Annotated in this window: 42 protein-coding genes (1 of these 42 cut by a window edge); 26 read left to right on the plus strand and 16 right to left on the minus strand. The window is 62.2% G+C overall.

Annotation, left to right across the window (positions count from 1 at the left end; translation table 11 throughout):
• Positions 1 to 1490, plus strand: the 3' portion of a protein-coding gene (locus FHS54_RS04645) for a TonB-dependent receptor (RefSeq protein WP_167302584.1). The gene continues 1282 nt to the left of window position 1, outside the view; the window shows 1490 of its 2772 coding nt (coding positions 1283–2772); its start codon lies beyond the left edge, outside the window; it ends in the stop codon at positions 1488 to 1490.
• On the opposite strand, the gene FHS54_RS04650 is transcribed toward FHS54_RS04645, so the two are convergent.
• A complete protein-coding gene (locus tag FHS54_RS04650; protein ID WP_167302585.1) occupies positions 1468 to 2202 on the minus strand; it encodes a YggS family pyridoxal phosphate-dependent enzyme in 735 nt (244 codons plus the stop codon). The two genes, FHS54_RS04645 and FHS54_RS04650, sit on opposite strands and share 23 nt — an antisense overlap.
• Before the next feature lie 23 nt (positions 2203 to 2225).
• Between FHS54_RS04650 and FHS54_RS04655 the strand changes: the two genes are divergently transcribed.
• Positions 2226 to 2795: a thiamine phosphate synthase gene (locus FHS54_RS04655; protein ID WP_167302586.1), complete on the plus strand. Its 570-nt coding sequence runs from the start codon at positions 2226 to 2228 to the stop codon at positions 2793 to 2795.
• Positions 2796 to 3354: 559 nt separating this feature from the next.
• Positions 3355 to 3939 carry a hypothetical protein gene (locus tag FHS54_RS04660; protein WP_167302587.1) on the plus strand — a complete coding sequence of 195 codons (585 nt, stop codon included), beginning with the start codon at positions 3355 to 3357 and terminating at the stop codon, positions 3937 to 3939.
• A gap of 542 nt (positions 3940 to 4481) precedes the next feature.
• On the opposite strand, the gene FHS54_RS04665 is transcribed toward FHS54_RS04660, so the two are convergent.
• Complete coding sequence (locus FHS54_RS04665) at positions 4482 to 5210, minus strand: hypothetical protein (RefSeq protein ID WP_167302588.1); 729 nt, start codon at positions 5208 to 5210, stop codon at positions 4482 to 4484.
• Between the two features lie 221 nt (positions 5211 to 5431).
• Here FHS54_RS04665 and FHS54_RS04670 point away from each other — a divergent pair, with 221 nt between their 5' ends.
• The 6 genes from FHS54_RS04670 (at position 5432) to FHS54_RS04695 (ending at position 12758) form a co-directional block, all read left to right on the plus strand.
• The gene (locus tag FHS54_RS04670) at positions 5432 to 5881 is read left to right on the plus strand and encodes a DUF3576 domain-containing protein (protein ID WP_167302589.1); all 450 of its coding nucleotides are present in this window, start codon (positions 5432 to 5434) and stop codon (positions 5879 to 5881) included.
• Between the two features lie 85 nt (positions 5882 to 5966).
• Positions 5967 to 8483 (plus strand): leucine--tRNA ligase, encoded by a 2517-nt coding sequence (gene leuS / locus FHS54_RS04675; RefSeq protein WP_167302590.1) that lies wholly within the window; start codon positions 5967 to 5969, stop codon positions 8481 to 8483.
• 98 nt (positions 8484 to 8581) lie between these two features.
• Positions 8582 to 9082 carry an LPS assembly lipoprotein LptE gene (gene lptE, locus FHS54_RS04680; RefSeq protein WP_167302591.1) on the plus strand — a complete coding sequence of 167 codons (501 nt, stop codon included), beginning with the start codon at positions 8582 to 8584 and terminating at the stop codon, positions 9080 to 9082.
• On the plus strand, positions 9079 to 10104 hold the full coding sequence (holA, locus tag FHS54_RS04685) for a DNA polymerase III subunit delta (protein ID WP_167302592.1): 1026 nt from the start codon (positions 9079 to 9081) through the stop codon (positions 10102 to 10104). The genes lptE and holA overlap by 4 nt, the downstream gene beginning before the upstream one ends.
• Before the next feature lie 59 nt (positions 10105 to 10163).
• On the plus strand, positions 10164 to 10568 hold the full coding sequence (gene msrB / locus FHS54_RS04690) for a peptide-methionine (R)-S-oxide reductase MsrB (protein ID WP_167302593.1): 405 nt from the start codon (positions 10164 to 10166) through the stop codon (positions 10566 to 10568).
• Between the two features lie 108 nt (positions 10569 to 10676).
• Positions 10677 to 12758, plus strand: coding sequence for a transglycosylase domain-containing protein (locus FHS54_RS04695; protein WP_167302594.1), 2082 nt, complete (start codon positions 10677 to 10679; stop codon positions 12756 to 12758).
• Here the strand turns inward: FHS54_RS04695 and FHS54_RS04700 are convergent.
• Complete coding sequence (locus FHS54_RS04700; RefSeq protein WP_167302595.1) at positions 12755 to 13714, minus strand: retroviral-like aspartic protease family protein; 960 nt, start codon at positions 13712 to 13714, stop codon at positions 12755 to 12757. The two genes, FHS54_RS04695 and FHS54_RS04700, sit on opposite strands and share 4 nt — an antisense overlap.
• 272 nt (positions 13715 to 13986) lie before the next feature.
• Between FHS54_RS04700 and rho the strand changes: the two genes are divergently transcribed.
• On the plus strand, positions 13987 to 15243 hold the full coding sequence (rho, locus tag FHS54_RS04705) for a transcription termination factor Rho (protein WP_167302596.1): 1257 nt from the start codon (positions 13987 to 13989) through the stop codon (positions 15241 to 15243).
• A 109-nt stretch (positions 15244 to 15352) separates the two neighbouring features.
• Positions 15353 to 16075, plus strand: coding sequence for a YjbE family putative metal transport protein (locus tag FHS54_RS04710; protein WP_167302597.1), 723 nt, complete (start codon positions 15353 to 15355; stop codon positions 16073 to 16075).
• Between the two features lie 75 nt (positions 16076 to 16150).
• Here the strand turns inward: FHS54_RS04710 and FHS54_RS04715 are convergent, their stop codons facing one another.
• Positions 16151 to 16849, minus strand: coding sequence for a dienelactone hydrolase family protein (locus FHS54_RS04715; protein WP_167302598.1), 699 nt, complete (start codon positions 16847 to 16849; stop codon positions 16151 to 16153).
• Between the two features lie 149 nt (positions 16850 to 16998).
• Between FHS54_RS04715 and FHS54_RS04720 the strand changes: the two genes are divergently transcribed.
• The 7 genes from FHS54_RS04720 (at position 16999) to pepN (ending at position 25470) form a co-directional block, all read left to right on the plus strand.
• Positions 16999 to 17253 (plus strand): DUF6489 family protein, encoded by a 255-nt coding sequence (locus tag FHS54_RS04720; protein WP_167302599.1) that lies wholly within the window; start codon positions 16999 to 17001, stop codon positions 17251 to 17253.
• A gap of 4 nt (positions 17254 to 17257) precedes the next feature.
• On the plus strand, positions 17258 to 18538 hold the full coding sequence (gene mnmE / locus FHS54_RS04725) for a tRNA uridine-5-carboxymethylaminomethyl(34) synthesis GTPase MnmE (RefSeq protein ID WP_167302600.1): 1281 nt from the start codon (positions 17258 to 17260) through the stop codon (positions 18536 to 18538).
• Between the two features lie 62 nt (positions 18539 to 18600).
• The gene (gene mnmG, locus FHS54_RS04730) at positions 18601 to 20451 is read left to right on the plus strand and encodes a tRNA uridine-5-carboxymethylaminomethyl(34) synthesis enzyme MnmG (protein WP_167302601.1); all 1851 of its coding nucleotides are present in this window, start codon (positions 18601 to 18603) and stop codon (positions 20449 to 20451) included.
• Positions 20448 to 21089: a 16S rRNA (guanine(527)-N(7))-methyltransferase RsmG gene (gene rsmG / locus FHS54_RS04735; protein ID WP_167302602.1), complete on the plus strand. Its 642-nt coding sequence runs from the start codon at positions 20448 to 20450 to the stop codon at positions 21087 to 21089. Before mnmG ends, rsmG begins: the two co-directional genes overlap by 4 nt.
• Positions 21086 to 21868, plus strand: coding sequence for a ParA family protein (locus FHS54_RS04740; protein ID WP_167302603.1), 783 nt, complete (start codon positions 21086 to 21088; stop codon positions 21866 to 21868). Before rsmG ends, FHS54_RS04740 begins: the two co-directional genes overlap by 4 nt.
• Positions 21865 to 22791, plus strand: a complete 927-nt coding sequence (locus FHS54_RS04745) for a ParB/RepB/Spo0J family partition protein (RefSeq protein WP_167302604.1) — start codon at positions 21865 to 21867, stop codon at positions 22789 to 22791. Before FHS54_RS04740 ends, FHS54_RS04745 begins: the two co-directional genes overlap by 4 nt.
• A gap of 78 nt (positions 22792 to 22869) precedes the next feature.
• Positions 22870 to 25470, plus strand: coding sequence for an aminopeptidase N (gene pepN, locus FHS54_RS04750; protein WP_167302605.1), 2601 nt, complete (start codon positions 22870 to 22872; stop codon positions 25468 to 25470).
• Positions 25471 to 25723: 253 nt separating this feature from the next.
• Here the strand turns inward: pepN and FHS54_RS04755 are convergent, their stop codons facing one another.
• The 4 genes from FHS54_RS04755 to FHS54_RS04770 are packed head-to-tail and all read right to left on the minus strand — an operon-like array spanning position 25724 to position 29297.
• A complete protein-coding gene (locus tag FHS54_RS04755) occupies positions 25724 to 26338 on the minus strand; it encodes an ABC-type transport auxiliary lipoprotein family protein (RefSeq protein ID WP_425057293.1) in 615 nt (204 codons plus the stop codon).
• A gap of 11 nt (positions 26339 to 26349) precedes the next feature.
• Positions 26350 to 27312 (minus strand): MlaD family protein, encoded by a 963-nt coding sequence (locus FHS54_RS04760; protein ID WP_167302606.1) that lies wholly within the window; start codon positions 27310 to 27312, stop codon positions 26350 to 26352.
• A gap of 3 nt (positions 27313 to 27315) precedes the next feature.
• Positions 27316 to 28188: an ABC transporter ATP-binding protein gene (locus FHS54_RS04765; RefSeq protein WP_167302607.1), complete on the minus strand. Its 873-nt coding sequence runs from the start codon at positions 28186 to 28188 to the stop codon at positions 27316 to 27318.
• The gene (locus tag FHS54_RS04770; RefSeq protein WP_167302709.1) at positions 28188 to 29297 is read right to left on the minus strand and encodes an ABC transporter permease; all 1110 of its coding nucleotides are present in this window, start codon (positions 29295 to 29297) and stop codon (positions 28188 to 28190) included. The genes FHS54_RS04765 and FHS54_RS04770 overlap by 1 nt, the downstream gene beginning before the upstream one ends.
• 99 nt (positions 29298 to 29396) lie before the next feature.
• Here FHS54_RS04770 and FHS54_RS04775 point away from each other — a divergent pair, with 99 nt between their 5' ends.
• The gene (locus FHS54_RS04775) at positions 29397 to 30071 is read left to right on the plus strand and encodes an HAD family hydrolase (protein ID WP_167302608.1); all 675 of its coding nucleotides are present in this window, start codon (positions 29397 to 29399) and stop codon (positions 30069 to 30071) included.
• A gap of 19 nt (positions 30072 to 30090) precedes the next feature.
• Here the strand turns inward: FHS54_RS04775 and FHS54_RS04780 are convergent, their stop codons facing one another.
• The gene (locus FHS54_RS04780) at positions 30091 to 31416 is read right to left on the minus strand and encodes a cystathionine gamma-synthase family protein (RefSeq protein ID WP_167302609.1); all 1326 of its coding nucleotides are present in this window, start codon (positions 31414 to 31416) and stop codon (positions 30091 to 30093) included.
• A gap of 178 nt (positions 31417 to 31594) precedes the next feature.
• On the opposite strand from FHS54_RS04780, the gene FHS54_RS04785 reads away from it, so the two are divergent.
• Complete coding sequence (locus FHS54_RS04785) at positions 31595 to 34006, plus strand: ligase-associated DNA damage response DEXH box helicase (RefSeq protein WP_167302610.1); 2412 nt, start codon at positions 31595 to 31597, stop codon at positions 34004 to 34006.
• Here the strand turns inward: FHS54_RS04785 and FHS54_RS04790 are convergent.
• Positions 34003 to 34518, minus strand: coding sequence for a COG3650 family protein (locus FHS54_RS04790; RefSeq protein ID WP_243855609.1), 516 nt, complete (start codon positions 34516 to 34518; stop codon positions 34003 to 34005). The two genes, FHS54_RS04785 and FHS54_RS04790, sit on opposite strands and share 4 nt — an antisense overlap.
• Before the next feature lie 38 nt (positions 34519 to 34556).
• Positions 34557 to 37064: a DNA topoisomerase (ATP-hydrolyzing) subunit B gene (gene gyrB / locus FHS54_RS04795; protein WP_167302611.1), complete on the minus strand. Its 2508-nt coding sequence runs from the start codon at positions 37062 to 37064 to the stop codon at positions 34557 to 34559.
• A gap of 86 nt (positions 37065 to 37150) precedes the next feature.
• On the opposite strand from gyrB, the gene FHS54_RS04800 reads away from it, so the two are divergent.
• The gene (locus FHS54_RS04800) at positions 37151 to 37642 is read left to right on the plus strand and encodes a hypothetical protein (RefSeq protein WP_167302612.1); all 492 of its coding nucleotides are present in this window, start codon (positions 37151 to 37153) and stop codon (positions 37640 to 37642) included.
• A gap of 81 nt (positions 37643 to 37723) precedes the next feature.
• Here FHS54_RS04800 and ppa read toward each other — a convergent pair whose 3' ends face one another.
• Positions 37724 to 38266 carry an inorganic diphosphatase gene (gene ppa, locus FHS54_RS04805; RefSeq protein ID WP_167302613.1) on the minus strand — a complete coding sequence of 181 codons (543 nt, stop codon included), beginning with the start codon at positions 38264 to 38266 and terminating at the stop codon, positions 37724 to 37726.
• A gap of 40 nt (positions 38267 to 38306) precedes the next feature.
• Entirely contained in the window at positions 38307 to 40223 is a 1917-nt protein-coding gene (locus FHS54_RS04810) for a M61 family metallopeptidase (RefSeq protein WP_167302614.1), read from the minus strand.
• Positions 40224 to 40375: 152 nt separating this feature from the next.
• Here FHS54_RS04810 and hisS point away from each other — a divergent pair, with 152 nt between their 5' ends.
• The 4 genes from hisS (at position 40376) to FHS54_RS04830 (ending at position 44763) form a co-directional block, all read left to right on the plus strand.
• Positions 40376 to 41758, plus strand: a complete 1383-nt coding sequence (gene hisS, locus FHS54_RS04815) for a histidine--tRNA ligase (protein ID WP_243855610.1) — start codon at positions 40376 to 40378, stop codon at positions 41756 to 41758.
• Positions 41758 to 42849, plus strand: a complete 1092-nt coding sequence (gene prfA / locus FHS54_RS04820) for a peptide chain release factor 1 (protein WP_167302615.1) — start codon at positions 41758 to 41760, stop codon at positions 42847 to 42849. The genes hisS and prfA overlap by 1 nt, the downstream gene beginning before the upstream one ends.
• Positions 42846 to 43676, plus strand: a complete 831-nt coding sequence (gene prmC / locus FHS54_RS04825) for a peptide chain release factor N(5)-glutamine methyltransferase (protein WP_167302616.1) — start codon at positions 42846 to 42848, stop codon at positions 43674 to 43676. The genes prfA and prmC overlap by 4 nt, the downstream gene beginning before the upstream one ends.
• A gap of 310 nt (positions 43677 to 43986) precedes the next feature.
• The gene (locus FHS54_RS04830) at positions 43987 to 44763 is read left to right on the plus strand and encodes a DUF4167 domain-containing protein (protein WP_167302617.1); all 777 of its coding nucleotides are present in this window, start codon (positions 43987 to 43989) and stop codon (positions 44761 to 44763) included.
• Positions 44764 to 44871: 108 nt separating this feature from the next.
• Here the strand turns inward: FHS54_RS04830 and FHS54_RS04835 are convergent, their stop codons facing one another.
• Both FHS54_RS04835 and FHS54_RS04840 read right to left on the minus strand, forming a co-directional pair.
• On the minus strand, positions 44872 to 45252 hold the full coding sequence (locus FHS54_RS04835) for an acyl-CoA thioesterase (protein WP_243855611.1): 381 nt from the start codon (positions 45250 to 45252) through the stop codon (positions 44872 to 44874).
• Positions 45242 to 45541, minus strand: coding sequence for a hypothetical protein (locus FHS54_RS04840; RefSeq protein WP_167302619.1), 300 nt, complete (start codon positions 45539 to 45541; stop codon positions 45242 to 45244). The genes FHS54_RS04835 and FHS54_RS04840 overlap by 11 nt, the downstream gene beginning before the upstream one ends.
• 76 nt (positions 45542 to 45617) lie before the next feature.
• On the opposite strand from FHS54_RS04840, the gene FHS54_RS04845 reads away from it, so the two are divergent.
• The gene (locus tag FHS54_RS04845) at positions 45618 to 46046 is read left to right on the plus strand and encodes a CBS domain-containing protein (protein ID WP_167302620.1); all 429 of its coding nucleotides are present in this window, start codon (positions 45618 to 45620) and stop codon (positions 46044 to 46046) included.
• 5 nt (positions 46047 to 46051) lie between these two features.
• Here FHS54_RS04845 and FHS54_RS04850 read toward each other — a convergent pair whose 3' ends face one another.
• On the minus strand, positions 46052 to 47539 hold the full coding sequence (locus FHS54_RS04850; protein ID WP_167302711.1) for a lipopolysaccharide biosynthesis protein: 1488 nt from the start codon (positions 47537 to 47539) through the stop codon (positions 46052 to 46054).
• Between the last annotated feature and the right edge of the window lie 501 nt (positions 47540 to 48040).

Genomic DNA, 48040 nt, shown 5'->3' on the forward strand with positions numbered 1-48040 from the left:
CGGGCGCGGGGGCCAACAGCAATCTGACGGCGCCCCAACTGGCCGCTTGCGGCAGCGGGCTAGCCACGCAGGCGCTGATCACCGGCACGCAGGCGCAGCTTAATGCAGCGCTGACCCCGGCGGTCGGCGCGGTGCAGGCGGGAGCAATCTCGACCGGGTTGGGCAATGGACTGCGGGCGCTGGCCGCCATCCCGTCAGGGACCGGCGATGTCGGGTCGGTCTATCGTCAGAAGAGTGAGAATTGGGCGCTCTTCACGCACAATATCATCCACATCACCAAGCAGCTCGATCTGACGCTGGGCCTGCGCTACACGCATGAAAGCAAGCGGTTTTCGGCGGATCTCAACAATAATAATGCGACCTGCGCGGCGTTGCAGGCGTCGAGCCTGCCGACATTGGGGACCACTCCGGCGCTTGGATCGGCCGCCGCGCTGGCGGGCGGCATCCTGACGTTGGGTTGCCTGGGCAATGGTTCGACCAGTCTGAACGCCCTCAACCTTAACGACCGGATCAGCGATGGTGAATTTTCGGGGACGGCGGTGCTGTCCTGGAAGCCGCTGGATGAAATGCTGGTCTATGGCAGCTATTCCAAGGGCTATAAGGCGGGCGGCTATAATCTGGACCGTTTCCAGCTGGGCACGACCGGCGTCAATCCGGTTCCGGCATTCTTTTCGCCCCGCAGCAACGCCGATGTGACGAGCCTGCGCTTTGCCGCTGAAAAGGTGGATGCCTTTGAAATCGGACTGAAATATACGCAGCCGAAATGGAGCGTGAACGTCGCGGCGTTCCGGCAGGAATTCAAGAATTTCCAGCTGAACACGTTCAACGGCACCAGCTTTGTCGTCCAGAATATCAATGGTTGTGACAGCGGTCTTTCAGCAGGCCGCACCTGCGACAGCGAAGATGTGGGGCCGGGGCTGATCAGTCAGGGCGTCGAACTGGAACTGGCAGCATCGCCGGTGCGCAACGTCCGTCTGACTGGTGGATTCACCTATGCGCGGGCGAAGTTCGCCAACAGGTTGGTGGGCAGCGGCGATGGGTCGGTGCCGCTTGATCCGGCGTTGTTCCTGCTGCCGGGCCAGATCAATTCGCAAGCGCCCGAAGTTGTGACAACGGTCAGCGCTTCCTGGACGCCCGCGCTGGGGTCCAGCGGGCTGTCGGCGCTGTTCTACATCGATGGCCGCATGACCAGCGATTTCAATACCGGGTCTGACCTGTTCCCTGAAAAGGAACAGGATGGCTATGCGGTGTTCAACGCGCGCGTGGGCATTCGTGGGCCGCAGCAGCGTTGGGCGGTGGAATTCTGGGGACAGAATATCTTCAACCAGGATTATAGCCAGGTAGCATTCAGCAGCCCGCTGCAGTCGAGCAGCCCTGGAACGTCCACCACCGGCCAGTTTGCGCAGGGCGCACCGATGGCGAACCAGCTGATTTCCGCCTATCTGGCGGAACCGCGGACCTACGGCATCACCCTTCGCGGGAGTTTCTGATCATGCCTCTCCCGCTCGCCGGAACAGGGCGAGCGGGGGAAGCCCTTTCCCCGAATAGCGCGGTGCCGACGCGTATGTGAGTCGCGCCCAACATGATCGCTGTTTCGAAGTCCCCCGACATGCCCATGGACAGTTGATCGATCCCTTCATCGCGCGCGATCTTGGCGAGGAGCGCAAAATAGGGTGCCGGCTCCACATTGGCGGGGGGGACGCACATCAGGCCTGCTACCGGAATGTCGGCGTCGCGGGCGGCGCGGATCAGGGCAGGGGTTTCCGAAATGGGGCAACCGCCCTTTTGTTCTTCCGCGCCGATATTGACCTGAATGAAGCAGGGCAGGCGCTTGTCCGCTACATCCATGGCCTTGGCGAGCGCGGTGAGCAGCGAGGGGCGATCAAGCGAATGGATGACGTCAAACAGCGCAACGGCGTCCGCCGCCTTGTTGGATTGCAGTTGGCCGACGAGGTGCAGGGTGATGCCGGGCGTTTCGGCGCGCAATTGCGGCCATTTATCCTGCGCTTCCTGAACCCGATTTTCGCCGAACACGCGCTGGCCGGCGGCGATCAGCGGCTGGATGGCTGCGGCATCCTGTGTTTTGGAAACAGCGATGAGGGTGATGTCATCGGCGGTGCGGCCAGTAAGGCGGGCGGCACGGCCCATGGTATCGCGCACGGCGTTCAGGCGGTTCGCGGCTTCGATGCTGTCGGTCGTCATGGAGGCTGCTATAGGCGAGTGCGATGAAAGCCCGCCACCGTAAAAATATGCCGTCGATCTGGCTGATGACGGACGAGCGTGTTCCGTCCGATATGCTGTTGGCGAGTGCCGCGCGGCTTCCGCGAGGGCAGGGTGGCATCGTTTTCCGCCATTATCGCACCGCGCCGGATGAGCGGCGGGCGCTGTTCGACCGGGTGGCGGAGGTCGCGGGGCGGCGGCGGCTGATGTTGCTGCTGGCGGGTTCGGCGCGGGAGGCGGCGGCATGGGGCGCCGATGGCTGGCATGGTCGGGGTGAAGGCGGAAGCGCGCGGCCCTTGTTGCACAGCATGGCCGTTCACGATGCGCGTGAGTTGCGGACTGCGGAGCGCGCGGGGGCGGACCTTATCTTCCTGTCGCCGCTATTTGCCACGCGGTCGCATCCGGGGGGAAGGGTGCTGGGGCGGATGGGTTTTGCGGCGCTGGCGCATAAGGCGGGGATGCCGGTTGTTGCATTGGGCGGCGTTCGTGGGGGGCATCGCCGGATGCTGAAGGGGTTGGGCGCTTCGGGATGGGCGGCGATTGATGGGCTGACGGTGGGGCGGGGGACGGGGTGACGGTGGCTTGTCTGGGTGGATTTGAGACTGTCGGCTTTCCGGCGGGGAGAACGCTATGGCTGCCGGTCCTCTTTTGGGGCAGGCGATCGGTGGTGGGCGGAAATAGCTGCCTGTCGCTCGTCGACCATTGGCTGCCATTTACGACCGCACCGCATAATGTCACAAGCGGACATCCAAGAAGGAAATGGACCGCCTATGAGATATGGAAGAATGGCACAGGTTAGGCGCTGGGCAATCGCCGTGACAATAGCATTCAGCGCCAGCTTATGGCTGACGAGCCTGTCTGGCTGGCATTGGCAGACTAGCGGCCTTAAATGGTTCCTTGTGGCAGCAGCAGCGTTGGGCACAATCAGTTTCTGGACGGCAGTCATTCTCACATTTCGAATGCGGAAGGGCGCGTCTCGCAAATAGCATCCTTGAGCTACTCTGCCCATCTGCAAGCGACCATTTTATGCCGTTCGTGTCGTCTAGCCATCGCCTCAAACCCGCCGTTGCAAGGTAGGTTATTTTGGAAAGAGAGGCCCGTTGATTGTTAGTGCTGTGATGGTAACAAGATCAGATGTTCAGCAATCCTCATTTTGAACGCGTCCGTCAGATGTTTGCCGATCAGTTCGAACCTGACGGCGACGGCTTTCTCTATCGTAAGAGCATGAAGGGGACGCCTGTCCGCGTAAGCGGGATTGAACGCGATGAGTTCGTGAGGTCGTTCAACAGACAGTTACGCTACTCTATGTGGTCGATGCTTCCAGCCACGCTGATCATAATCAGCCTCCTTGTTTGGCTGGTGCCTGACGTCAACAGCACCGCTGGGCATGTCGCCACCTACGCAGGAATTGCCGTTATTTTAGCGCCCTTTTTGGCCACTTATTATTGGGCTTGGAACAGACCCTCACGCGAGTTGGAGCGTCGTCCAACGGAAGGAGTGGCGCGCTCGCGCGAAGAGGTCCGACGATTAATGTTTTCCAAAATGACATACGGTCAACTCGGGTTCGCGGCGTTGGCGGGGATTGCCCTTGTATGGAAGGCATCAGGCGATACGGATGTGCTCCATGGATGGGGTGTTCTCTGGCTCATGTTTGCGGCGCTACTGATTACTGCGGCAGGTATTCAAGCCATTCGGAAATGGCGCTGCGAGCGAGGTTGAGCTGTCGCCAGTGTTGAAGCGCGCCTGAATTGGCAACGACAGTCATGGCAGCTTCGAAGAAAATTTGTCCGTGAGCCGACAGCCTGCTTCCCACTCATCCCAGCGATTTGGCCGGATCAAAAGCCCGGCGAGTCACGGCGGTGCTGCCAGTCCGGTTTATGTCCGCATAAGATCCAATGTAAGAATGGCGCTGACGAGTGGGTAGCGGACATCCTTCTCCCCTCCCGCAGGCGGGAGGGGCCGGGGGTGGGCCAGCGCAACATTGGCGATGTTCTTCAAAGGCCAGGCTTGAAGCTCGCTTCGCTCGCGCCCACCCCTAACCCCTCCTGTCTACGGGAGGGGAATGCCTCGGAGTGGGCGTTAGCTGATATCCGGCGAGCGCTGAGTTTTCCTGATAGCGTTCGACCTGGCCTCACGCGATCCCAGCCTTCGCTGGAATGACGAAGAGTGGCATTAGCTATCGGTGGAAAGCGCTATGGCCGAACGATCAATGGTCACGACCCATATGCAATATTGCAAAAGCCGAGCGTCAGCTTTCAAAATCAGAACTTGAACACGGTGCCCAGATAGACGGCCTGGTTATCCTGACGATCATCGGTCATGGGGGTCAGGCGACCGATCACGCTGTTGTTGTAGCGCAGCCCAGCCGTGACGTTCAGGTTGCGCGTCAGCGAATAGGAGCTGGCCAGATCCAGCGAATAATCCTTTTCCGCGCCCGGATTGCGAACGGCTTCGCCCGGTTCGCGGCGGTTTTCGATCATAACCTTGGTGCTGAAACGGGTCTTATGTTCTTGATCCAGCGAGAAATTCTTCGCACCGGCAACCTGGTCCAGCGAGACGGGGTCCAGTTCCTTGCGGCCCATGGTTTCGGGCAAGGCGAATTTACGCCAGTTATGCGCGGTGTTGAGGCTGAATGCCACGGGCGCGATGTTGACCGGATCAAGCGTGCGGTTGACCGAGACGCGATCGTCATCGCCCGCGCGCACCATCACGGTGATGGACCGCTGGCCGCTGAGCGAGCCGCTGGTCGGGGTGAAGCGGAAGCTTTGCCGACCGGCCGAAGCGGCGATTTTGGCGTAAGCCGCAGCGAGTCGCTGATCCTTCGTCGTGGGCGTGAAGGAAGAAATGCTGCCCAGCGCACCGAGCGAGACGGGAATGTCGGCGCGCATGCGCACAAGGTCGGTCGCGGCGCCCATGGCAGGGGACAGCATGAAGCCGGCCACGGCGATTGCCGAGCCTGCCAATGCAATATATCCCCTATTTACACGCATGACGCGAATCTCTTCCCCACCGACCTTTCCCGATGTTCTACACCTGAAACGTCACAAGGGGTAGTGCGGGGAGCCTTTTTGTCCAATCTGTTGCAAGGAACACACAGGGGTTCGGCGCGCCACCCTTGCCTGGAACAGGAGGGGGCAGCGGCCCCCCTTGCCCATTGCCGCCGGTCCTCTATAGAAGCTGGGCGTTTTTCCTTAGATATGGGACATAACTGATGGTCCGCCGCCTTCCCGCTTCTCTGTCCGCCGGTCTGCTGCTGGCCGCGCTTTTGCCGCTCGCCGCTTGTGGTGGTGGATCGAAGGAACGGCCCAAGGCCGACCTTGCTGCGTCCAAGATCACGACGATCGGGGTCAACAGCTATTTGTGGCGCGCGACGCTCGACACGATTTCGTTCATGCCGCTGGTGCAGACGGATTCGAACGGCGGGGTGATCGTCACTGATTGGTACGCCAATCCCAACAGCCCCAATGAGCGGATGAAGTTGACCGTGTCGATCCTGGACCAGGATTTGCGCGCCGATGCGCTGCGCGTTGCCGCCAGCCGTCAGGTCAGTCAGGGCGGGCAGTGGGTCGATGCGCCGGTGCAGGCCGCGACCGTGCAGAAGCTGGAAGAGATCATCCTGACCAAGGCGCGCGACCTGCGTCGGATGGCGATTGCTGGATAAGCCCTTCCTTTCATACAATTTATTGAACAACCGGGGGCTGGGCTTGGAAGAGCTCAGCCCGCACGCATTTTGAGGACGTGAACAGATGCAAAGGCGCTTCAACCCGCTTGAGGCCGATGCCCGCTGGCAGGCCGTATGGGACGGGAAGCAGACGTTCAAGGCGTCCGACACCAGCGACAAGCCGCGATCCTATGTGCTGGAGATGTTTCCCTATCCGTCCGGGCGCATCCACATCGGTCATGTGCGCAACTATTCGATGGGCGACGTGCTGGCGCGGTTCCGCCGGATGACCGGGCATGAAGTGCTGCACCCGATGGGCTGGGACGCCTTTGGCATGCCCGCCGAGAATGCGGCGATGGAAAAGAAGGTGCATCCGGGCGACTGGACGCGGTCCAACATCGCGACGATGCGGGCGCAGCTGAAAAAGCTGGGGTTCGCGCTGGATTGGAGCCGCGAACTGGCGACGTGCGAGCCGGATTATTATGGGCAGGAACAGGCGCTGTTTCTGGACATGATGGAAGCTGGGCTGGTTTACCGCAAGGAAAGCGCGGTGAACTGGGACCCGGTCGATATGACCGTGCTGGCCAATGAGCAGGTGATCGATGGCAAGGGCTGGCGATCTGGCGCGCCGGTTGAGAAGCGCAAGCTGTCGCAGTGGTTTTTGAAGATCACGCAGTTCGCCGACGATCTGCTGAGCGGCCTGAAGGGGCTCGACCAATGGCCTGAGAAGGTGCGGTTGATGCAGGAGAATTGGATCGGCAAGTCGGTCGGTTTGCAGTTCCGGTTTGCACTGGACGTGCCGGTGGACGGCATCAGCGATCTGGAGGTCTTTTCGACCCGGCCCGACACGATTTTCGGTGCGAGCTTTGCGGCGATTGCGGCGGATCATCCGCTGGCATTGGCGTTGGAGGCCAGGGATGCGGCGCTGGCCGCCTTTGCCGAGGAATGCCGTCATAGCGGCACCGCCGCTGCGGAGATCGAGACGCAGGAGAAGAAGGGATATGACACTGGGCTGTCGGTGATCCATCCCTTTACCGGGCGGAAACTGCCGCTGTTCGTAGCGAACTTCGTGCTGATGGATTATGGCACCGGGGCGGTGATGGCGGTGCCGGGGCATGACCAGCGCGACCTCGACTTTGCGCGCAAATATATGTTGCCGGTGGAGCGCGTGGTCGCTGCCGATGGGGATGAGGCCAAGGGCATTGGCGACGAGGCCTATGCCGGGCCGGGCCGCCTGGTGAACTCCGATTTCCTAAACGGCATGAGCATTGACGAGGCGAAGGCGGAAGTGATCCGCCGCGCCGAGGAGGGCGGCTGGGGCACCGGCACGACCGTGTTCCGCCTGCGCGACTGGGGCGTGTCGCGCCAGCGCTATTGGGGGACGCCGATCCCTGTCATCCATTGCGAGGCTTGCGGGGTCGTGGGCGTGCCCAAGGATCAGCTGCCCGTGGTGCTGCCGGAGGATGTCAGCTTCGACATTCCGGGCAATCCGCTGGACCGCCATCCGACATGGAAGCATGTCGATTGCCCCAAATGCGGCAAGGCGGCGCGGCGCGAGACCGATACGCTGGATACTTTTGCGGACTCCAGCTGGTATTTCATCCGCTTCGCCAGCCAGCCCAAGGACAAGCCGTTCGATCGTGAGACGGTCGAGAAGTGGCTGCCCGTGGGGCAATATATTGGCGGCGTGGAACATGCGATCCTGCATCTGCTTTACGCGCGCTTCTGGACTCGCGCGCTGGAGCATATGGGGCAGATCGGCTTCACCGAGCCGTTCACCGGCCTGTTCACGCAGGGCATGGTGACGCATGAGACCTATAAATCGCCGCAGGGCGGCTGGCTCGCGCCGCAGGATGTGGCGCGGCAGGGCGACAAGCTGGTCATGGTCGAAGGTGGCGCGCCGGTGACGGTGGGCCGCGTCGAGAAGATGTCCAAGTCCAAGAAGAATGTCGTCGATCCCGATGATATCATCGCCCAATATGGCGCGGATGCGGTGCGTTGGTTCATGCTGTCCGACAGCCCGCCGGAGCGCGACCTGCCCTGGACCGAGAGCGGGATCGAGGGCAGCTGGCGCTTCATCAATCGTCTGTGGAGGCTGTTCGGGGAAGCGGACAAGGCGGCTGAGGGTGAGGACAAGGGGCTGGACCGCAAGCTGCACCAGACCATCGACGGCATCGCCAGGGATATCGAGGCGCTGTCCTTCAACAAGGCGGTGGCGAAGATCTATGAACTGGCCAACGCGGTCGAGAAGGCCAAGCCATCGGCGAGCCGCAGCGCGGCGATCCGGGCGCTGGCGCTGCTGGTCGCGCCGATGACGCCGCATCTGGCCGAGGAAGCGTGGGCTGACATGGGGGAACAGGGGCTGATCGCCGATGCCGCCTGGCCTGCGGTCGATCCAGCGCTGCTGGTGGAGGATGAGGTGACCATCGCCTGCCAGGTCATGGGCAAGCTGCGCGATACCATCACGGTGCCCAAGGGCACGAGCAAGGACGAGCTGGAAAAACTGGCTCTGGCCGCGCCCAACGTGGTTCGCATCCTGGACGGAGCCACGCCCAAGAAAGTGATCGTGGTGCCCGATCGTCTGGTGAATCTGGTGGTGTGACGCGAGGGCGAGGCCGCGCACTCACGGAGTGAAGCGGCTTCGCTGACGCTTAGCCTTGCCCTTCGACAAGCTCAGGGCGAACGGATATAGGATTGCTTATGAAGCCGATTTTGCCGTTGCTCCTCTTCGCCAGCCTGTCCCTTTCCGCATGCGGCCTTCGCCCTGTCTATAGCGGCGGTAGCCATGGCGCGGTCGCGCAGGCGCTGGGCAATGTCGAGGTGCAGCCGATTGAAGGAAAGGGCGGCTGGCTGGTCCGCAATGCGCTGAACGATCGGCTGGCGGCGATGAGCGGCAATGGCCCCGCCTATCGGTTGGTGGTGAAGCTGGACGACCAGATCAGCGGCTTTGGATTGCGCGCCGATACGGCGATCACGCGGGAACGGCGGACGCTGCGCGCGCGATATCAGCTGGTCGATGCCGCCACGGGCGCGCAGCTTATCGATGACACGGCGGGATCGGACGCTGGCATTGATGTGACATCCAGCGAATATGCGACGATTGCGGCGGAAGATACGGCGCTTGAGCGCCTGTCGCAGACTATTGCCGATCAGATCGTGGCCCGGCTCGCTTTATATGCCGCGCGGGACACGCAGCGTTGAAGGCCAGTCGCGGCCAAATTGAAAAGGCGCTGGACGCCCCACCTGCCGACATTCGCCTCTTCCTGCTCCATGGTCCCGACGAAGCGGGAAGCGTGGCGCTGGGCAAAAGGCTGGAACGGGCGATGGGCGCGCAGGCGGAGCGGGTCGACCTGGATGGATCAGCCCTTCGTGACGATCCGGCACGGCTGGCGGACGAAGCTGCGTCCTTTTCCATGTTCGGGGATCGCCGCTGGGTCCGCATAAATGGCATGGGCGACGAGTGCCTGCCCGCCGTCACGGCGCTGTTGCAGGCCCCAGCGGCGGGCAACCCGGTAATCGCCGTCGCGGGTGCGATCAAATCCACGTCGAAACTGCTCAAGCTGGCGCTCGACAGCCCGATGGCGATGGTGTTCGCGTCCTACCAGCCCGATGCGCGCGAGGCGGAGCAGATCGCGGCGGCGATTGCGCGGGAAGGGGGGCTGCGGCTGGGGGCTGACCTGGCCAAGCGCATTGTCGACCTGGCCAATGGCAATCGCGCGCTGATGGCGGGCGAGATCGAAAAGCTGGTCCTGTATCTCGACGCGTCGCCCGATAGCCCGCGTGAAGCGACGGCAGAGGCGCTGGATGCCTTGTCCGCCGACAATCCCGATTCCGATGCGGCGCCTCTGGTCAACGCCGTGCTGGGGGGCGATTTGGGCGCGATGCATCGCGAACTGGGCCGCCTGGTCGAAACCGGGACTGCGATGGCGGCGGTGCTGCGGCCATTGATCACCCGTGCGATGCTGATCGCCAACATACGCATGTCCTTTGACGAGAGTGGACGGTTGGAAGCGGCGGTGGACGGCGCTGGAAAGCAGGTTTTCTGGAAGGACAAGGCGGTGGTCACCCGGCAGGTCCGCATCTGGGACGCCCAGGGGATTGCCCGCGTCATCCAGCGGCTGGCGCAGGCGGAGCGGTCGAGCCGGTCAGGCAGGGGGCTGGGCGACCTGTTGGTCCGGCATGAATTGCTGGCAATCGCACGGCAGGCGGCGCGGGAACGGTAGCGCGCGGATGTCCATGTTAAGCGCTTGATCAGGCGTGGCCCCGCCGCCATATTGCCGATATGGATAAGCTCAACCTGACCGATGCCGAATGGCGCGAGCGCCTTTCACCTGAACAATATCATGTCCTGCGGGAAGCAGGCACGGAACGGGCCTTTACCGGCAAATATAACAGCAACAAGGCGGACGGCGTCTATTATTGCGGCGGATGCGGAGCGGAGCTGTTCGACGCCGATGAGAAATATGACAGCGGGTCCGGCTGGCCCAGCTTCACCGCGCCGATGGACATCGACGCCGTGGAAGAAATTCGGGACAACAGCCAGGGCATGATGCGCACCGAAGTGCGCTGCGCAAAGTGCGAAGGGCATTTGGGCCATGTCTTTCCCGACGGGCCGGGCGTCAACGGCCTGCGCTATTGCATGAACAGTGCGTCGCTGGACTTCAAGCCGCGCGGCGAGGTTGAATAATCGTTCATCCCCGGTAAAGCGTCAGTCTTCCCTACAACCAGGGCTTTTTGTGCGACCGCGTGATGATCGCTGGTCGCATTCCGACTGAGCAGGTATTCGGCGAGACATATGGCACGATCAGGCAAGAGCAAGGGGACGCCGGGCAAGGCGAGGCTGTGGCTGATGCGCGCCTTGAAGGCTGGAATTGTCGCGGCGGTGGCCGGGATCTTTGCCATCATTGTCGCCGTCGTCATCGCCTATCAATCCCTGCCCAGCTATGAATCGCTGAAATCGTCGCCCAATGGCCAGATGATCCGCGTCCATGCAGCGGACGGCAGCGTCATCGTTTCGCTGGGGCCAAGCTTTGGCCGCTGGTTGTCCTATGACCAGATTCCTGCGGTGATGGTCGACGCCATGGTGTCGACCGAGGACCGGCGTTTCTATCACCACCCCGGCGTCGATCCGATCGGCATGGGCCGCGCGGCCTGGGTGGCGCTGGAAAACCGGGGCAAGGGACGACGTTGGCAGGGCGCGTCCACCATCACCCAGCAGGTGACGCGCAACATCTTCCTGAACAACAGCTACAGTTGGGGTCGCAAGGTCAGGGAAGTCATCCTGGCATTGGCGCTGGAACGCAAATTTTCGAAGCGCCAGATCCTGGAACTCTACCTGAACAAGGTTTATTTCGGCGGTGGAGCCTATGGCATCGATGCGGCCAGCCGGAAATTCTTCGGTCATCCCGCAGCGGCGCTGAGCCTGCCGGAGGCAGCCATCATTGCGGGCCTGGTCAAGGCACCGTCCAGCTATTCGCCGACCGCCGACGCGGAGGCCGCCATTGGCCGCGCGGGCGTCGTGCTGGACCTGATGCAGGATAATGGCGTGATCAGCCCGGCAGAACGGGCGGCCATCGACCTGAACGACGTCAAGATGGCACCCGAACCGCCGCAGAACAGCGTCCGTTACTTCACCGACTGGGCGTTGCCCCAGCTGGACATATTGGTGGATGAGCCCAATGAGCCGCTGGAGGTCTATACGACCATCGACCTTGGCATGCAGAAGGCGGCAACCGCCGCGATTCAGGCCAACGCGCCCGCCGGGGCGCAAGGCGCGCTGGTGTCGGTGGACCGCGATGGGGCCGTACGCGCGATGGTGGGCGGGCTAGACTATGTGTCGTCCAACTATAATCGCGCGACCACCGCGACGCGCCAGCCCGGTTCGGCGTGGAAGATATTCGTCTACATGGCCGCGCTGGAATCGGGCTACACGCCAGATACCGGCGTGACCGACAGTCCGGTCACCATCAATGGATGGAGCCCGCGCAACAGCAGCGGGCGCTATTCGGGTGAGATCGATATCCGCACCGCCTTTGCCTATTCTATCAACACGGTGGCGGCGAAGCTGGGGGTCGAGGTGGGCTTTCCTACCGTCGCGGACATGGCCCGGCGTTTTGGCGTCACCACGCCGATCAATACCCATCCTTCCATGGTGCTGGGTACGTCCGATGTGCGCCTGATCGACATGACGCGCGCCTTTGCGTCGATCGCGCGCAAGGGCGTGGCCGTGACCCCCTATGGGATTACCAAGGTGACGACCGCCGATGGCCGGTTGCTGTATCAGCATCAGGACGACACCAGCCGCGTGCTGGTCGCGCCCTGGGTAGCGGCGGGGATGACCGACCTGATGCAAACGGCGGTCAGCACCGGCACCGGCAAGGCGGCGCAGATCGGCCGACCCGTGGCGGGCAAGACCGGCACCACCAGCAGCAACAAGGATGGATGGTTCCTGGGCTTTTCCAGCGGCATCACCACCGGCGTGTGGATGGGGCGCGACGATGCGCGCGCTGTCGGGGTGCTGCAGGGTGGCCGTGCGCCCGCTCGCGCTTTCGCCGATTTCATGAAGGTTGCCGTGGCGCGCCGCCCGGTGGAACAGTTTGAAACGCAGGTGACATTGCCCGAATGGCAGTTGGAGCCGGATGAGGAAGCCTATTATGGCCAGCCCGACAACGGCCTGATGGTCGATGAAAATGGCTTGCCGCTGGACGCCGGTCAGCAGCCGCCGCCGTTGGAAGAAACCGAGCCGAGCGAGGAGGATGAGGGGATGTCGCAGGCGCGGCCTGTTCGTCCGGCTCCGCCGCGCCTGGACCAGCAGTGGATCGATCAGGTGCTGGGCCGCGACCGGCAGCGCCCGCCGCCGCAACAGCAACCCCGTTAACGCGGGATCGCGTCGTCGCCTTTCGCGGCCAATTGCTGGCGGTCGAGGGCGCTGCCGTCGGGCAGCAGGAAATCGACCTTTCCCCGACCGAAATCGATCGCGATCCGGTCAAAGGTCTGAAGCGCGTCCATGCCCAAAAGCAGGGCGGGGCGGTCCTGCAGGCCGAGTTCCGCGAATGGCGGCGCGTCGGCGAACATGACCAGCAGGTCCTTCATCACGATGGGACCCATGCGGATCTGCCGCACCCGGCCCAGCAGCCCGTCCAGCATTTCGCCAGTGACGCTGAGGAGCGAAACAGGGGCGAGGCCCGGCGCGCGCTTTTTACGGATCAGCTTGTCCATCAATGCCAGATTGCCGACGCTAAGGCGCGTGCCGGTGTCCAATATGATGTTCACCTTTGTACCGTTGGCATCCGAATGGAGCAGGATGAGCTGGCCCTTGCGGCGGCGTGCTTCGACAATGATTGCGTCGGGGTCGCGCCATGCACGGCGGCTATTGCCGATTTCCATCCGGCTAGTGCGGAAATTGATGAGCAGTCGCCGACTATGCAGGCTGTCGAGGCCAAGCAGGCCGGGCGCGCCCAGATGGTCGGCCTCCAGCACGGGGGCTTCGATGTTGTCGACGATGACATTGCCATATTGCAGGCGCGGGACCGCGACCGTGCGCGTCTGCGCCTTGCCCGCCATGCCGATGATGGTGACCGATTGGCGCGCTGGCAGGGCGAGCCGTTCCGCCAGATCCCTGGATATCACAGTGCGCTGCGATCCGGTATCGACGATGAAGTTCCACGGCCCTTTCCCGTCGATATGGATGGGAATCGTCATGCGATCATCGGACGGAAATGTGCGGACTATGGCGGGGATATCATCCGGGGGCGACGGGCCTTCATCCTGGGCCATTGCGGGCAGGGCGAAGGTCAGCAAGGTCAACGCCGCGATGGAACGCAGCCGTTCCATGACTTACCTCTCCGCCTGATATGCGGCATCCTATCATGGTGGCGGTGCCCCGGTCTATCGCCGCAGCCCCAGCACCATTTGCCGCGAACCATGCTCTCCATGCTGTTTTCGATGGTCGATGGTCGGCCAGCCGCCTTGACTTTTCGTGAAGCTGGCCGTTAAACGCGGAAAATCTTTCCCCGCCGTCCGGCGTGGGCGTCCCGGCATTTGCAGCCGGGCATCTCTCCCTTGCCTGCCCATATCAGCTCCTCTTTCCATCGGACTCAAGTCGAATGCACCTCAAGGACCTCAAGAAGAAATCGCCCGCCGACCTTGTCACCATGGCGGAGGAGCTGGGCGTCGAAGGCGCATCGACCCTGCGCAAGCAAGATCTGATGTTCGCGATCCTCAAGGCCGAGGCGGAAAATGGCGAGCAGATCATGGGTGAGGGCACGATTGAGGTGCTGACCGATGGCTTCGGTTTCCTGCGGTCGCCGGAAGCCAATTTCCTGGCCGGGCCTGACGACATCTATGTGTCGCCCAACCAGGTCCGCAAATTCGGGCTGCGCACCGGTGACACGGTCGAAGGCGAAATCCGCGCGCCCAAGGATGGCGAGCGGTATTTTGCCCTCACCAGGCTGATGTCGGTCAATTTCGATGATCCCGACGTCGTGCGCCATCGCGTCAATTTCGACAATCTGACGCCGCTCTATCCGACCGAAAAGCTGGTGCTCGATACGCTGGACCCGACCGTCAAGGACAAGTCGGCGCGCGTCATCGATATCGTATCGCCGCAGGGCAAGGGCCAGCGCGCGCTGATCGTCGCGCCGCCGCGCACCGGCAAGACCGTGCTGCTGCAGAATATCGCCAAGGCGATTACCGACAACCATCCCGAAGTCTTCCTGATCGTGCTGCTGATCGACGAGCGGCCGGAAGAAGTCACCGACATGCAGCGCAGCGTGAAGGGGGAGGTTGTGTCCTCGACCTTCGACGAACCCGCGTCGCGCCACGTCCAGGTCGCCGAAATGGTGCTGGAAAAGGCCAAGCGCCTTGTCGAACACAAGAAGGACGTGGTGATCCTGCTCGATTCGATCACGCGTCTGGGCCGCGCCTACAATACGGTCGTGCCAAGTTCCGGCAAGGTGCTGACCGGCGGCGTGGATGCGAACGCGCTCCAGCGGCCCAAGCGCTTCTTTGGCGCTGCGCGCAACATCGAGGAAGGCGGATCGCTGTCGATCATCGCCACCGCGCTGATCGATACCGGCAGCCGCATGGACGAAGTTATCTTCGAAGAGTTCAAGGGCACGGGTAACTCCGAAATCGTGCTGGACCGCAAGGTGGCGGACAAGCGCATCTTCCCGGCGCTGGACGTCGGCAAATCGGGCACCCGCAAGGAAGAGCTGCTGGTCGACAAGGCCAAGCTCAGCAAGATGTGGGTGTTGCGCCGCATCCTGATGCAGATGGGCACGATCGACGCCATGGAATTCCTGCTCGACAAGATGAAGGATTCCAAGACGAACGAAGATTTCTTCGATTCGATGAACCAGTAATCACAGGCGTTATGACGCGGCGGCGCGGGCGCATAACTGCCTTGCTCGCCGCCAGTATCGCGCAAGATTTTCGATTGACCGATTTCGATTAAGGGGACGTCAGGCCGCCATGTTCGACCTTTTCGCCACTGCCGCCGCCGCCGCTCAGGGATTGGGCTCTCCAGCCGATATCTGGGGCCATATCGTCAATGATTTCAGTAATATAGGATCGCCTGAGGCGCTCGCGGCCTTTGGCCAGGTGCTGATGATCGACATATTGCTGGCGGGCGACAATGCCATCGTCGTGGGCGCGCTGGCCGCCGGGTTGCCGCCGCAACAGCGCCAGCGGGTCATCATGATCGGCATCATCGCCGCGCTGGTGTTGCGGATCGGTTTTGCACTGGTTGTGACGCAGCTGATGCAGATTGTCGGCCTGATCCTGGCGGGCGGGCTGTTGCTGCTGTGGGTCAGCTGGAAGATGTGGCGCGAATTACACCCCAAGCGGGGTGGCGATACGCCTGATGATACGAGCGACGACGATATTTCGGGCCTGCGCCCGGCCAAGAGCTTTGCCGCTGCTGCGTGGGCGGTGGCGGTCGCCGACGTGTCGATGAGCCTGGACAATGTGCTGGCCGTGGCAGGCGCTGCGCGAGATCATCCCGGTATTCTGATCATCGGTCTGGTTTTGTCCGTCGCGCTGATGGGCGTCGCCGCGAATATCATTGCCAAATATATCGAGCGTTTCCGCTGGATCGCTTATGTCGGCCTGGTCGTGATCGTCTATGTTGCCGGCAAGATGATCTATGACGGCATCGTGGACCATCAGGTCGGGGTTCTGAAGCTGTTCGTCTGAAGCGGCCCGATCCCGCGCCCGGTGCGCGGGATCGAGGCGGACGTGTTTATCGGATCATGCGGGCCACTGCCCGCCTCACAGGTTCTGAGCGAAGAAATCCGCGGTTCGCCGATCGGCCAACTGCGCTGCGGCTTCCTGACGACGTTCACCTGTTTCGGCAGCGAAGCCGTGATCCAGCCCTTCATAGTCATGAAGCGTGACATGCCGGTTCCCCTGTAGTCCCTCGTGCATTTTTTGCTGCGCTTCTGGCGGAACGAAGCCATCGGCGGTGGGGATGTGAAGGAGAACCGGCTTCCCGATCGCGCGCTGTTCATCCAGAAGATTGTCGATGCCGACGCCATAATAGCCGACGAAGGCATCACCGTCTGTCCGGCACGCGGCCATGAAGGCTAACCGTCCACCCAGGCAATAGCCGACGACGCCGACCTTCCCCCCGTCGCCCAGTTCAGCGCGGGCCGCCTTGATCGTTGCTTCAATGTCGCGGATGGCACTGTCCTGATTGAGCCGCTGCATATGGCCCAGGGCCGCCTGAAAATCTTCGGGCTGGTCGGCATCCAATTCTACATGCGCCTTGTCGCGCCAGAACAGGTCGGGGGCGAGGGCCAGATATCCTTGTTCCGCCCAGGTGTCGCATTTCCGCCGAATGCCGTCATTGACGCCGAAAATCTCCTGAATGACGATGATGGCCGCCTTGGGCGTGCTAGCCGGGCGCGCGACATAGACGTCGAACCGGGCATCGCCTTCAAGGGTCGCGACGGGCGTATATAGTGTCATGGCAGGATCCTTTCCGCTGTTCTCAGCTTTGTCATGCAGGAATAATCGCCTTTGCCCAACGCGCCAACTGCTCGATAGCGCAAAAAATTTGCCATCATGGGCTATGTTGCGGCATGAGGCGGGAAAGCCCATGGCAAGGAATTGGCAAGATGAAGGTTAGCCTGGACGTCGATTGCACCCCCGCCGAAGCCCGGGCGTTCCTGGGCTTGCCAGATGTGACGCCTATTCACGACAAATATGTGAAGACCGTTCTGGACAGCATCGATGGCGTGACCAACATCGAACAGATGGAAACGATGATGAAGGGCTTTGCCCCGATGGGCGACGTCGGCATGAAGCTGTTCAAGCAGATGATGGACATCGGTCTGGCGGGCATGAGTTCCAAGGGCGGCGATAAGTCCTAACCAGGTGCATGACACGATTTTTGCCCTGTCGAGCGGCGCGCCGCCGGCGGGGATCGGCATTATCCGCATTAGCGGTCCCGACGCCGGTGAAGCGTTGAAAGCATTGACGGGGCGGGCTTTGCCAGCCCCCCGCCAAGCGCGCCTTGCACAATTGGTGGACCCGCGTAGCGGCGACGTGCTGGATCGTGCCGTGACCCTGTGGTTTCCCGGCCCGTCAACGGTTACGGGTGAGGATCTGGCCGAGCTTCACTGTCACGGTGGACGGGCGGTCATTGCTGCGGTGCAGGACGCGCTGGCATCGAGGTCCGGGCTGCGACTGGCCGCGCCGGGTGAATTTACGCGGCGGGCATTTCTGAACGGTCGCATCGACCTCAACGCCGTGGAGGGGCTTTCCGACCTGCTGGCGGCGGAAACACAGCAGCAGCGTCGTGCGGCGTTGCTGATGGCGGAGGGGCATTTTTCCCGGCGGGTCAAAGGCTGGCGGTCGGCATTGCTGGACATATCGGCGATGGCGGAGGCTGCGCTCGACTTTTCCGATGAGGACGATGTTCCCGATGCCGGGATTGAAACGCGCATCCATCGCCAGTTGGAGGATCTGGCCGCAGAGGTGGAGACTCTATTGGAGGCTCCATCGGCAGAGCGGCTGCGCGATGGTGTCCGCGTGGTACTCGCCGGGCCGCCCAATGTGGGCAAGTCGACATTGCTCAACGCGCTGGTCGGGCGAGACGCTGCAATCGTTTCCGACATTGCAGGGACGACCCGCGACCGGATCGAAGTCCCTGCGGCGCTGGGTGGAGTCGCTTTTCTGTTCACGGACACGGCGGGTCTGAGGGATCAGTCGGACGACCCGGTGGAAATGATCGGCATCGACCGTGCTCGCCTGGCCCTTGCAGCTGCAGACATCATATTGTGGCTGGGCGAGCCCACAGAACTGCCGCGAGACGACGCTATCCTGATTGCCGCCCAGACCGACAGGCTGCCGACGCGAACCGGGCTGCCAATCTCTGCAGTGACCGGAGCGGGGATGGACCAGCTGGTGGATATGTTGCTCGACCGGGCGAGATGCCTTTTGCCGGGACCGGGAGACTATGCCCTGCACCAAAGGCAGCGGGATGGGGCTTCGAAACTGCTGGGCCATCTTAAAGCTGCGCATGGTGCCAGAGATTTGCTCATTACAGCAGAAGAGCTTCGGCAGGCCCGAAACGCCATCGATCAGTTGACCGGGCAGGCCGGAACCGAAGATATGCTCGACCGACTATTTGCGGGTTTTTGCATCGGGAAATAGTGCCACTGTTTCACGTGGAACAGTTTTGACCCGCGCCCCCAACATCTGATAAAGGCGCGTCCATGCAGGCAAGCTATGACGTGATTGTGGTGGGCGGTGGCCATGCGGGCTGCGAAGCCGCGGTAGCCGCCGCGCGGAAAGGCGCGCGCGTGGCGTTGTTGACCTTTTCGCGGTCAACTGTGGGATCAATGTCCTGCAATCCGGCGATTGGCGGCCTTGGCAAAGGACATCTCGTTCGAGAGGTGGATGCGCTGGACGGCCTGATCGCCCGCGCAGCGGATGCGGCGGCGATTCACTATCGCATGTTGAACAGCAGCAAGGGCGCGGCTGTGCAGGGGCCGCGCGTTCAGGCTGACCGAGTGCGCTATCGCGCGGCAATTCATACGCTGCTCGCGGCCTATCCTACCCTGGACATTGTTGAAGGTGAGGCTTCCGACATCCTTCTGAAGCAGGGGCAGGTGAGCGGACTGATCCTGGCCGATGGCAGCAGCCTAATGACAGCCGCGATTGTTCTTGCCACTGGCACCTTCCTGGGCGGGAAGCTGTTTCGGGGTGAGGATGTGGATGTCGGTGGACGCACAGGCGAACGGGCGGCCACGCGGCTGGGTATTCAGTTGAGGGCGATGGGCCTGCCGATTGGCCGGCTTAAAACCGGGACGCCGCCACGACTGGATGGGCGAACGATAGACTGGGGACGGTTGGAAGAGCAGCCCTCTGACGAGGGGGGGTGGACCATGTCCTCTCTGACCTCTGCCCGGATTTTGCCGCAGCTCAGTTGCGCGGTCACGCGGACCAACGAGCGGACCCATGCGATCATCCGTGAAGGTCTGGGGCGATCGCCCTTATTCAGTGGCGCGATTGAGGGGCGGGGGCCGCGATATTGTCCCTCGATTGAGGACAAGGTCGTTCGCTTTGGCGACCGGGATGGCCATCAGATTTTTCTCGAGCCAGAAGGCCTTGGCGATCATCTCGTCTATCCCAATGGGATCAGCACGTCGCTGCCGGTTGATGTCCAGACGGCGCTGGTCCAGTCCATGCCGGGGCTGGAGAAGGCCGAGATTGTCGTTCCGGGCTATGCGGTCGAATATGATCATATCGATCCGCGCGCGCTGGATGCCACGCTGGAAGTGCGCGCGGTGCCGGGATTGTTTTGCGCCGGTCAGATCAATGGCACGACCGGATATGAAGAAGCGGCGGCGCAGGGACTGGTCGCGGGCGTGAACGCGGCGGCGCGTGCTGCCGATGCGCCGCCGATGATGCTGGATCGTGCCAGCAGCTATATTGGCGTGATGATCGACGATCTGGTCCTGCAGGGTGTGACTGAGCCGTATCGGATGCTGACAGCGCGGGCGGAGTATCGGCTTCGTCTGCGGGCGGATAATGCGGGTGCCCGGCTTGAGGCGACCGGCCGTGAGCATGGGATAATCGGTGACGAACGCGACACCTATTATGATTCGCGTCGGGTGCAGCGGCTTAAAGCGGAGGCTCAACTTGCGCGTATATTGAGCGCGACGGAAATGGTGCGAGCGGGAGCCGCGGTTCGGCAGGATGGCGCCCGACGGTCGCTGTTTGACTGGGCCCGCTTTCCTGAGGTGTCGCGGTCCTTGCTCTTTGAACTCGCGCCGGTCCTGAAGGAGATTGACGGCGACTTGCGGAATGAGCTGTTGGAGGATGCGCACTACGCGCCCTATCTCGAACGGCAGGAAGCTGAGATCGCCGATCTGCGACGCAACGAGCGGATCGGTATACCGGCGGACTTTGATTATGGCGCTATCGGGGGGCTATCGACGGAGATGATCGAGCGGCTCGATGCGGCGCGGCCAGATACTTTGGCCGCGGCGAGCCGCATAAGGGGCGTTACGCCTGCTGCGCTCGCGGCGGTTCTGGTCCATGTGCGGCGGCGCGCCGCGTGAGTGAAGAGGAAGCTCGCGCCTGGCTGAGCGACCATTTTTCTGTTTCACGTGGAACATGGGATCTGCTGGAGCGATATGTCGCGGCGCTGCTGGCGGAAATGGCGAACCAGAATTTGATCGCTGAATCAACACGCGCGCACGTGTGGGCGAGACATATTGTCGATTCTGCGCAGCTGCTTCCATTGACCGGGTCTGCCGGGCAGGGGCCTTGGGTGGACCTGGGGTCGGGCGCAGGACTGCCGGGGATTGTGGTCGCGATCCTGTCCGAGCGGCCCATGCTGATGATTGAAAGTCGGCGTAAGCGTGTTGAATTTCTTGATGCCGTCATTGCTGACCTGAATCTGAGCCACGCTCGCGTGTATGGCGGACGGGTGGAGGTGGCGCCCGCTACCCATGCGGCGGTCATCAGTGCGCGCGCCTATGCGCCGCTTCCCAAGCTGCTGAGCTCTGCGATGCACTTTTCCACAGATGAAACGATATGGGTCCTGCCAAAAGGGCGAAATGCCGAAAATGAACTGGAGGCGGCGCGCGCATCATGGCAGGGTGTGTTTCACGTGGAACGCAGCGTCACTGACGCAGATAGCGCCATCATCGTGGGGCACGCCGTCAAACCCAAGGTCAGGAAAGGTCGAGGATGATTTGTATCGCCATCGCCAATCAGAAGGGGGGGGTGGGCAAAACCACGACCGCGATCAATCTGGCTACCGGTCTGGCTGCCACCGGCTTGCGTGTCCTGCTCGTTGATCTTGACCCGCAGGGGAATGCGTCGACAGGGCTGGGCGTCAACCAGTCCGATCGCGCGCGGTCGAGCTATGACCTTCTGGTCGGCAATTGCGCGCTGGATGACGCCGTTCTGGCAACGCGCGTCCCCAAGCTGGACATCGTACCCGCGACCCAAGACCTGTCGGGTGCGGAGATCGAGCTGATCGAATATGAGCAGCGCACCCATCGCCTGGAACGGGTGTTGAGTGAAGCACAGCCGGGGCGTTGGGACATTTGCCTGATCGATTGTCCGCCTTCGCTGGGGTTGTTGACGATCAACGCGATGGTCGCGGCACAGTATCTGCTGGTGCCGCTGCAATGCGAGTTTTTTGCGCTGGAGGGGCTGTCCCAACTATTGCAGACGGTTGAGCGGATCAGGGGCAGATTCAACCCGAACCTGTCCATCATGGGGGTTGCGCTGACGATGTACGACCGTCGCAATCGCCTGACCGATCAGGTGGCGGATGATGTTCGCGCTTGTCTGGGCGATTTGGTTTTCAACACGGTGATCCCGCGCAATGTGCGCCTTTCCGAAGCGCCCAGCCATGGCGTCCCTGCACTGATCTACGATTTTCGCTGTTCGGGATCGGAGGCTTATATGCGGCTGGCCCGTGAACTGATATCGCGATTGCCCAAACAGGAGGCGGCGGCTTGAGCAACGAAGGCGACGATAAGCTGAAAGTGGGAAAGCGCCCGCACGGACTTGGGCGTGGCCTGTCGGCGCTGTTGGGAGATGTTGCGAGGGAAACGCCCGTTGCCCCTGCGGCCCCGGCTGCCGCGTCCAGCAAGGCCATTCAGAATATCGAGGTCGCGCTGGTTCAGCCGCATCCCGAACAGCCGCGCCGTCACTTTGATGAAGGCGCGCTGGCGGAACTGGCGGACAGCATCAGCAAGCGGGGCGTCATCCAGCCGATTATCGTGCGTCCCCATGGCGGCGGTTTTCAGATTGTTGCGGGTGAGCGGCGGTGGCGTGCTGCGCAACGCGCGCAACTGCATCGCATCCCCGCGATTGTGCGCGACTTCGATGAAGCCGAAACGCTGGAAATAGCGCTCGTCGAAAATATCCAGCGCGAGGACCTTAATCCGATTGAAGAGGCGGAAGCCTATCGCAAGCTGATCGCTGACTTTCATCATAGCCAGGAAGCGTTGGGGCGATTGGTGGGGAAATCCCGCAGCCACATTGCCAATCTGATGCGTTTATTGGACTTGCCCGCTTCGGTCCAGCAACAGGTCGTAGAGCAGAAGCTGTCGATGGGACACGCCCGTGCACTCATCGGCGCGCCCGATTGCGAGAGCCTGGCCCACACGGTTGCGACCAAGGGTCTGTCGGTCCGTGATACCGAACAACTGGTGCGGCGGGCCAAGAATGGCGACGGCGCATCCCCGCGCGCGCAGGTTCGCCCTGCAACGGACAAGGACCCCGATATCGCCGCGCTGGAGCAGCATTTGGCTGACATTCTGGGCGTACGGATCGACATCACCCATGCAGGCGGCGGGGCGGGGACTTTGTCGTTGCGCTATTCCACATTGGACCAGCTGGACATGCTGTGCCAGAGGCTGTCGGGCGAACGGATTTAGGGCGGAATCGCCCGTTTAGCGCAGCTTTTATCGCCCGGCCCACTGGCGTTTTCCGTGGCCAGTGCCTAGCTTGTCGGCATGGCTGACACGCAATCTTCCCCCGGAACCGCGCCCCTGATCGTCCGTCGTCAGGACTATCGCCCGCCCGATTGGTTGGTCCCGGAAATCACCCTCGATTTCTCGCTGGACCCGGTGTGCACGCAGGTTCGCTCGATTCTGACCGTGCGGCGCAATGGGGAGCATGACCGACCGCTGAAGCTGGACGGAGATGACCTCACGCCGCTGGAGGTGAAGGTCGATGGCCAAGCCCTGACGGCAGATCAATGGTCCATGGAGGGCGGCGCGCTGATCGTCCCGCTGTCGGGCGCTGCGCATCAGGTCGAAACGCTGGTTGAACTCGCGCCGGAAAATAACAGCAAGCTGATGGGGCTTTATGCCAGCGGCGGATTGCTTTGTACCCAGTGCGAAGCGGAAGGGTTTCGCCGAATCACATTCTTCCCCGACCGCCCGGACGTTCTTTCTCGCTATTCCGTCAGGCTGGAAGCGGACAGGGCGCGCTATCCCATTTTGCTGGCCAATGGCGATCCGATTGAACAGGGGAGTTTGCCGGAGGGACGCCATTGGGCATTATGGACTGATCCCTTCCCCAAGCCTTGCTATCTGTTCGCGCTGGTCGCCGGGGACCTTGCCTGCAACGCTGACAGCTTCGTTACCATGAGTGGCCGGACAGTGAAGCTGGGCATATGGGTCAAGGAAGCTGACCTGCCCAAAACCGCTCACGCCATGCAGGCGCTGAAAAATAGTATGGCCTGGGATGAGCGGGTCTATGGGCGCGAATATGACCTGGACGTATTCAACATCGTCGCCGTGGCTGACTTCAACTTTGGCGCGATGGAGAATAAGGGCCTTAACATATTCAATTCACGCTATATTCTGGCTGATCCCGACACAGCTACCGATATCGACTATGACGGGGTCGAAGGCGTGGTGGCGCACGAATATTTCCATAATTGGTCAGGCAATCGCGTCACCTGCCGCGACTGGTTTCAGCTTTCCTTGAAGGAAGGCTTCACCGTCTTTCGCGACCAGGATTTTTCCGCCGACATGGGCAGCGCCGCCGTCAAGCGGATCGAGGATGTCCGTGTCCTGAGGGCGGCACAGTTTCAAGAGGATTCAGGACCTCTGGCGCATCCCGTGCGGCCCGAATCCTACATGGAAATCAGCAACTTCTATACGGCGACCATCTATAATAAGGGTGCGGAGTTGATCCGCATGATGGCGTTGATGCTGGGACGGGATCGGTTCCGGGCGGGGGCCGACCTGTATTTTGAACGGCATGACGGGCAGGCCGCGACCTGCGAAGACTTTGTCCGGGCGATGGAGGAGGGCGGCGGGATAGAGCTTGCCCAATTCCGCCGCTGGTACGAACAGGCAGGGACGCCGCGTGTGCGGGCGCTGCTTACCCATGACGCGGCTAGCCAGACAGCTGAACTGGTGCTGGAGCAGACCGTACCCCCAACGCCCGGCCAGCCCGACAAGCAGCCGATGGCGATACCTTTGCGCATCAGCCTGTTCGATCGCGAAAGCGGAACAAGCCGGGGCGACGAGTTGTTGATGCTGACGGAGGCTCGGCAAAGCTTTTTGTTCAGTAAATTCGCGGCCCCGCCCCTATTGTCGATCAATCGCGGCTTTTCCGCGCCGGTGGTGATCGAAACGGACCGCACCCAAGCCGATCTGGCTTTCCTGTCCGCGCATGATGATGACCCCTTCGCCCGATATGAGGCGATGCAGCAGTTGATGGTGAATGTGCTGGTAGGCCGGGTTGGCGGACAGGCCGTCGATGACGCGGCAGTGGTCGCCGCCATTCGCAACACGGCGACCGACCCCTCGTTGGACGATGCGTTCATAGCCGAAGCCATTCGCCTGCCGAGCGAAGCCTATATTGGTGATCAACTGACGGAGGTCGATCCCGACGCAATCCACGCCGCTCGTGAGTCGCTCCAGCACCGGATCGGGGCGGAACTGGAGCCTTTATGGCGCGATATTCACGCCCGGACCCAGGCCAACAGCTTTTCCTTGTCCGCCGCCGCCAAGGGCGCGCGCAAGCTGCGCAACACGGCGCTGCTTTATCTCTGCGCGTCAGGGATAGAGGAGGGGGCCATAGTCGCCTTTTCCCAGTTCAGCGCTGCGGACAATATGACGGAGCGGCAGGCGGCGCTGGCGATATTGGCGAATGGCAGCAGCGCAGAGCGGGAAGCCGCGCTCGACATTTTCTACAATCGCTATCGGGACGATGCGCTGACTTTGGACAAATGGTTCCAGACGCAGGCCTTTGCCTTTCACCCCGATACGGTGGATCTGGTGGAGGAATTGGGCCGCCATCCCGATTTCACCCTGTCCAATCCGAACCGGATCCGGTCGCTCTACGGTGCTTTTGCCGGTAACCAGTGGGCCTTCCACCATCGGTCCGGCAAGGGGTATCGCTTGGTCGCGGATTGCATCATCGCCCTGGACAAGATCAATCCCCAGACGGCGGCGCGGCTGGTGCCTCCGTTAGGGCGCTGGCGTCGTTTCGGTGAGGCGCGTGCCGGTTTGATGCGCGCCGAGTTGCAGCGGATTCTGGCTCAGCCCGGTCTTTCGCGGGATGTGACGGAGCAAGCCAGCAAAAGCCTGGATTGAGCGCGGGAAGGTTCGCCGGGGCTTGCTGCGAGCTGATCTTGTGGCGTTTCGGTCAGCTACTGAGGCCTGCTGTAACAGGCAGTCGAAGGGCCTTCTCTGTCATTCTGATGTGGGACGTGTGAAGAAGTAAACCCTTCGACAAGCTCAGGGCGAACGGGGAAAGAGATTTCGAGTTAGCGCTCGCTACTCTAATTGTCTTTTGTTCTCCGCATTTTCCGAACCGTCAGATTATACCATCTGGCCGGAGCCTGCCTTAACGGCCCGACGCTGCCAGCCACGCGGCGACGTCGGCGGCCACCTTGTTCGCCGCGCTGTTCAGAGGCGCGCCGATGCTGGTGGCGGTGATTTTCGTGCCTACCGGGACGGTGGCGGTGAAGCGCTGACGGGCGATGGCGGTGCCGCCCGGCCCCGCCAGAATTGCGTCATAAGTGACGATGGCGCTGTTGCTGGCCTCATCCAGGCCAAAGTCCACCAAATCCCCCATCAGCCTTTGGCCCGCATCGGCGGAATATTGGCCGGGGTCGAGCACGATCCGGTTGCTGGTTGCGGCGATGGTCTCCGACAAAAGCCGCTGGAACAAGTGGCGCGGCGTGTCGGCCCACTGCACGTCGGTCACATAGGCGAGAGACGTGGGCGTGGTTCGCACCGGCACACGCACGGTGTCGAGCAGCTTGGGCGCTTCAGGATCGGCGACAGTGATGCTGGTCCCCGGCGTGGCGCTGCGCAGCGTCCCCGGCGCGACCTTTTGAGCGGCATCGAGCGAGAGTAGCTGGGCGGGCGGTTTTCCGCCGATGGAGATGCAGCCCGGCAAGGTCAGCAGGAGGGCGAGGGCCGCCGACATGGCGGCCTGTTTCTTGTGGAACATCATGTGGGTCCCTCTCATGGCTTGTAGTCGGGCAATTTGGGCGATCCGACGATCGATCCCGCGCCCTGCTGATCGAGCTTTTCAGCGACGCCACGGAAGGCGCGCGACATTTCCCGCAGGTCGCGCACCAACTGGTTCACTTCCGGCATGGTCTGGTTGCTGAACGCGCGCACGCCCGGCTGAGCTTCGGCGATGGTCTTGTCCAGCGTGTCGATGCTGCGTGTGGCCGACTGCACGCTTTTGCGCAGGTCGGCCAGCAGCGGGCGGCCTTCATCGGTCAGCAGGCTGTCGGTGGTCGCCGCCAGCTGGCCGATCTGTTCGGCGGCGATGCCCGTGCGCTGCACCGCGATTCGGGCTTCGGCAAGCGTGGCCGCGATTTCGGGGCTGCGGTCGGCCAGGGATGCGGACAGCCGCTCCACATTGGCGAGAATGCCGGCGATGGACTGCTGATTCTTGTCGTTCAACAGTTCGGTCAGGCGTTCCGTCAGGGTCGAAAGCCGCTCCAGCAACTGCGGCGCGTTATTGAGCAGTTCGCCCAGGGCGCCTGGCTTGGTAGGGATAACCGGCACGCCATCGGGGCAGGCCGTCAGCAGATTCTGTTCAGGGCAGATGATGGGAGGGGCGCCCTTTACCGCGCCGTCGAGCACGATTTCACTGACGCCGGTAAAGCCGACGCCCGCGATGGTCGCGGTCGTGCCCTGCAGCACGGGGGTGCCTTCCTTGACGGAAATGCGGACTTTGACGAAGCTGGGATCGCGCTTCCACAGTTCGATCCGTTCAACCTGACCGGACGGGACGCCGGAGTAATTGACGCTCGACCCCTTGGCGAGGCCGTTCACCGACTGTTTGAAGAAGATGTCATATTCCTTGTTATCGCCCTCGGACAGGCGCGAAAACCAGAAGGCGGCGATCATGATGGCCGCCAGCAGCAGCAGCGTGACCGTGCCCACCAGCACATGGTTGGATCGGGTTTCCATATCCTATTGCCTTCCGTCCGATGGGGGATCAGCCCGCTTGCCGCTTTCACGCGCCACCGCTGCTGTCGCCGCGCGGCCGCGCGGGCCGTTGAAATATTCCTGGATCCACGGGTGATCAGTGGCCAGCAGTTCGTCGATCGTGCCCACCGCAATCACCTTGCCGTCGGCCAGCACGGCCACCCGGTCGCAGATTGAAAAGAGCGTGTCGAGATCGTGCGTGATGAGAAAGACGGTGAGGCCCAGCGTCTGTTGCAGCTTTCGCGTCTGTTCGTCGAATGACGCCGCGCCGATCGGGTCCAATCCTGCGGTTGGCTCGTCCAGAAACAGCAGGTCGGGGTCCAGCGCCAGGGCGCGGGCCAGACCCGCCCGCTTCTTCATCCCGCCCGACAGTTCGGCGGGATATTTCGGGCCAGCTTCGGCTGGGAGGCCGGTCATGCGGATTTTGTAGGCTGCGATTTCGTCACGCAGCTGCGCGCCGATATTGGGATAATATTCGCGGATCGGCACTTCGACATTTTCCGCGACCGTGAGCGTCGAGAATAGCGCGCCGCCCTGAAACAGCACGCCCCAGCGTTTGCGGATCGCCAATGCTTCGTCGTCCAGCCGACCGATCATCGATTCGCCGAAGACATGCACTTCGCCTTCGTCCGGCGTTTGCAGGCCGATGATCGACCGCATCAGCACGGACTTGCCCGTGCCTGATCCGCCGACAACGCCCAATATTTCGCCCTTGCGCACGTCAAGGTCCAGCCCCTGGTGCACGACCTGATCGCCGAAGCTATTCTTGAGACCGCGCACCGAAATGGCAATGCTGTCCCGTTCGACCGCTTCGTCAACCCGCGCTTCTTCGATGGCGATTTCCTCTTCCGGTGCCATCAGTTCCAACCCAGCCAGGTGAAGAAGACCGCGAAAAAGGCGTCGATCACGATGACGAGGAAGATCGCCTGCACCACCGCCGACGTCGTGCGCATCCCCACTTCTTCGGCATTGCCCTTGACCTGCATGCCCTGAAAACAGCCCGCCAGCGCGATGATGACGCCAAAGACCGGAGCCTTGATCAGGCCCACCCACAGGTCGGTGATCGGGACGACCTCTCGCAACCGCTGGATGAAGGTGATCGGCGGTATCTCCAGAGACACGGCGCACAGGAACCCGCCGCCGATGACCGCCATGATCGACGCGTAGAAGCCCAGCAACGGCATCATGACGACCACGGCCAGGGTGCGCGGTAGCACGAGCGCCTCCATCGGCGACACGCCAATGGTGCGCATCGCATCGACTTCTTCGGTCAGTTTCATAGTGCCGAGTTGCGCGGCAAAGGCGGACCCCGACCGGCCTGCGACCATGATGGCGGTCATCAACACGCCAAGTTCCCGGAAAGTCAGGCGGCCGACCAGGTTGATGGTCAGCATTTCCATGCCGAACTGCCGCAACTGCACCGAACCCTGCTGGGCAATGACGATGCCAATGAGGAAGCTCATCAGGCCGATGATGCCGAGCGCGGAGACGCCCACCACTTCAAAGCGTTGGACAACGGCATTCAGGCGAAAGCGGCTGGGGTGGCGAATGACGTTCCAGCTTGCGACCAAGGTGCTGCCGAAAAAGCCCAGCAGGCCCAGCAGGGTTGCCCCCGCATTGATCGTAGCCTCACCAATCTGGCCGACAACGCGCTGCCAGGGTGAGACGTAGGCGGGCCGGACGCTGACGGGTTCGTCCAACGTCCCGACCGTCTGGATCAGTCGCAGCGAATCCTCGTCCCCGCCGACAATATCGCAGTTCAGCCGTTTGGCGGTGCGATGCACTGTCCACGCGCCAATCGTGTCCATATGACTGACTTCGGACAGGTCGATTGCCGCGACCGGACCGGCCAGCGCGTCAAGTCGGGCGGGCAGATCATGCAGGCAGGCAATCGACAAATGGCCTGAAAGCCGGACGATAGCACCGCCATCGCGCGGTTCTTCCACAAGATCGGCGACTTTGTTCATCAAGCGGGTTTAGTGGTCCATTATCGGTTGCACGGCAAGCCGAAACGGCCCATCCGCAAGCCAGAACGACAGGCAAGGCCAAAAAGTTTCGGAAACGGCATGACGCATCGAATTGCGATATATGACATGGACCGCACGGTGACGTTCACCGGCACCTACACCGGCTTCCTGGTTCACGTGGCCCGTCGGCTGGCTCCATGGCGGTTGATCCTGTTTCCGGGCGTGATCCTGCTGATGCTGGCCTATGTGCTCAAGCTGATTTCGCGGCAGCGGCTGAAGGAACTCAATCAGGCGTTGATGATCGGCTATAATGTCGAACGCGCCAGGTTGATGCCGCATGTGGAAAGCTATGCTGCCAAGGTCGTGGACGCGAATGTCCGTGCCGGGGCATTGGCGCAGATCGCCAGGGACAAGGCGGACGGGTGCAGACTGGTGCTCGCGACTGCATCCTATCGCCTCTATGTCGAGCCGATTGCCCGGCGTCTGGGATTCGACGCGGTGATCGCGACGGATCATCTGAGCCAGGACCTGCGCTATGTCCGCGCCAGGATTGCAGGCGAAAATTGCTACGACACGGGCAAGTTGCGCATGATCAAGGCGTGGATGGCGGCGGAAGCCATCGACCGTTCGACGGCGCATATCCGCGCCTATTCCGACCATGTGTCCGACGCGCCGATGCTGGAATTTGCGGACGTGCCGTTCGCGTCGAATCCGCACAAGCCGCTGGCGAAACTGGCGGCGCAGCGCGGCTGGACGCGGGTCGACTGGAACTGATCCGGCGCGGAGTTTTGGTTCAACCCATCGCCCGTAACGCCTGGGAAAAGTCGGCGATCAGATCGTCAGCATCCTCGCAGCCGATGGAAATGCGCACCATATTGTCGCTGATCGCCAGCGCCTTTTTGCGCTCCGCGGGCACCGACAAATGGGTCATCGCCGCCGGATGGCTCGCCAGCGTTTCGGTGCCGCCCAGGCTGACCGCCAGCTTGGCGATCTTTAGCGCGTCGAGAAAGGCGAAGGCCTCCGCCTCCCCGCCCTTGAGGTACAGCGAGAAGGTTGATCCCGCGCCCGTGCAATGACGCCGGTAGACGTGGGCCTGCCGGTCATTTTCCGGGAAGCCGAGATAGCCGACCTTTTCCACCTGCGGCTGGTCCCTGAGCCATGCGCAGACCTTCGCGGCATTCTCCCCGGCGCGGCTCATCCGCAGTTCCAGCGTCTCCAGGCTGCGCAGCAGCATCCATGCGCTGTGCGGGTCGAGGATCGTGCCGATCGTGTTGCGCATCAGGCGGATGCTGTTGATGAGGGCGTTGCCCCCCAGCACGCCGCCCGCGACCAGATCGCTATGCCCGCCCGCATATTTGGTCAGGCTGTAGATGACGAGGTCCGCGCCATGCGCAATCGGATGGTGCCATAGCGGTCCCAGGAATGTGTTGTCGATTGCGATGGGCGGCACATGCGATTCGCCGCTGAACATCTGGTCGCGCAGCGCGACGACCGCGTCCAGATCGACCAGCACATTGGTCGGATTGGCGGGGCTTTCCAGATAGATGAGCGCAACGCGGCCCAGCGCCTTTGCCTGTTCGATGACCTTGCCAATCTCTTCCCCGGTCGCGGCCGCCGGGAAGTCGAGCCATTGCACCCCGAATTTGCTCAGCGTCCGCCCGATCAGCGATTCGGTCGCCGCGTAAAGCGGAGCGGAATGGACGATCACGTCGCCCGGCTGGACGAGCGCCAGGAGGGTGGTCGCAATCGCCGACATGCCGCTGGAAAAGAGCAGCGCGTCCTCCGCTTCCTCCCATATGGCCAGCCGGTCTTCGGCGATTTCCTGGTTCGGGCCGTTGAAGCGGGAGTAGATCAGTCCTTCCGCGCCGCCCGGACGGATGCCGGTCACGCCTTCGAAATGCCGCTTGCCCGCCGCCGCGCTTTCAAATGCGAAGGTGGATGTGAGGAAGATTGGCGGTTTCAGCGATCCTTCGGACAGGCTGGGGTCATAGCCATGGCCCATCATCAATGTCGCGGGCTTCAGCTTGCGACCGTCGATTTCCATGATCGGCTGTTTGGGCCGCCGCCGGTTGTGGGTCGGTTCTGCGCCGGTCAGGTCGGCTTCGGTTTCGCCGGGCATGTCATTTCTCCTGCGGTCCTCTGGGCGTCTGCTGCACCTGTATGCATCCAGTGTAACGCTTGTGGCGGGCGAGGGGCCAGAGGGGCGGTAACTTTATTCCGCCGGGCTAAACTTATATTACGAACGGATAACCGGCCCCGCCGATGACAGCCGCGCTTTGCCGCCCTACATCCTGGCCATGAGTTCTAGCCTGCCCTTGCCGCTGGAGCGCTGGTTCGCCTCCCGCGGTTGGACTCCGCGCCGCCATCAGATCGACATGCTTGCCGCCGCGCGTGCGGGCGACCATGCGCTGCTGGTCGCGCCCACTGGTGCGGGCAAGACGCTGGCGGGGTTCCTGCCGACCATCACCGACCTGATCGAAGCGCCGGTGGAGGGGCTTCACACCCTCTATGTCTCGCCGCTCAAGGCGCTGGCCGTCGATGTGCGCCGTAACCTGCTGACCCCGATCGAGGAGATGGGGCTACCGATTCGGGTGGAGACCCGGACCGGGGATACGCCGTCCGACCGGAAAGCGCGCCAACGCGCGCGACCGCCGCAGATATTGCTGACCACCCCTGAATCGCTGTCGCTGCTGCTGAGCTATCCCGACAGCTTCCTGCTTTTTTCCGGCTTGAAAACCGTCATCATCGATGAAGTTCACGCCTTCGCCAGCCAGAAGCGGGGCGACCTGCTCAACCTGTCGCTGTCCCGCCTGCAAGCGATCAATCCGGGACTGCGGCGGGTGGCGCTGTCCGCCACCGTCGCGGATGTCGATGCCTATCGCGCCTGGCTGGCGCCCGATGGCGACATCAACGCCGTCACGCCGGTGATCGGCGAAGCGGGGGCGGAACCCAATGTGGCCATCCTGATCCCGGAAGGGCGGATTCCCTGGTCGGGCCATTCCGGCAAATATGCGGCAAAACAGGTGATGGCGGAAATTGAACGCCGCGCCACCACGCTGGTGTTCTGCAACACGCGCGGGCTGGCCGAACTGATTTTCCAGGAGCTTTGGTCGGCGAATGAGGCGAACCTGCCAATCGCGATCCATCATGGCAGCCTGTCCATCGACGCGCGGCGCAAGGTGGAAAGCGCCATGGCAGCGGGCAAGCTGCGTGGGCTGGTGGCGACCGCGTCGCTCGACCTGGGCGTGGACTGGGGCAATGTCGATTGCGTGATCCAGATGGGGGCGCCCAAGGGCAGCTCGCGCCTTCTCCAGCGGATCGGTCGCGCCAATCATCGGCTGGACATGTCGAGCGAGGCGATCCTGATTCCAGGCAACCGCTTCGAATATCTGGAGGCGCGGGCGGCGCTGGATGCTGTGGAGGAAGGGGAGAGGGACGCCGACGACTTTCGCCCCGGCAGTCTGGACGTGCTGGCCCAGCATGTGATGGGCCTGGCCTGCGCCGCGCCCTTTCACCAGGATGATCTGCTGCGCGAAATCCGGTCATCCACGCCCTATAGCGCGCTGACGGACGACGCCTTTGCCAATGTCCTGCACTTCATTGAGGGCGGCGGCTATGCCCTGCGCGCCTATGACCGGTTCAAGCGGCTGACCCAGGAAGAGGATGGGGCCTGGCGCGTGTCCCATCCCCGGTTCGTCCAGCAGCATAGGCTGAATGCCGGGATCATCGTTGACCAGCCGGTGCTGGACGTGCGTTTCGCCAACGGTCGCAAGCTGGGCACGGTGGAGGAAGGCTTTGCCGCCACGCTGCGGCCGGGCGACAGCTTCTTCTTTTCGGGCATGGCGCTGGAGGTGGTGCGGATCGAGCTGACCGATCTGGTCGTCCGCGCCACCGCCAAGCAGGCGCGTATCCCCAGCTGGGGCGGCACGCGCATGGCCATGTCGACGCGGCTGGCGGATCGGGTGCGGCATTTCCTGGCCGAATCGCAGGAATGGCATCGTTTTCCCGAAGATGTCCGCGAATGGCTGGAGATGCAGAAACATCGGTCGGCGCTGCCGCAGCCGGGGCAGTTGCTGGTCGAAACATTCCCCCATGAAGGGCGGCATTATCTCGTCTGTTACAGTTTCGAAGGTTGGAACGCGCACCAGTCGCTCGGCATGCTGCTGACGCGGCGCATGGATGCGCAAGGGTTGATGCCGCTGGGCTTCGTGTCGAACGACTATGCGCTCGCCATTTACGGGATGAAGCCGGTCACCGACCCGCAAAGCCTGTTTTCCGCCGATATATTGGACCATGAGTTTATCGACTGGGTCGAACAGTCGAGCCTGCTGAAGCGGGCCTTCCGCGACGTGGCGGTGATATCGGGCCTGATCGAACGGCAACATCCCGGCAAGCGCAAGACGGGGCGGCAGGTCACTTTTTCGACCGACCTGATCTACGATGTGCTGCGGAAATATGAGCCCGGACATATGCTGTTGAAGGCAGCCTGGGCCGATGCGCGGGCGCGCATGACCGATGTGGGGCGATTGGGCGACCTGATCGACCGGGCCGGTGCGACCATGTTGCATGTTCCCCTGGATCGGGTGAGTCCGCTGGCCGTGCCGGTCCTGATCATCATTGGCCGCGAACAGGTGGCGCAGGCGGCGGCTGAGGATGCGTTGCTGATCGAAGCGGAAGCGCTGGTCGCCCAGGCGATGCGCCCGGATTAGAGCGGTGCGTCCTGCGGGTCATGCCGGTCACCGCCGCAGCCTTTCAGCGTTCCTTCGCCGAATGCGACGGAAACCTGATCGGACCAGATAGCGTCGCTCATCCCGTCGCTGCACGGTCCTTCGGCCACCGTCATCGTGAAGCCTTCGCCCAGAAAGCGGACGGCGCGGCCATCATCATTGCGCGAAATGGCGAAGGAGGCAGGCGGCTTGTCCGGCCTTTCCAGAATCGCGGTCGATCCCTTCACCGTCACCGCCCAGAAAGGCTCCGTGCCCAAAGCGCGATACCGTTCCGGTTGCGGCGTTTGGGGATGCGGGGCGGGAGAGGTGGATGCATTGCCCTGCGTCGCTTCATCCTGCGACGGCGGTAGCTGCTGCTGGCCGACGCTTTCGTTGAGGATGGGCGCGTTTGCCACCGGCGCGCCGACATTATCCGCTTGGACGTTTTCGACCTGGGCTTGTTCGGGACCGCATGCCGACAACAGCAGGATAGCGAAGATGGCCAGACCCCTCATGCCGCCGCCTGCGGCGGGGCGTGAGGGGGGCGGCAAGGTCATACGTCCAGGTTGGCGACGTTCAGGGCGTTGTCCTGGATGAATTCACGCCGCGGTTCGACCACATCGCCCATCAGGCGCGTGAAGATTTCGTCGGCGACGTCCGCCTGCTCGACCTCGACACGCAGCATGGACCTGTTGTTGGGGTCCAGCGTGGTTTCCCACAGCTGTTCCGCATTCATTTCGCCCAGACCCTTGTAGCGCTGGATCGCCAGCCCCTTGCGTCCTGCCGCCAGCACCGCTTCCAGCAATTCGCTGGGCCGGGTGACCAGCGTCGACCCCTTGGTCGCGACCGGCAATTCGTCCTCGCCAGCTTCGTCGGCGGCCTGTGCCGCCTTGGCGGTCACAAGGCGGCTGGGCGTGCGGTAGCTGCCGGTTTCCTCCACCGCGATGCTGTGCAGCTTGCGCGCTTCAGCCGATCCGATGAAGCCATGTTCGATCATGTGATGATCGGTGACGCCCCGCCACAGCCGTTCGAAATGAAAGCCGCCTTCTTCGGCGACCCGACCGCTCCAGCGGCCTTCCTCGTCCTGTGCGCCCATCCACTGGACCGTTGCAGTCAGGCGTTCGGCCTGCGCGTCATTGCCAAGTTCTGGGTCGAGCGCGCCATTGACGGCCAGCGCTTCGATGATCGCCGGATCATAGCGGCGCGGCACATAGCGCATGACCGCGCGGATGCGGCGGCCATGTTCGATCAGGTGGCGCAGGTCTTCACCCGTGCGGCGGCCTTCGGCCGTTTCCAGCGCCATCGATTCGACGCCATTGTCGATCAGATATTGCTCCAGCGCAGCTTCGTTCTTCAGATAGACTTCAGACCGGCCACGCGTCGCCTTGTAGAGCGGCGGCTGGGCAATGTAGAGATGCCCGGCCTCTATGATCTGGGGCATCTGGCGGTAGAAGAAGGTCAGCAGCAGCGTGCGGATATGCGCGCCGTCGACGTCAGCGTCGGTCATGATGACGATCTTGTGATAGCGCAGCTTTTCCAGGTTGAAATCGTCGCGGATGCCGGTGCCCATCGCCTGGATCAGCGTGCCGACTTCCTTCGAGGACAGCATCCGGTCGAAACGGGCCCGTTCGACGTTCAGGATCTTGCCCTTGAGCGGCAAGATCGCCTGATTATGCCGGTTGCGGCCCTGTTTCGCCGACCCGCCTGCCGAATCGCCCTCGACCAGGAAGAGTTCGGATTTGGCGGGGTCGCGCTCCTGACAGTCGGCCAGTTTGCCGGGCAGCGAGGCAATGTCCATCACGCCCTTGCGCCGGGTCAGCTCACGCGCCTTCTTCGCCGCTTCGCGCGCGGCGGCGGCGTCGATCACCTTCTGCACGATCATCTTGCCGTGGCTCGGATTTTCTTCCAGCCATTCCGCCATCTTGTCGGCCATCAGGCTTTCGAGCGGCTGGCGGACTTCGGACGAGACCAGCTTGTCCTTGGTCTGTGACGAGAATTTGGGATCGGGCAGCTTTACCGACACGATCGCGGTCAGGCCTTCGCGCATGTCTTCGCCGGTCAGGGTGACCTTTTCCTTCTTCAGCATCCCCGATTTGTCGGCATAATTGTTCAGCGTGCGGGTCAGCGCCGCGCGGAAGGCGGCGAGGTGGGTGCCGCCGTCGCGCTGGGGAATGTTGTTCGTGAAACAGAGGACATTCTCATAATAGGAGTCGTTCCACTCCAGCGAGACGTCGATGGTCACATCGTCACGGCTGCCCGAAATCGCGATCGGATCGGGCATGAGCGGCGTCTTGTTGCGGTCGAGATATTTGACGAAAGCCGCGATGCCGCCCTCATAGAACAGCTCGACTTCCTTCTTTTCCTCATGCCGCGCATCAACGAGGAACAGCCGCACGCCCGAATTGAGGAAAGCGAGCTCGCGATAGCGATGCTCCAGCTTTTCAAAGTCGAACTCGGTATGATTTTTGAAGGTGCCGCCGTCGCCGGGCACTTTTTCGGTCGAAGGGAGAAAGGTGACGCGCGTGCCCTTCTTGCCTTCGGGGGCGTCGCCAATGACCTTGAGCGGCGCAACGGCGTCGCCATAGGCAAAGCGCATATAATGCTCCTTGCCGTCCCGCCAGATGTTGAGGTCCAGAAATTCGGACAGCGCGTTCACCACGCTGACGCCCACGCCGTGCAGGCCGCCCGACACCTTATAGGCATTATCGTCCGACGTATTCTCGAACTTGCCGCCCGCATGCAGCTGGGTCATGATGACCTCGGCCGCAGAAACGCCTTCTTCGGAGTGGATGCCGGTAGGGATGCCGCGCCCATTATCTTCGACGCTGACGGACCCATCGGGATTCAGCGTGATCAGGATGCGGTCGCAATGTCCGGCCAACGCCTCGTCGATGGCATTGTCGGAAACCTCGAACACCATGTGGTGCAGGCCCGATCCATCATCGGTGTCGCCGATATACATGCCGGGCCGCTTGCGCACCGCGTCCAGGCCTTTCAGCACCTTGATGCTGTCGGCGCCATAGCTGTTGCTGTTCGGGCTGTTCTGACTTTCCTCGCTCATGGCGGGCATATAGGGAATTGGGCCACGAAACTAAAGCGAAACATGGCGGCTTTCGCCCCGCCCGGCGAGGGGCTATCAGGCTGGATATGCGCAGCGCCCTGACTTTGATCCTCCTCCTTTGCGCCTGTTCCGAAAGCAGCGACGTTCTGGAGCAATTGCCCAACAGCTCGATTGCCGGAGCGCCGCGAGACGCCATGCCCGAAACCCGGCTGGAAGCGAAGATCACGCGGCCCGTGATCATTGGGGAAGACGGGCCACGCCTGGACGCCTGCGGGGCGATGGGACGGGTCGTCCGCGTCGGCACGTCCGGCCTTGCCATGCGCGCGGCCCCCTTTGCCGAAGGGCTGGAGGTCGCGCGCCTGGCGGAGGGGGCCCGCGCTTATGTCTGTACCCGCAGTCTTGACCAGAAATGGCTGGGTATCGTGGTCGCGCCGCCATTGCCTGACGATGCCGCCGACAATGCCGCAGATAATGTGGATTGCGGCGTGTCCGGGCCGGTCGATCGTAAACAGCCTTATGATGGGCCGTGTCTGAGCGGCTGGGTATCTAGTGCTTCGATCAGGCTTGTTGCGGGCTGACGCGGCGGATCATTCGAAGGCAACAAAAAGGCCGCGCAGGTTATCCTGGCGCGGCCCTTTTTCTGACGTCGATCGGTTCGCTTACGCTGCCTTCTTGTCGGCCTTGTAGCGTTCGATGGCTTCCAGCGTGATGCGCTTTGCATCCTCTGCGCCGCCCCATGTGCCGATACGCACCCACTTCTGCTTTTCCAGATCCTTATAGTGGGTGAAGAAATGTTCGATCTGCTCCATCACGATACCAGGCAGATCGTCCTTTTCGCCGACGTCGCTATAATAGGGAAAGGTCTTGTTATCGGGAACGCAGACCAGCTTTTCGTCGCCGCCCGCTTCGTCTTCCAGGTTGAGCACCGCGATCGGACGAGCGCGCACGACCGAGCCGGGGACGAAGGGCGAGCGAGCGATGACCAGCGCGTCCAGCGGATCGCCATCGGGTGACAGTGTGTGCGGCACAAAGCCGTAATTGGCCGGATAGCGCATCGGCGTGTGCAGGATGCGATCAACGAACAGCGCGCCCGACGCCTTGTCGAATTCATATTTCACAGGCTCGCCGCCAATCGGCACTTCGATGATGACGTTCAGGCTGTTGGGCGGATCGTCGCCGACCGGAATCAGTTCAATATTCATGGACTTCAAGCCTTTTGATGCTCGTTCGCGTTGCGGGTGATTATGTCCTTGGTTTGAGCAGCCGGTCGAGGCTGCCTTCACCCTCTCCTATTTTTGCGAGGCGCGGATAGCGCAGCCCGCCGGAATAAGCGAGCGTCAAAGTGCGATAGTATTTGTCCTGTTTGACGATGATCTGCATCGGCTTTCCGGCTTTCAGCGCCGCCTTGAAGACGTCGGTTGAATATTCATCGCCATTGATCGCGACGATCTTCGCGCCGGTGACGAGGCCCGCCTTGAACGCCGCGCTGTCCCAGACGACGTTCGAAATTTCGCCATCGCCCTTTACGATCAAGCCAATGCCAAAGCTTTGGTCGATATTCTTGCCCTCGGTCGCCTTGGTATAGGCGTTGGGCGTGTCGCCATAGACAAGCTGGTAGCCGCCCATGGCAAAGCCCCGCTTGGGCGTTTCCTGCGTCGTGCCGTCCACATATCGCGCAAGGAATCCCGCCCAGTCATAAGATGGCGCGACCGCAGTCAGCGTCTTGATAACGTCCGCGCGATTATAGACGACCTGGCCCCAGTCACCGGGATTGATGCCGAAAAACGCCTTGGCGAAATCGTCCAGCCCCTTTGCGCCCCTGGTCTGGCGGCGGATGATCGCGTCGGCTTCCAGCCAGATCATCAGCCCTTCATTATAATAGTCCTCTGACCGCTGCCAGCTGGACCAGCCCTTGGGCCGACGGGCGGAGATGATGGGGTCATGGGTGGTGTCCTCCATCGGACGCCATTCCCGGCCACGCGTGGTGTCCAGCTTGGCGGCGATGTGGGCATAGGCGTCCAGCGTTTCCTGCTTGGTGAAAAGACCCGACCGCGCGCCCAGCACATAGCCCCAAAATTGGGTCTGCCCTTCATAGACCCACAGCAGATTGTCCTGCATCGGCACGTTGAAGTCGGGCGTCCAGAGCAGGTCGGGCCGGCGGAACTTGCCGTCCCAGCTGTGGACAAATTCATGCGGCAGAAGATTGCGGTCGAGCAGCGCCGCGCTTTCACCCCATTTTGTGAAATAGCCCGGTTCGACCTGATTTTCCGAAGAACGATGATGCTCCAGGCCGATGCCGCCCATCTCGTCGGTGATGGCGAACAGGAAATCATAATGGTCGAAATGAAAGGCACCGAACAGCGCGCGCGCTTCATCCACCAGTTTCTTGTGTTTCGCGATCTGTTCAGCCTTGGCATCCAGTTCGCCCGCGTCGTCGGCAACGATGTTGAGCGTCACATCATGGCCAAGGTCCACCGGCTTGAAATAGCGTCCGGCGAACACGGGCGAATCCTGCAACGCTTCATAATCAATGGTGTCATAGGCGACGACCGATCCGCTTTTTTTGCCGCGCAGGGCGGTCGCGGCCTGCCAGCCTTCGGGATAGGTCACGGTCGCCTGGATCGGGATCTGCCGGGTGTAATAGCCGGCCGGGTAGAGCGAAACGGACTCCCATTGGATGTTCAACATCTTGGGCGTCACCACGACGCGGCCCTGATTGGACTGGGTGGCGGACAGGAACTGGAACGACGCCATGACTTCGCGAGAGCCCTGCGGCACGTCGATCACAAAGCCGTAGACATTCAGCGGGTCGCGTTTCCAGCCAATCGGCTTGCCATCGACGGTGAAGCTGATCCCGCTGATCTTTTCGATCTGCCCGCGCGGGGCATGGTTGCCCGGCAGCCATTTGGGCAGCAGCAGCGTCATCGGGCCGCTCGAAACGACGGGGATATGCTCTCTCACGCGGAAGATGCGCTGGGTCGTGTCGCTGGCATCGACTTCCAGCCGGATGGTGCCACCGGGATAGGGAATGTCGCGCGGCGCGGGACTGGCGTCGTTGACCGGCAGGGCGACGGGCTTTGACCTTACGGCATCCTGGGCGACAAGCGGGCTGGCGACGGCGGCGGAAAGCAGAAGGGCGGCAGCAAGGCTGCGGATCATGGCTGTCTCCAAAAAAAGATGCGGCTGGAACGCCTTATGAAGTCAGCATGACGAGCGAAGTTGTCCGCGTCCACCCCCAAGAAGAGCTTAGAAATCATCTGTTGAAAAAGCGCGTTTCCTTAGGCCTTCTTTGCCGCTAAAGGCGCATTCCCATGGCAAAAAACGAAAACCCGCGCCCAAAGACACCCAATGCGGTGCGCGGCACGCAGGACATGCTGGGGGGCACGACGCAGGCGTTCCAGGAACGCTTTGCGCATGTCGTGGCGACCTTTGATCGGGTGCGCAGCCTCTATGGCTTTCACCGGGTCGAGGTGCCGGTCTTCGAATCGACGGCTGTGTTCGCGCGGTCGCTGGGCGAAAGCACCGATGTCGTGTCGAAGGAAATGTACAGTTTCGAGGATCGCGGTGGTGACAGCATCACCCTGCGCCCGGAATTCACGGCGGGGATCGCACGCGCCTACATCACCGAAGGCTGGCAGCAATATGCGCCGCTGAAGGTCGCGACGCACGGTCCGCTCTTCCGTTATGAGCGCCCGCAAAAGGGGCGTTTCCGCCAGTTTCACCAGCTTGATGCGGAGATTATCGGCGCAGGCGAGCCGGGCGCGGACATCGAATTGCTGGTCTTTGCCGACCAGCTGCTGCGTGAACTGGGCGTGTCCGAAGGCGTCACGCTGCATCTCAACACGCTGGGCGATGGGGAAAGCCGCGAAGCCTGGCGCGCAGCGCTCATCGCGCATTTTGAAGCGCATCGCGATCAGTTGTCCGAAGAGAGCATCGACCGTCTTCACCGCAATCCGCTGCGCATCCTCGACAGCAAGGACCCGCGCGACCGCCCGGTTGCCGACAGCGCGCCGGACATCGATGCTTATCTGACCGATGAAGCGCGCGGCTTCTTTGAAAAGGTGACGGCGGGCCTGGATGCGGCGGGCGTGGCGTGGGAACGCAATGCCCGGCTGGTGCGCGGGCTTGATTATTACCGCCACACTGCCTTTGAGTTCATCACCGACCGGCTGGGCGCGCAGGGCACGGTGCTGGGCGGCGGGCGCTATGATGGGTTGATCGAGAATCTGGGTGGTCCCTCGACCCCGGCGGTTGGCTGGGCGGCGGGGATCGAGCGGCTGGCGATGTTGATTGATGCGCCGGAGGCTGAGCGGCCACTCCTTACCGTTATTCCTGATGATCAAGGAGCCGAAGAAGGCGCTATTTCTGTTGCAAGTGCCCTTCGTGCAGCGGGAATAAAGGTAGATACGGCCTTCAAGGGGTCAACAAAGCGAAGATTCGAATTGGCTATGAAGCGCGGTTCGAGAGGACGTGTCGTTGTGCTAAAATCACCGGATAGCGGGCTGCCTCAGAGAAAAGGGCTTTGGATTCGCGTCAATCAACCCGACGACTTCGCCCGTGTGGATGGCGATCTGCGAGAAAGGGTGTTAACCGCATTAGAGGATCGGTTTACGGTGCTCCGTGAGAAGATAGGACCCGATGACAAATTGGGCTTTTCGGTCGATGCCGTTCTGCAACCATTAGCCCACGACTAATGCACATCTCCCCCGAACGCATCGCGCAGATCGAGGCGCGCCGGGATGAGGTGCAGGCGTCGATGACGCGTGCCGACCTCGCGCCCGAAGAGTTTGTGCGGCTTTCGAAGGAATATGCCGAAATTGAGCCGGTGGCGCGGGCCGCGCATGAGGTGCGGCGATTGCGGCAGGAATTGAAGGCGCTCGAATATATGGCGGGCGGCGAGGATGCCGATGCCGACGCCGCGATGCGCGACATGGCGCAGGAGGAAATGCGGCTGATCAAGGGCCAGCTGCCTGAGGCGGAACGCGCCCTTGCGCTCCAGTTGCTGCCCAGGGATTCGGCTGACGCGCGCCCGGCGATGCTGGAAATCCGGGCAGGAACGGGCGGCGATGAAGCCGCGCTGTTCGCGGGCGACCTGTTTCGCATGTATCAACGCTATGCCGATGCGCAGGGCTGGAAGGTCGAGTTGATCTCCGCCAACGCGGCTGAAGTCGGCGGCTTCAAGGAAGTCGTCGCCAGCGTCACGGGCACAGGCGTCTTTGCCAAGTTCAAGTTCGAAAGCGGCGTGCATCGCGTCCAGCGCGTGCCGGTCACGGAAAGCGGGGGCCGCATCCATACGTCCGCCGCGACGGTGGCGGTGCTGCCCGAACCGGAAGAAGTCGATGTCCAGATCGCCGACAGCGACCTTAAGATCGACATCTACCGCGCGTCGGGCGCGGGTGGGCAGCATGTGAACACGACCGACAGCGCGGTGCGGATCACCCATTTGCCCAGCGGCATCGTCGTCACCCAGCAGGACGAACGGTCGCAGCACAAGAATAAGGCGAAGGCGATGCAGGTGCTTCGCGCGCGGCTATATGAAGCAGAACGCGAACGCACGCAGAGCGAGCAGGCGGGCGCGCGCAAGGCGATGGTGGGGTCGGGCGACCGGTCCGAGCGGATTCGCACCTATAATTTCCCCCAAGGCCGCGTCACCGATCATCGCATCAACCTGACGCTGCATCGGCTGCCCGAAATATTGGAAGGCCCCGGCCTTGCTGAGGTGATCGACGCGCTGGTGGCGCAGGATGAAGCCGCGCGTATCGCCCAACTGGACGGCATTGGGTGAGCGTATCGCAGGCGCTTCGGGAAACGGCGCTTGTCCTGCAGCCGATCAGCCAGACCGCCCGTCTGGACGCGGAATTGCTGCTGGCCCATGCGCTTGGCATTACGCGCAACACGCTGCTGCTCGATCAGCATGGCCTGACTGTGCCGCCTGGCTTTGCAAAGCTGGTGGATCGTCGTTTGGCCGGTGAACCTGTCGCCTATATTACCGGCGTGCGGGATTTCTGGACGATCAGCGTTCATGTGACGCCCGACGTCCTGATTCCGCGTCCCGATAGCGAGACATTGATCGAGGCTGCGATTGACCATTTCGGCGCGCGTTCGCCGCAGCGGATCCTTGACCTGGGCACCGGGTCGGGCGCGCTGCTGCTGGCCGCGCTGGATCAGTGGCCAGCGGCACAGGGTTGGGGCGTGGACATCTCTCCCGCCGCGCTGGCGGTGGCGCGGGGCAATGCCGAACGGCTGGGCATGGCCGACCGGGCGGCGTTTCAGGAAGGCGACTGGGCGGAAGGTTTGACGGGCACCTTCGACCTCATCCTGATCAACCCACCCTATATCGCCCAGGACGAACCCCTGGCCGGGGACGTGTTGCGCGAACCCCAAGGCGCGTTGTTTGCGGGGCCGGAAGGGTTGGACGACTATCGGCGGATTGCCCCCATGCTGCCGCGCCTGCTGGCCGAAGGCGCGGTCGCGGCAATCGAGATCGGCCATGACCAGCGTAAGAGTGTATCCACGCTGCTTTCAGATCAAGGGCTTGAGGTCGCGGTGCGGCATGATCTGGCGGGACATAGCCGCTGCCTGATCGCGACTCGCGGCGGCGGCGTTGGCTGAGGAAGGAAATTGCGGCTGCCACGCGTGAAATCGCTTGGTTTCTCGCTTCGAAGCCACTACATGAAATGCAGGGACGGCACTATCCTGAGGATCAGCCCTGTGGGGCCGCGACTGGAAGAGGCCGTTTACCCGCTCCTTCAAAGTCACGATGGCGCTGTGCGCAGACGCCTCTGGCAGCATGAAGACAAGGACTGTCTTGCGGTCCCTGTCTTGCGGAGCCCTACCGGCCTGATGAGCAGGCGGTGCTTTAGGATGGCGACTGGACAGTGTTTTCAGTGAATGATGGCAAAGTGAACGCAAGGACCAGCTCTTGATCAATAACAGGCAGGCCGGTCGCCGTAATCGCGGCCGGAACAATAACGGTCGTCCTAATGGCGGCAACAACCGGGGCGGCGGCGACAGCGGCAATCGTATCGACAATCGCGCCCGCGGCAACGCGACCCAGCTTCTTGAAAAATACAAGAATATGGCCCGGGACGCGCAGATGGTCGGTGATCGGGTGAACGCGGAATATTATCTGCAGTTCGCGGATCACTATTTCCGCGTTCTGGCCGACAATCGCGCTCGGCAGGAAGAACAGCAGCCGCAGCAGCGTTTCCGCCGTCCCGATGAAAATTTCGGTTATGAAGGCGATGATTTCGACGGCTCGGAATATGCGGGTGATGAAAGCCGCTCCGAACAGCCCCAGGGGGAGCGTTCGTTCGAAGGCGATCATCGCCGCGAACAGTCGCGTGAACAACCGCGCGAGCAGCGGGATGATCGCGATCGCCAAAACCGCCGGGATCGTGGCCGTCGCGAACGGCCGGTTCACGCCGACGCTGATGATCAATCCGGGCAGGAGAGCGCAGCGCCTGAAGCTCCCCTGATCGAAAGCGCGCCTGCGCCCCAGGCCGAAACCGAAGCGCCCCGTCCCCGGCGCGGTCGTCCGCGCAAGGTGGAAACCGCTCAGTCCGAGGCTGCGGAGGGACTCGACGTTGCGGTGCTGCCCCCGTCCATCGCCCGCGCCGACAATGATGCGGAAGCCGCCGAGGAAGCCCCGCGCAAGCGGACCCGTCGGGCACGCCCTGCGGCGGAAGCGGCTGAATAAGGCAGCGGCCTACATAGGCTGAAAGAAAAAGGGGACGGCACGCCATGCGCCGTCCCCTTTTTCATGCGTCCTGCCGATCACGCCCTTTTGTCAGGGACGATAGCAGGATCAGGCCGACGGCAGCGGACGAGGCCGGTGATTCTCATCCAACGCGACGAAGGTGAACAGCCCGCTGGTCAGGTCGACCTGCTGCTGTTCGCTGCCCCTGATTGCGACGACATCCACGCGCACCCCGACAGAGGTGCGCCCGCGCCGTTCCTCCCGCGCATAGACGGACACAATGTCCCCCACCAGCATGGGCGATATGAACTTCATGCTTTCGATGGCGACCGTCGCCACCGCGCCGTCCGCGATTCGGCCCGCGACAATGCCACCGGCGATATCCATCTGGCTCAATATCCATCCGCCAAAAATATGGCCGTTCGTGTTGATCTGGCTCAGTTGCGGCACAACCCGCAGCACCACTTCGCCCCTGTCGTCAGTCGTCAATGGATACCTCATCTTTCATCGGGTCCATGACCTGTTGGTCATGGCCGGTTCCGCTGGACAGAAATACCAGCGCCATCAGTCCGGTGCCCAGCATGAAAGTCAACCACACGCCAAGGATGGTCGCCAGAATCATGTGCAGCGGCATCGGCCCCGCCCATAGACGTAGTGCGAGCAGGGCCAGCCCGACACAGGCCGCGCCGCCCAGGGCCATCCATCCCATGATCCGGCGGAAACGCGTCCATGCCGCCGCCGCGATTTGCGGGTCGTCGAGGCCCTGTTTCTCTCTCATCCCTTTTCTTTGGGGACTGAAAGTGGGATCATCAAGTCACAGGGGCATGATGTCCGTAAGATGAGGAGATGGGGCCATGACGATCAGCGCGATTTTGCACGGCAAGGGACGCGAAGTCATTCAGGTCGGTTCCCAGGAAAGCGTGCTTTCGGCGGTGCGGCTGCTTTCGGAAAAGCGGATTGGCTGCGTGCCGGTGGTGGACGACGGCAAGGTCGTGGGCATTTTTTCCGAACGCGATCTTCTCCATCATGTCGCGCGCGACGGCGCGGCGGCGCTCGACCGTCAGGTGGGCGATGTCATGACCGCCCCGGCCATTACCACGGATGAAAAGACGCCCGTCATCCATTGCCTGTCGCTGATGACCAAAAGGCGGGTGCGGCACCTGCCCGTCGTCGTCGACGACAAGCTGATCGGGCTGGTTTCGATCGGCGACCTCGTCAAATTCCGCATCGACAGTATTGAAGCCGACGCGGACGCGCTCCGCAATTATATCCAGTCGGCCTGACACTTTCAGGCCGTAACGGTGACAGGCGGCTTCCGCCTGATCACCAGCGCCACCAATTCCATCAATGTGCCACGCGCGCACAGCGTCAGCGCGGCCAGGAAAGCGATTCCCCCCGCAGGAACCAGCACGCCCAGACGCGCGATTGAGGGGAGAGGCGGGAGCATCGAATCGACCGCCATCACCGCCCCGGCCATCAATATCGAACAGCCCAGACCCGGAGCGGCCGCCCGCATGAGGTCACTCAATCGCAGACCCATTGGCCCCCCCGCCAGCTTTGCGGTGACGACAGTCAGCAGAGGAAAGCTGCACAACCACGCCCAGGCCAGGCCGATCGCGCCGAACTGGATGCCGATCAGGAAAGCCGCTGGCATCAGCACCGCGCCCACCGCTGCGATTCGGGCGGTAAGGCCGGGGCGCCCCAGCGCATTGCTGACCGGGGCGAACATCACCTGCAACGTCATGAATGGCATCGCCAGCGCAAGAATCGCGACAAAGGGTGCCATCGGCAGCCATTTTTCACCGAAGAGCGTATCGACCAACGGCTCTGCCGTCACCGCCATGCCTAGATAGACCGGGCAGGAAATCAGCAGCAGCAGCCGCACCGCCTTGCAGAATGACCATGCGATTCGGCCAGGGTCCTTCTGCATCCGCGCATAGGCCGGGAAGGCGACATCGTTCAGTGGCGGGATGAATTTCGACACGAAGATCTGAGTCAGGAACAACGCCTCGGCATAAAGGCCCAGCTCATGGGGGGCGAGCATCCGCCCGCCTATGAATATATCCGCCTGGCTCTGCACGATCCAGAACATCTGCCCGCCCAGAAGCGATGCGCCATAGGTGACCATTGCGCCGGTCCCACGGAAATCGAAACTGGGGATCGGGCGGAATCCGGTCGCCAGCACATAGCCCACGGCCTTCACCCAGAATCCTGCCATCGGCGCGAACACCAGCGTCCACACACCCCATCCCAGCAAGGCACCGGTCAGCGCGACGGCGGCGGAAGCGGCGGCGGCGATCAGGTTGACGACCGCTGGCCGCCGGAAATCCAAGGCCCGGCCCATCAATGCTTCGGGAATCGAGATGAAGGGGGTCGTAAGGTAAAGTAGCGCCTGCACCCGCAGCAAATCGGCGACCAACGGCTGGTCATAATAGTCCGCCGCGACCGGGGCGATCAGCAACTGAGCCACGGCCAGCCCACCGTTCAGCAACAACATCATCCCAAATGCCTGGCGCAACCGATGCGAATCGAGCGTGTCCGACTGGACGAGCGCGCTCACCAGCCCATAGCCATTAAGGAAGGTGGCAAAGTTCAGGATAACCTGGGTCATGGCGAACAGGCCGTAATCCGCCGGATCGAGCAGGCGGATGACCACCAGCGTCACCACCCAGCTGATCATTTGCGACACGATCTGGCTCCCCGAACGCCATAGCAGGGCGCTCTTTATACGCGCGCCGAAACCAGCGTCGTTCGCGTCGGCATCCTGCAAATTCATCCGGTTCTTCATCCTTTGCCCCGTGTGGCGGTCGTTTAGCCTCTACCCGCTAACCTCCAAAAATTTCTGAAACAAAAGTGCAAAAAGTGTTTGACGGTTCAGGAAGCCTACCCTAGATGGCCTCTCACCGGACGGGACGCCGCCACTGAGCAGCGAAACAGACGGTCGCCAACACAAACGGGACGCCCCTCCCTCGGAAGAAGTTTCGAGGAAGGATGGTTGTCCCCCTTGAGTTGTCGGTTCTTTGACATTGTTAGTATGATGAAGGGACATGTGGGCGGCGGCTCCGGTTATCTACGGCTTTCAGGCGTAGGTGGATCGGTTAAATTAGCCAGACCTCACAATGTCCTTACGTAACCATGTAAGTTTATTTGTGCAGGAATGGCTCCTGAAAATGAGCGGTTCATGTTTGGGCTTATTCCGCCTGGATATGGATCGGACATCAAACTTGAGAGTTTGATCCTGGCTCAGAACGAACGCTGGCGGCATGCCTAATACATG

It is taken from the genome of Sphingobium vermicomposti (genome assembly GCF_011762025.1).
In the GTDB taxonomy this organism is placed as follows: domain Bacteria; phylum Pseudomonadota; class Alphaproteobacteria; order Sphingomonadales; family Sphingomonadaceae; genus Sphingobium; species Sphingobium vermicomposti.

Coding starts and splice junctions, on each gene's coding strand:
- FHS54_RS04650 (WP_167302585.1), bottom strand. CDS start 2,202: ATGACGACCGACAGCATCGAAGCCGCGAACCGCCTGAACGCCGTGCGC.
- FHS54_RS04655 (WP_167302586.1), top strand. CDS start 2,226: ATGAAAGCCCGCCACCGTAAAAATATGCCGTCGATCTGGCTGATGACG.
- FHS54_RS04660 (WP_167302587.1), top strand. CDS start 3,355: ATGTTCAGCAATCCTCATTTTGAACGCGTCCGTCAGATGTTTGCCGAT.
- FHS54_RS04665 (WP_167302588.1), bottom strand. CDS start 5,210: ATGCGTGTAAATAGGGGATATATTGCATTGGCAGGCTCGGCAATCGCC.
- FHS54_RS04670 (WP_167302589.1), top strand. CDS start 5,432: ATGGTCCGCCGCCTTCCCGCTTCTCTGTCCGCCGGTCTGCTGCTGGCC.
- leuS (WP_167302590.1), top strand. CDS start 5,967: ATGCAAAGGCGCTTCAACCCGCTTGAGGCCGATGCCCGCTGGCAGGCC.
- lptE (WP_167302591.1), top strand. CDS start 8,582: ATGAAGCCGATTTTGCCGTTGCTCCTCTTCGCCAGCCTGTCCCTTTCC.
- msrB (WP_167302593.1), top strand. CDS start 10,164: ATGGATAAGCTCAACCTGACCGATGCCGAATGGCGCGAGCGCCTTTCA.
- FHS54_RS04695 (WP_167302594.1), top strand. CDS start 10,677: ATGGCACGATCAGGCAAGAGCAAGGGGACGCCGGGCAAGGCGAGGCTG.
- FHS54_RS04700 (WP_167302595.1), bottom strand. CDS start 13,714: ATGGAACGGCTGCGTTCCATCGCGGCGTTGACCTTGCTGACCTTCGCC.
- rho (WP_167302596.1), top strand. CDS start 13,987: ATGCACCTCAAGGACCTCAAGAAGAAATCGCCCGCCGACCTTGTCACC.
- FHS54_RS04710 (WP_167302597.1), top strand. CDS start 15,353: ATGTTCGACCTTTTCGCCACTGCCGCCGCCGCCGCTCAGGGATTGGGC.
- FHS54_RS04715 (WP_167302598.1), bottom strand. CDS start 16,849: ATGACACTATATACGCCCGTCGCGACCCTTGAAGGCGATGCCCGGTTC.
- FHS54_RS04720 (WP_167302599.1), top strand. CDS start 16,999: ATGAAGGTTAGCCTGGACGTCGATTGCACCCCCGCCGAAGCCCGGGCG.
- mnmG (WP_167302601.1), top strand. CDS start 18,601: ATGCAGGCAAGCTATGACGTGATTGTGGTGGGCGGTGGCCATGCGGGC.
- FHS54_RS04740 (WP_167302603.1), top strand. CDS start 21,086: ATGATTTGTATCGCCATCGCCAATCAGAAGGGGGGGGTGGGCAAAACC.
- pepN (WP_167302605.1), top strand. CDS start 22,870: ATGGCTGACACGCAATCTTCCCCCGGAACCGCGCCCCTGATCGTCCGT.
- FHS54_RS04755 (WP_425057293.1), bottom strand. CDS start 26,338: ATGATGTTCCACAAGAAACAGGCCGCCATGTCGGCGGCCCTCGCCCTC.
- FHS54_RS04760 (WP_167302606.1), bottom strand. CDS start 27,312: ATGGAAACCCGATCCAACCATGTGCTGGTGGGCACGGTCACGCTGCTG.
- FHS54_RS04765 (WP_167302607.1), bottom strand. CDS start 28,188: ATGGCACCGGAAGAGGAAATCGCCATCGAAGAAGCGCGGGTTGACGAA.
- FHS54_RS04770 (WP_167302709.1), bottom strand. CDS start 29,297: ATGAACAAAGTCGCCGATCTTGTGGAAGAACCGCGCGATGGCGGTGCT.
- FHS54_RS04775 (WP_167302608.1), top strand. CDS start 29,397: ATGACGCATCGAATTGCGATATATGACATGGACCGCACGGTGACGTTC.
- FHS54_RS04780 (WP_167302609.1), bottom strand. CDS start 31,416: ATGCCCGGCGAAACCGAAGCCGACCTGACCGGCGCAGAACCGACCCAC.
- FHS54_RS04785 (WP_167302610.1), top strand. CDS start 31,595: ATGAGTTCTAGCCTGCCCTTGCCGCTGGAGCGCTGGTTCGCCTCCCGC.
- FHS54_RS04790 (WP_243855609.1), bottom strand. CDS start 34,518: ATGAGGGGTCTGGCCATCTTCGCTATCCTGCTGTTGTCGGCATGCGGT.
- gyrB (WP_167302611.1), bottom strand. CDS start 37,064: ATGAGCGAGGAAAGTCAGAACAGCCCGAACAGCAACAGCTATGGCGCC.
- FHS54_RS04800 (WP_167302612.1), top strand. CDS start 37,151: ATGCGCAGCGCCCTGACTTTGATCCTCCTCCTTTGCGCCTGTTCCGAA.
- ppa (WP_167302613.1), bottom strand. CDS start 38,266: ATGAATATTGAACTGATTCCGGTCGGCGACGATCCGCCCAACAGCCTG.
- FHS54_RS04810 (WP_167302614.1), bottom strand. CDS start 40,223: ATGATCCGCAGCCTTGCTGCCGCCCTTCTGCTTTCCGCCGCCGTCGCC.
- hisS (WP_243855610.1), top strand. CDS start 40,376: ATGGCAAAAAACGAAAACCCGCGCCCAAAGACACCCAATGCGGTGCGC.
- prfA (WP_167302615.1), top strand. CDS start 41,758: ATGCACATCTCCCCCGAACGCATCGCGCAGATCGAGGCGCGCCGGGAT.
- FHS54_RS04840 (WP_167302619.1), bottom strand. CDS start 45,541: ATGAGAGAGAAACAGGGCCTCGACGACCCGCAAATCGCGGCGGCGGCA.
- FHS54_RS04845 (WP_167302620.1), top strand. CDS start 45,618: ATGACGATCAGCGCGATTTTGCACGGCAAGGGACGCGAAGTCATTCAG.
- FHS54_RS04850 (WP_167302711.1), bottom strand. CDS start 47,539: ATGAATTTGCAGGATGCCGACGCGAACGACGCTGGTTTCGGCGCGCGT.